This is a genomic window from Marisediminitalea oceani, assembly GCF_003731635.1.
In the GTDB taxonomy this organism is placed as follows: Bacteria; Pseudomonadota; Gammaproteobacteria; order Enterobacterales; family Alteromonadaceae; genus Alteromonas; species Alteromonas oceani.
The window spans coordinates 2,062-59,732 of the sequence record NZ_RCUA01000078.1 but is presented as its reverse complement, the minus strand read 5'-3'; the positions used below and the strand labels follow the sequence as shown (position 1 = coordinate 59,732).

The 57,671-nt window shown below is 48.1% G+C and carries 56 protein-coding genes (1 of these 56 running past the window's edge); 37 read left to right on the top strand and 19 right to left on the bottom strand.

Features of this window, described 5'->3' with window-relative positions:
* The 5 genes from D9T21_RS19685 to D9T21_RS19665 all read left to right on the top strand — a co-directional run.
* Nucleotides 1–1,724, top strand: the 3' portion of a protein-coding gene (locus tag D9T21_RS19685) for a VolA/Pla-1 family phospholipase (RefSeq protein WP_123326893.1). Its footprint begins 850 nt before the window's first position; the window shows 1,724 of its 2,574 coding nt (coding positions 851–2,574); its start codon lies off the left edge, out of view; it ends in the stop codon at nucleotides 1,722–1,724.
* 167 nt (nucleotides 1,725–1,891) lie between these two features.
* Nucleotides 1,892–2,914, top strand: a complete 1,023-nt coding sequence (sohB, locus tag D9T21_RS19680) for a protease SohB (RefSeq protein ID WP_123326980.1) — start codon at nucleotides 1,892–1,894, stop codon at nucleotides 2,912–2,914.
* The gene (locus tag D9T21_RS19675) at nucleotides 2,915–3,556 is read left to right on the top strand and encodes a TetR/AcrR family transcriptional regulator (protein ID WP_105935101.1); all 642 of its coding nucleotides are present in this window, start codon (nucleotides 2,915–2,917) and stop codon (nucleotides 3,554–3,556) included. It begins immediately after the preceding gene.
* A 3-nt stretch (nucleotides 3,557–3,559) separates the two neighbouring features.
* Nucleotides 3,560–4,312: a Nif3-like dinuclear metal center hexameric protein gene (locus tag D9T21_RS19670; RefSeq protein WP_206427309.1), complete on the top strand. Its 753-nt coding sequence runs from the start codon at nucleotides 3,560–3,562 to the stop codon at nucleotides 4,310–4,312.
* Between the two features lie 10 nt (nucleotides 4,313–4,322).
* Entirely contained in the window at nucleotides 4,323–5,069 is a 747-nt protein-coding gene (locus D9T21_RS19665; RefSeq protein ID WP_338134024.1) for a methyltransferase, read from the top strand.
* Here D9T21_RS19665 and D9T21_RS19660 read toward each other — a convergent pair.
* Complete coding sequence (locus D9T21_RS19660) at nucleotides 5,066–6,079, bottom strand: 2-hydroxyacid dehydrogenase (protein WP_123326891.1); 1,014 nt, start codon at nucleotides 6,077–6,079, stop codon at nucleotides 5,066–5,068. The two genes, D9T21_RS19665 and D9T21_RS19660, sit on opposite strands and share 4 nt — an antisense overlap.
* A gap of 145 nt (nucleotides 6,080–6,224) precedes the next feature.
* Between D9T21_RS19660 and D9T21_RS19655 the strand changes: the two genes are divergently transcribed.
* Entirely contained in the window at nucleotides 6,225–7,091 is an 867-nt protein-coding gene (locus tag D9T21_RS19655) for an NAD(P)-dependent oxidoreductase (protein WP_123326890.1), read from the top strand.
* On the opposite strand, the gene D9T21_RS19650 is transcribed toward D9T21_RS19655, so the two are convergent.
* Nucleotides 7,088–8,746, bottom strand: a complete 1,659-nt coding sequence (locus tag D9T21_RS19650) for a response regulator (protein WP_123326889.1) — start codon at nucleotides 8,744–8,746, stop codon at nucleotides 7,088–7,090. The genes D9T21_RS19655 and D9T21_RS19650 overlap by 4 nt on opposite strands.
* 209 nt (nucleotides 8,747–8,955) lie before the next feature.
* Here D9T21_RS19650 and D9T21_RS19645 point away from each other — a divergent pair, with 209 nt between their 5' ends.
* From D9T21_RS19645 to mmsB, 4 genes are read left to right on the top strand one after another with little or no spacing between them, the layout of a single operon-like run.
* A complete protein-coding gene (locus D9T21_RS19645; protein WP_123326888.1) occupies nucleotides 8,956–10,446 on the top strand; it encodes a CoA-acylating methylmalonate-semialdehyde dehydrogenase in 1,491 nt (496 codons plus the stop codon).
* A gap of 11 nt (nucleotides 10,447–10,457) precedes the next feature.
* A complete protein-coding gene (locus tag D9T21_RS19640) occupies nucleotides 10,458–11,612 on the top strand; it encodes an acyl-CoA dehydrogenase family protein (protein ID WP_123326887.1) in 1,155 nt (384 codons plus the stop codon).
* A 9-nt stretch (nucleotides 11,613–11,621) separates the two neighbouring features.
* A complete protein-coding gene (locus D9T21_RS19635) occupies nucleotides 11,622–12,737 on the top strand; it encodes an enoyl-CoA hydratase/isomerase family protein (protein WP_123326886.1) in 1,116 nt (371 codons plus the stop codon).
* 2 nt (nucleotides 12,738–12,739) lie between these two features.
* Nucleotides 12,740–13,630, top strand: coding sequence for a 3-hydroxyisobutyrate dehydrogenase (gene mmsB, locus D9T21_RS19630; protein ID WP_123326885.1), 891 nt, complete (start codon nucleotides 12,740–12,742; stop codon nucleotides 13,628–13,630).
* Between the two features lie 472 nt (nucleotides 13,631–14,102).
* Here mmsB and D9T21_RS19625 read toward each other — a convergent pair whose 3' ends face one another.
* Complete coding sequence (locus tag D9T21_RS19625; RefSeq protein ID WP_123326884.1) at nucleotides 14,103–15,617, bottom strand: DUF3413 domain-containing protein; 1,515 nt, start codon at nucleotides 15,615–15,617, stop codon at nucleotides 14,103–14,105.
* Between the two features lie 5 nt (nucleotides 15,618–15,622).
* Complete coding sequence (locus D9T21_RS19620; RefSeq protein ID WP_105935111.1) at nucleotides 15,623–15,844, bottom strand: YejL family protein; 222 nt, start codon at nucleotides 15,842–15,844, stop codon at nucleotides 15,623–15,625.
* Nucleotides 15,845–15,981: 137 nt separating this feature from the next.
* On the opposite strand from D9T21_RS19620, the gene yejK reads away from it, so the two are divergent.
* From yejK to D9T21_RS19605, 3 genes are all read left to right on the top strand, one after another.
* A complete protein-coding gene (yejK, locus tag D9T21_RS19615) occupies nucleotides 15,982–17,022 on the top strand; it encodes a nucleoid-associated protein YejK (protein WP_123326883.1) in 1,041 nt (346 codons plus the stop codon).
* A 106-nt stretch (nucleotides 17,023–17,128) separates the two neighbouring features.
* Entirely contained in the window at nucleotides 17,129–18,004 is an 876-nt protein-coding gene (locus tag D9T21_RS19610) for a 6-carboxytetrahydropterin synthase (protein WP_123326978.1), read from the top strand.
* Entirely contained in the window at nucleotides 18,000–18,803 is an 804-nt protein-coding gene (locus tag D9T21_RS19605) for a M23 family metallopeptidase (protein WP_241155771.1), read from the top strand. Before D9T21_RS19610 ends, D9T21_RS19605 begins: the two co-directional genes overlap by 5 nt.
* 15 nt (nucleotides 18,804–18,818) lie before the next feature.
* Here the strand turns inward: D9T21_RS19605 and D9T21_RS19600 are convergent, their stop codons facing one another.
* On the bottom strand, nucleotides 18,819–20,600 hold the full coding sequence (locus tag D9T21_RS19600; RefSeq protein ID WP_123326882.1) for a M61 family metallopeptidase: 1,782 nt from the start codon (nucleotides 20,598–20,600) through the stop codon (nucleotides 18,819–18,821).
* A 109-nt stretch (nucleotides 20,601–20,709) separates the two neighbouring features.
* Here D9T21_RS19600 and D9T21_RS19595 point away from each other — a divergent pair, with 109 nt between their 5' ends.
* The 5 genes from D9T21_RS19595 (at nucleotide 20,710) to D9T21_RS19575 (ending at nucleotide 25,542) form a co-directional block, all read left to right on the top strand.
* Nucleotides 20,710–21,387 carry a flagellar brake domain-containing protein gene (locus D9T21_RS19595; RefSeq protein ID WP_164464770.1) on the top strand — a complete coding sequence of 226 codons (678 nt, stop codon included), beginning with the start codon at nucleotides 20,710–20,712 and terminating at the stop codon, nucleotides 21,385–21,387.
* A 99-nt stretch (nucleotides 21,388–21,486) separates the two neighbouring features.
* Nucleotides 21,487–21,948 (top strand): Mpo1 family 2-hydroxy fatty acid dioxygenase, encoded by a 462-nt coding sequence (locus tag D9T21_RS19590; RefSeq protein WP_123326880.1) that lies wholly within the window; start codon nucleotides 21,487–21,489, stop codon nucleotides 21,946–21,948.
* 146 nt (nucleotides 21,949–22,094) lie between these two features.
* The gene (locus D9T21_RS19585; RefSeq protein WP_377908208.1) at nucleotides 22,095–23,192 is read left to right on the top strand and encodes a sensor histidine kinase; all 1,098 of its coding nucleotides are present in this window, start codon (nucleotides 22,095–22,097) and stop codon (nucleotides 23,190–23,192) included.
* On the top strand, nucleotides 23,193–24,020 hold the full coding sequence (locus D9T21_RS19580) for a LytR/AlgR family response regulator transcription factor (protein ID WP_123326879.1): 828 nt from the start codon (nucleotides 23,193–23,195) through the stop codon (nucleotides 24,018–24,020).
* A 358-nt stretch (nucleotides 24,021–24,378) separates the two neighbouring features.
* Nucleotides 24,379–25,542, top strand: a complete 1,164-nt coding sequence (locus D9T21_RS19575) for a polysaccharide pyruvyl transferase family protein (protein ID WP_164464769.1) — start codon at nucleotides 24,379–24,381, stop codon at nucleotides 25,540–25,542.
* Nucleotides 25,543–26,015: 473 nt separating this feature from the next.
* Here D9T21_RS19575 and D9T21_RS19570 read toward each other — a convergent pair whose 3' ends face one another.
* Complete coding sequence (locus tag D9T21_RS19570; protein WP_105935192.1) at nucleotides 26,016–27,032, bottom strand: ATP-dependent 6-phosphofructokinase; 1,017 nt, start codon at nucleotides 27,030–27,032, stop codon at nucleotides 26,016–26,018.
* A gap of 232 nt (nucleotides 27,033–27,264) precedes the next feature.
* On the opposite strand from D9T21_RS19570, the gene D9T21_RS19565 reads away from it, so the two are divergent.
* Both D9T21_RS19565 and D9T21_RS19560 read left to right on the top strand, forming a co-directional pair.
* Nucleotides 27,265–28,113 (top strand): DUF6279 family lipoprotein, encoded by an 849-nt coding sequence (locus tag D9T21_RS19565; RefSeq protein WP_123326877.1) that lies wholly within the window; start codon nucleotides 27,265–27,267, stop codon nucleotides 28,111–28,113.
* Complete coding sequence (locus D9T21_RS19560) at nucleotides 28,114–29,031, top strand: DMT family transporter (RefSeq protein ID WP_241155766.1); 918 nt, start codon at nucleotides 28,114–28,116, stop codon at nucleotides 29,029–29,031.
* On the opposite strand, the gene D9T21_RS19555 is transcribed toward D9T21_RS19560, so the two are convergent.
* Together D9T21_RS19555 and D9T21_RS19550 are read right to left on the bottom strand one after the other, a co-directional pair.
* A complete protein-coding gene (locus D9T21_RS19555) occupies nucleotides 29,028–29,333 on the bottom strand; it encodes a hypothetical protein (RefSeq protein WP_123326876.1) in 306 nt (101 codons plus the stop codon). The two genes, D9T21_RS19560 and D9T21_RS19555, sit on opposite strands and share 4 nt — an antisense overlap.
* A 38-nt stretch (nucleotides 29,334–29,371) precedes the next feature.
* On the bottom strand, nucleotides 29,372–31,018 hold the full coding sequence (locus D9T21_RS19550) for a response regulator (protein WP_241155770.1): 1,647 nt from the start codon (nucleotides 31,016–31,018) through the stop codon (nucleotides 29,372–29,374).
* A 99-nt stretch (nucleotides 31,019–31,117) separates the two neighbouring features.
* Here D9T21_RS19550 and D9T21_RS19545 point away from each other — a divergent pair, with 99 nt between their 5' ends.
* The 4 genes from D9T21_RS19545 (at nucleotide 31,118) to D9T21_RS19530 (ending at nucleotide 34,597) form a co-directional block, all read left to right on the top strand.
* The gene (locus tag D9T21_RS19545; protein ID WP_123326874.1) at nucleotides 31,118–31,618 is read left to right on the top strand and encodes a VC2046/SO_2500 family protein; all 501 of its coding nucleotides are present in this window, start codon (nucleotides 31,118–31,120) and stop codon (nucleotides 31,616–31,618) included.
* 106 nt (nucleotides 31,619–31,724) lie between these two features.
* Nucleotides 31,725–32,723: an oxygen-dependent tRNA uridine(34) hydroxylase TrhO gene (gene trhO / locus D9T21_RS19540; RefSeq protein ID WP_123326873.1), complete on the top strand. Its 999-nt coding sequence runs from the start codon at nucleotides 31,725–31,727 to the stop codon at nucleotides 32,721–32,723.
* Between the two features lie 59 nt (nucleotides 32,724–32,782).
* A complete protein-coding gene (locus D9T21_RS19535) occupies nucleotides 32,783–33,025 on the top strand; it encodes an EF-hand domain-containing protein (RefSeq protein WP_105935198.1) in 243 nt (80 codons plus the stop codon).
* 126 nt (nucleotides 33,026–33,151) lie between these two features.
* Nucleotides 33,152–34,597 (top strand): S41 family peptidase, encoded by a 1,446-nt coding sequence (locus D9T21_RS19530; protein ID WP_123326872.1) that lies wholly within the window; start codon nucleotides 33,152–33,154, stop codon nucleotides 34,595–34,597.
* A gap of 21 nt (nucleotides 34,598–34,618) precedes the next feature.
* Here D9T21_RS19530 and D9T21_RS19525 read toward each other — a convergent pair whose 3' ends face one another.
* From D9T21_RS19525 to D9T21_RS19515, 3 genes are all read right to left on the bottom strand, one after another.
* Nucleotides 34,619–35,950 (bottom strand): DEAD/DEAH box helicase, encoded by a 1,332-nt coding sequence (locus tag D9T21_RS19525; protein ID WP_123326871.1) that lies wholly within the window; start codon nucleotides 35,948–35,950, stop codon nucleotides 34,619–34,621.
* 135 nt (nucleotides 35,951–36,085) lie between these two features.
* Nucleotides 36,086–36,745, bottom strand: coding sequence for a CoA transferase subunit B (locus D9T21_RS19520; RefSeq protein ID WP_123326870.1), 660 nt, complete (start codon nucleotides 36,743–36,745; stop codon nucleotides 36,086–36,088).
* 9 nt (nucleotides 36,746–36,754) lie between these two features.
* Nucleotides 36,755–37,453, bottom strand: a complete 699-nt coding sequence (locus D9T21_RS19515; protein ID WP_123326869.1) for a CoA transferase subunit A — start codon at nucleotides 37,451–37,453, stop codon at nucleotides 36,755–36,757.
* 101 nt (nucleotides 37,454–37,554) lie between these two features.
* On the opposite strand from D9T21_RS19515, the gene D9T21_RS19510 reads away from it, so the two are divergent.
* Both D9T21_RS19510 and D9T21_RS19505 read left to right on the top strand, forming a co-directional pair.
* Nucleotides 37,555–38,448, top strand: coding sequence for a LysR family transcriptional regulator (locus D9T21_RS19510; RefSeq protein ID WP_123326868.1), 894 nt, complete (start codon nucleotides 37,555–37,557; stop codon nucleotides 38,446–38,448).
* 57 nt (nucleotides 38,449–38,505) lie between these two features.
* The gene (locus D9T21_RS19505; protein ID WP_206427308.1) at nucleotides 38,506–38,898 is read left to right on the top strand and encodes a GlcG/HbpS family heme-binding protein; all 393 of its coding nucleotides are present in this window, start codon (nucleotides 38,506–38,508) and stop codon (nucleotides 38,896–38,898) included.
* 54 nt (nucleotides 38,899–38,952) lie between these two features.
* Here D9T21_RS19505 and D9T21_RS19500 read toward each other — a convergent pair whose 3' ends face one another.
* The 3 genes from D9T21_RS19500 to D9T21_RS19490 all read right to left on the bottom strand — a co-directional run bounded on the left by D9T21_RS19500 (nucleotide 38,953) and on the right by D9T21_RS19490 (nucleotide 41,610).
* A complete protein-coding gene (locus D9T21_RS19500) occupies nucleotides 38,953–39,912 on the bottom strand; it encodes a sugar phosphate isomerase/epimerase family protein (RefSeq protein WP_123326867.1) in 960 nt (319 codons plus the stop codon).
* Between the two features lie 152 nt (nucleotides 39,913–40,064).
* The gene (locus D9T21_RS19495; RefSeq protein WP_123326866.1) at nucleotides 40,065–40,826 is read right to left on the bottom strand and encodes a hypothetical protein; all 762 of its coding nucleotides are present in this window, start codon (nucleotides 40,824–40,826) and stop codon (nucleotides 40,065–40,067) included.
* A 58-nt stretch (nucleotides 40,827–40,884) separates the two neighbouring features.
* On the bottom strand, nucleotides 40,885–41,610 hold the full coding sequence (locus D9T21_RS19490) for a sensor histidine kinase (protein WP_123326865.1): 726 nt from the start codon (nucleotides 41,608–41,610) through the stop codon (nucleotides 40,885–40,887).
* 176 nt (nucleotides 41,611–41,786) lie between these two features.
* Between D9T21_RS19490 and cysB the strand changes: the two genes are divergently transcribed.
* Nucleotides 41,787–42,761 carry an HTH-type transcriptional regulator CysB gene (cysB, locus tag D9T21_RS19485; RefSeq protein WP_123326864.1) on the top strand — a complete coding sequence of 325 codons (975 nt, stop codon included), beginning with the start codon at nucleotides 41,787–41,789 and terminating at the stop codon, nucleotides 42,759–42,761.
* A 45-nt stretch (nucleotides 42,762–42,806) separates the two neighbouring features.
* Complete coding sequence (gene pelA / locus D9T21_RS19480) at nucleotides 42,807–43,961, top strand: pectate lyase (RefSeq protein ID WP_164464767.1); 1,155 nt, start codon at nucleotides 42,807–42,809, stop codon at nucleotides 43,959–43,961.
* Here pelA and D9T21_RS19475 read toward each other — a convergent pair.
* The 3 genes from D9T21_RS19475 to pabB all read right to left on the bottom strand — a co-directional run bounded on the left by D9T21_RS19475 (nucleotide 43,948) and on the right by pabB (nucleotide 47,435).
* Nucleotides 43,948–45,318, bottom strand: coding sequence for an L-serine ammonia-lyase (locus D9T21_RS19475; RefSeq protein WP_123326862.1), 1,371 nt, complete (start codon nucleotides 45,316–45,318; stop codon nucleotides 43,948–43,950). The genes pelA and D9T21_RS19475 overlap by 14 nt on opposite strands.
* Nucleotides 45,319–45,445: 127 nt before the next feature.
* Nucleotides 45,446–46,024, bottom strand: coding sequence for a CoA pyrophosphatase (locus tag D9T21_RS19470; protein ID WP_241155765.1), 579 nt, complete (start codon nucleotides 46,022–46,024; stop codon nucleotides 45,446–45,448).
* Nucleotides 46,017–47,435, bottom strand: a complete 1,419-nt coding sequence (gene pabB, locus D9T21_RS19465; RefSeq protein ID WP_123326860.1) for an aminodeoxychorismate synthase component I — start codon at nucleotides 47,433–47,435, stop codon at nucleotides 46,017–46,019. The genes D9T21_RS19470 and pabB overlap by 8 nt, the downstream gene beginning before the upstream one ends.
* A 176-nt stretch (nucleotides 47,436–47,611) precedes the next feature.
* Between pabB and D9T21_RS19460 the strand changes: the two genes are divergently transcribed.
* Entirely contained in the window at nucleotides 47,612–49,141 is a 1,530-nt protein-coding gene (locus tag D9T21_RS19460; RefSeq protein ID WP_123326859.1) for a fumarate hydratase, read from the top strand.
* Nucleotides 49,142–49,241: 100 nt separating this feature from the next.
* On the top strand, nucleotides 49,242–50,684 hold the full coding sequence (rmuC, locus tag D9T21_RS19455; RefSeq protein ID WP_123326858.1) for a DNA recombination protein RmuC: 1,443 nt from the start codon (nucleotides 49,242–49,244) through the stop codon (nucleotides 50,682–50,684).
* Here rmuC and D9T21_RS19450 read toward each other — a convergent pair.
* On the bottom strand, nucleotides 50,681–51,868 hold the full coding sequence (locus tag D9T21_RS19450) for a GGDEF domain-containing protein (protein WP_123326857.1): 1,188 nt from the start codon (nucleotides 51,866–51,868) through the stop codon (nucleotides 50,681–50,683). The genes rmuC and D9T21_RS19450 overlap by 4 nt on opposite strands.
* Before the next feature lie 98 nt (nucleotides 51,869–51,966).
* Between D9T21_RS19450 and D9T21_RS19445 the strand changes: the two genes are divergently transcribed.
* From D9T21_RS19445 to D9T21_RS19410, 7 genes are all read left to right on the top strand, one after another.
* Complete coding sequence (locus D9T21_RS19445) at nucleotides 51,967–52,872, top strand: prenyltransferase (RefSeq protein WP_123326856.1); 906 nt, start codon at nucleotides 51,967–51,969, stop codon at nucleotides 52,870–52,872.
* The gene (locus D9T21_RS19440; RefSeq protein WP_123326855.1) at nucleotides 52,857–53,573 is read left to right on the top strand and encodes an SOS response-associated peptidase family protein; all 717 of its coding nucleotides are present in this window, start codon (nucleotides 52,857–52,859) and stop codon (nucleotides 53,571–53,573) included. The genes D9T21_RS19445 and D9T21_RS19440 overlap by 16 nt, the downstream gene beginning before the upstream one ends.
* 107 nt (nucleotides 53,574–53,680) lie before the next feature.
* A complete protein-coding gene (locus D9T21_RS19435; RefSeq protein WP_123326854.1) occupies nucleotides 53,681–53,959 on the top strand; it encodes a hypothetical protein in 279 nt (92 codons plus the stop codon).
* A gap of 75 nt (nucleotides 53,960–54,034) precedes the next feature.
* Nucleotides 54,035–54,280, top strand: coding sequence for a hypothetical protein (locus D9T21_RS22890; protein WP_123326853.1), 246 nt, complete (start codon nucleotides 54,035–54,037; stop codon nucleotides 54,278–54,280).
* Between the two features lie 480 nt (nucleotides 54,281–54,760).
* A complete protein-coding gene (locus D9T21_RS19420; RefSeq protein WP_123326851.1) occupies nucleotides 54,761–55,036 on the top strand; it encodes a putative quinol monooxygenase in 276 nt (91 codons plus the stop codon).
* Between the two features lie 311 nt (nucleotides 55,037–55,347).
* On the top strand, nucleotides 55,348–56,259 hold the full coding sequence (locus tag D9T21_RS19415) for an alpha/beta hydrolase family protein (protein ID WP_105933268.1): 912 nt from the start codon (nucleotides 55,348–55,350) through the stop codon (nucleotides 56,257–56,259).
* Nucleotides 56,260–56,306: 47 nt separating this feature from the next.
* Nucleotides 56,307–56,795, top strand: a complete 489-nt coding sequence (locus D9T21_RS19410; RefSeq protein ID WP_105933269.1) for a P-loop nucleotide/nucleoside kinase family protein — start codon at nucleotides 56,307–56,309, stop codon at nucleotides 56,793–56,795.
* A gap of 115 nt (nucleotides 56,796–56,910) precedes the next feature.
* Here D9T21_RS19410 and D9T21_RS19405 read toward each other — a convergent pair.
* The coding region (locus D9T21_RS19405; protein WP_123326850.1) for an IS5 family transposase at nucleotides 56,911–57,671 on the bottom strand (761 nt) is incomplete at its 5' end.

Sequence of the window (57,671 nt, the reverse complement as noted above, 5' to 3'; positions counted from 1 at the left end):
CGGCTCTGCCGATTGTTCAGGTGCAGGATGCAGCGGGTCCGGACAATGCCATGGAAGCACTTGGCCTGATCAGCAGTGCAACGCTTGATGGTGCGCTGGCATTGGCCAAAGAGGGGCAATCGGCTCAGGTTCAGGCGGCTATCGATGCCACTGATTTCAGTTTGCTACAAACCTGTGATGGCATTTTTGGCACCTTATCCGGTCAGCTAAGCGCTTACTGGGGTGGCATGGAAACCGTCGCTGCGGGAATTTCACAGTCTTTTGCTGCCGAAGCCGGCCCATTCTGTGCGGCTCAGCGCTACACTGGTTCTGTTTCGCTGCCGTATTATCTGCCGGTTCCGTCGATGACCAATCCACTCGCGCCGGTTAACGACTTCTGGCATGCTGCCTGTGACAGCGGCATCGTGCTGGCTGGTGCACCGGCTGAAGTACTGGCCATGGCTGAGCCTGGTCCGAACTACGAAATGTGTACCCAGGTTGGCTTGTCTGATCTGCGTGTGAACGGCGAAATGATTGATGATGCGCGTAACGTTACCCGTTACAGCCCCATCCCGCAAACCACCATTGCGGCAAACCCGCTGGAAGTACAGGTCACTATTCCTGATCCGGCCATTGCTACTGCCCTGGGATTCCCAATCAGCAAACCTGATGCCGGCTGGCCGGTAGTTATGCTGGTGCATGGTATTACCGGTACAAAAGAGCAAATGATGGCTATCAGCGGTACTCTGTCTCTGCACGGTATTGCTTCTGTTGCCATTGACTTACCTTTACATGGTAGCCGTGGCTTTGATGTAAACGGTGATGGCACCGATGATATCAGTGCAACCACGGTATCACCAACTCACTTTATGAATCTGGCTTCACTGCCTACTGCTCGAGATAACGTTCGTCAGGGCATGGCCGATCTGCTGGGCTTACGCCTTGGTTTAAATGCTGTAGCGGATATGACGGCGACACAGGCCATTGATCTGGATGTGTCAAAAGTGTCTGTAATGGGCGTTTCACTGGGAGCCATTACCGGCGCTAACTTTGCTGCTATGGCAAACAGCTCTCTGGGTAATGATACCCTTGACGGCATGTTTGCTATTAACGCTGCCTCACTGGAGTCACCGGCCAGTGGTATTGCTACCTTCCTGATGGAGTCACCGGACTTCGGGCCGTTAATTAAAGCCCTGTTACTGAGTGAATCGTCGGAAGACTTTGTTGCTTACGTTGGCCAGGTTTATGGCGAAAACGCCACAGAAGCCCAGCTTCGTCAGGCCTACACCGATTTCGTAGCACTGCTGGATGCTGATGCCAGAGCAGAAGTTGAAGCGTTGTTTGCGCAGTTTAACTTTGCCGCCCAAACCATCCTCGACGCCGGGGACCCGACTGCTTATGCCGGAATGCTTGGCGCTACCACACCAGTGCACTTTATGTCGGTAGTGGGTGATGGTGGTGAGAATCTGCCGGATCAGGTTAACCCTGTTGTGACTTCACTACCGTTAGCGGGTCAGCACCCAATGGCTGCAATGATTGGCCTTGAGCAGGTGACTTCTACTATCTCCTCGGAGACGGGGACGGTAAGTGGCCAGGTACGTTTTAACAGCGGTGCGCATGCATCCAGCTTAAGCCCGGCTGCCGACCCTGCGGTTACCCGCGAGATGCAATTGCAGGTGGGTGGTTTTATCAAGTCTGAAGCACAGGCATTACCCATCACTAATACTGATGTGGTGGCCAACTAATACTACTTCACCTACGTGATTCCAATAAAGCCAGCTTAGCTGGCTTTATTTTTGTCTGGCGCCGGAGCCACAGCACGCTGAATAGGCTTTGTGTATCGTCAGCGAAGACGATCACTGGTATGATTCAGCTTGAAAAAATCAGACAAACAATAACACAAGAGGCATTTGTGGAATTCTTATACGAATACGGACTATTTTTAGCAAAGGCAGTCACACTGGTTGCCGCAATTGTGATTGTTCTGGCCCTGGCAGCAGGTGCTGCGGCAAAACAAAAACAAGGTAAAGGGCAACTGGAAATTCATTCAGTGAGTGAGCAGTTAAAAGACATCACGCACTATGCTCAACAGGTGACGCTGGACAAAGCCAGCCTGAAGAAACTGGCTAAAGAACAAAAGAAAAAGCAGAAAGAAAATAAAGAGCCGGCAGAAGACAGCGGTAAACTCTTTGTTATCGACTTTAAGGGCTCAATGGACGCCCATGAGGTAGAAAAACTGCGCGAGGAAGTTACGGCCGTGTTGTGTATTGCAACCGAGAAAGACGAAGTGCTGGTTAAAGTCGAAAGTGGCGGCGGCGTGGTGCATGGTTACGGGCTGGCCGCTGCGCAGCTGCAGCGTATTCGTGATAAAGGCTTAAAGCTTACCGTTGCGGTTGATAAAGTGGCTGCCAGTGGTGGTTACATGATGGCCTGTGTGGCCGATCATCTGGTGGCCAGTCAGTTTGCCATTATTGGTTCTATTGGGGTATTAGCTCAGCTGCCTAACTTCCACAAGTTACTGAAGAAGAATGACATCGATTACGAGCAGCACACCGCCGGTGAATACAAGCGTACGCTCACGGTATTTGGGGAAAATACCGATGAAGGCCGGGAAAAATTCCGCGAAGAGCTTGAAGCCGTGCATGTGATGTTTAAGGACTGGGTCAGCACTAACCGCAAAGAGCTGGATATTGCCAAAGTGGCAACCGGTGAATACTGGTATGGCAGCCAGGCGCTGGAGTTGGGCCTGATTGACGGCATCAGTACCTCTGATGATTACATCATGAGTGTTTACCCGGAGCGCGATATTTTTGCGGTGAAATTTATGCAAAAGAAAAATGTTGCCGAAAAGCTGGGGATGTCTTTTGCTCAGGGCGCAGAAAGGGCGGCAATGCGTATGGTCAGTCAACTTCCACAATGGTTTAAAAAGTCGTAAATGAGTAAGCAAACCAAAGCGCGAATTATTGAAGCGGCCGAGTACCTGTTTGCATTACAGGGCTACGGACAAACTTCGATGCGTGAAATTACCGCCCGGGCCGACGTGAATCTGGCCTCAGTGAATTACCACTTTGGCAGTAAGAAAAACCTCATTCAGGCGGTGCTCAAGCGTTACTTTGATGTAATGATGCCGCAAATTGATGAGGCGCTGGCGAAGTTGGTTCCCAGCGTGGGTCGAAAAGGCGTGGATCAGGTGTTGCAAAACCTTAAGGGGCCGCTGCTTAACCTCAATGCGGTGCAGCCCGATGGCACCGAAATGTTTGTGCAGTTGCTGGGTAAGGGCTATACCGAGTCGCAGGGCCACCTACGCCGCTTTATCATGGGCAGCTACGGTGAGACGGTCCAAACCATACTGGCCATGTTACGCACCGCATTACCAGCAATCCCGGCCGATGAATTATTCTGGCGCTTGCACTTCGCTATTGGCAGCTTTGTGTTTTCCATGGCATCGAGTCAGGCGCTGAAAGACATTGCCAAGGCGGACTACCAGCAAGACATCGATATTGCCGATGTGATTGAACATCTGTTTCCATTCGTTGCCCAGGGGATCAGCGGCGACGGCTATCAAAACGAGGGATAAATCGTGCTGACGACTCAACTTGTTGATTATCTGAATAAGGAATTGCAGGTCGCGACCATCAAGGATTACTGTCCGAACGGCTTACAAATTGAAGGTTGCGAGGATATCCGGCATTTAGTGACCGGCGTTACCGCCTCTCAGCAACTTATCGATGCCGCCATTGAGGCCGGTGCCGATGCCTTGCTGGTCCATCATGGTTATTTCTGGAAGGGCGAGAGTGAGCCACTGGTTGGCATGAAAAAACGCCGCATTGCCAGTTTACTGGCCCATGACATTAACCTGCTGGCCTATCATTTACCCATTGATATGCATCATCAGTGGGGCAATAACGCACAGCTTGGTGCCTTGTTTGAACTTAGCAACGTTGTGCCTTTGGAAGCCGTAAGCCCAGCGGGTATTGTTTACCAGGGCGAAACTTCAACCACTCTCGGTGAACTATCTGCATTAATCGAGCAAAAGCTGGATAGACCCCTGGTAGTCTGCGAAGGCAAAGCGGATAAGCCGGTTAACAAGGTTGCCTGGTGTACCGGCGGCGGACAAGGTTTTATCGAACAGGCGGCAATGGCCGGTTGCGATGTATTTATTACTGGTGAAGTGTCGGAGCAGACCATCCATATTGCCCGCGAAATGGGCATTGCCTTTATTGCTGCCGGCCATCATGCTACCGAGCGCTATGGCGTTAAAGCAGTGGGTGAGCACCTGGCAGGTGAGTTTGGCCTGAAGGTAACCTTCATCGACATTGATAACCCGGCCTGAGAAGACCCTGTTGAAAGATCAATCCTTTAATGGCCTGGCGGAAAAGTTTAACCGTAATATTTACGGTACTACCAAAGGCCGTTTACGCCATCAGTTGCTCTGCGATGTGTTAAGTGAAGTGCTGGCCGAAGAGCCGGCGCAAAGCATTATTGAACTGGGCGGTGGCACAGGCGTGATGTCTGCTTTTCTTGCCGGGCTTGGTCATCAGCTAACGCTGACTGATATTTCAGAAGATATTTTAACTATCGCCCGTAAGCAACTGGATGCCGGTATCGCCGTCAGGCAGGCCGACTTATTCGACATCGATGACCTCGGCGAGTTTGATGTAGTGGTGTGCCATGCCGTGCTGGAATGGCTGGCCAGGCCCTTTGAAGCACTTAGCGTACTGGCTGATCGTATGCGGCCGGGCGCGCGGCTCAGCCTGACTTTCTTTAACCGCGATGCGGCGCTGTTCAGTAATGCTGTGTACGGTAATTTTGAGTACATTGCCCGCGGTATGAAAGTGAAAAATCAGGTGCGCTTAAACCCTCAGCAGCCGCTGGTGCCCAGAGAAGTTATCGCTGAAGTACAAAACCTTGGTTTTACAGTGCACTCAATGCGCGGAATTCGCTGCTTTCATGATTACCTTCGTGACCGTGACATGGCAGATTCCAAATACGAGGAACTACTGGCCACCGAACGTCAGTATGGTCACCAGGAGCCGTATTTATGGCTGGGCAAGTATTTTCACCTGTGGCTGGAAAAACGGCCGGATTAATCCGGCAGAACCACAAAGCGGCTGTCGTCGGCCGTACCATTGTTAAGCGCCAGAATATTCTGCAGTGTCACTTCGGCAATCTGATCAAGAGCTTCAGCAGTAAAAAAGCCCTGATGGCCGGTAATCAACACATTGTGAAAGGTCTGCAGTCGCTCAAATACATCGTCCTGAATAATTTCGCTGGAATGATCGCGGAAAAACAGTTCTGATTCCATTTCATATACGTCCAGGCCCAGGTAGCCAATCTTGTGTTTTTTCAACGCTTCAATAACCGCGTGAGTGTCGATCAGGCCACCGCGTGAGGTGTTAATCAGCATCACCCCATCGCGCATGCTGGCCAGTGACTCGGCATTAATAAGATGATGACTCTGTTCATTGAGCGGACAATGAAGGCTGATAATATGGCATTCCTTAAACAAGGTCTCGAGACTGGTATATACCACTCCTTGTTTAATCAGAGCGTCATCAGGGTAGGGATCGTAACAATAAATCTCACAACCAAAGCCAGTCAGTAAACGTGCCAGTGCGGCGCCGATATGGCCGGTTCCTACAATTCCCACTTTTTTGTTATGCAGGGTAAAGCCCAGCAGACCGTTAAGGTTAAAATTGCCTTCCCTGACCCGGTTATAAGCTTTATGGGTTTTGCGGTTCAGCGTCATGATAAGCGCCAGAGCATGTTCGGCAACAGCCTCCGGCGAATACGCGGGTACCCGTGAAACGGCCAGTCCCAACTCTTTGGCGGCAGCGGTATCAACGTTATTGAATCCGGCGCAGCGCAGTGCGATATGTTTAACGCCCTGATCGCTTAACTGGTGTAAAATCGAATTGTCGAGGCAATCGTTAACAAAAGCACAGAGCACATCGAAATTCTGGCACAGCGAGACGGTCTTCGGCCCCAGGGAGGTTTCAAAGCTGGTCAAATCAATCTGCTCATACAGCGGATGCTGTTTAAATGATTGAATGTCGTAGTGCTGCGCACTGAACATGGCAACGCGTGGTGTAGGAGTCATTAGCAATCCCGTTGTCTTTCCCTGTACTGCTAATACTATTAGGATGCGCCCTACAGTCAAGTTAAGCTTGCTTCAATAAATTGTCAGCGTGTTACACTTGGCAGCGCGACATTCTTCACCTTGATTCGGGGACTAAGGAAAAATAATGAAAGTGAGTTTTATTGGTTTGGGCGTAATGGGATTTCCCATGGCCGGGCATCTGCAATCCAACGGGTTTGACGTGTGTGTATATAACCGCACTACCAGTAAGGCTGAAAGCTGGCAGAGTCAGTATGGTGGGCGCATAGGCACCACACCTTGCGCAGCGGCAGAGGGCGCCGAACTGGTGTTTTTATGTGTAGGCAACGACGATGATGTTCGTCAGGTGGTTTATGGCGAGTCAGGCATTCTGGCTGGCACCAGTGCGGGTACTTTGGTGGTTGACCATACCACAGCGTCAGCCGAACTCGCCCGTGAGCTGGCTGAGGCCTGTGCAGCACAGCAGGCTGGCTTTCTGGATGCGCCGGTTTCAGGCGGGCAGGCTGGTGCAGAAAATGGCCAGCTAACGATTATGGTTGGTGGCGAAGAGGCCGACTTTGCCCGCGCGCAGCCGGTTATGGATACTTACGCCCGTCACAGTCAGCTGATTGGTGGTCACGGCAGCGGCCAGCTGGCTAAAATGATGAATCAGATTTGCATTGCCGGGATTGTTCAGGGCCTTGCCGAAGCCCTGCACTTTGGTGAGCAGGCCGGGCTTGATTGTGGCACCGTAATCGATGTTATCAGTAAAGGCGCTGCGCAGTCGTGGCAAATGGAAAACCGTGCTGCAACCATGATCAAAGGAGAGTATGAGTTTGGCTTTGCGGTTGACTGGATGCGTAAGGATCTGGCGATCGCTCTGGATGAAGCTCGTAAAAACGGGTCGACGCTGGCCCTGACGGCGCTGGTTGATCAGTATTATGCTGACGTGCAAAAAAGCGGCGGTGGGCGCTGGGATACGTCGAGCTTATTAACCCGTTTGCATCAGGGTTAAGTCGGGGTTACCGGGTTGGCGGCGCTGGCGTGAGTTGCTGCCATCAATACCTCATTAATTTGCGGGTATTTCTTTTGTAATCTGGCAAAACGCTGCTGGTTAGTTTCAGACAGTTCACTGTGATGAATTTGCTGAACCAAATCATTCAGCAGTACACTGCGGTAGCTACTTTGTTGTTCTACCAGCAGTGTTTGCAACATGTTGAGAGCAATCGCCGGCAATGACGGGCGTAGCTGAAGGGCATGATAGAACGCGGCAAGCGCTTCCTGATACGCTTCTTTTACGAACAATTGCTGCCCCTGTTCGTTAAAGACATCGGCACGGCTGTGGGCCAGGCCAGATTCTTTTTCTGCATTAATTAACCTGCTTTGCAGCGTTTGCTGTTCTGCCGGCATTTCTCCCAACTCACTTTTTACTTTTGCCATATCAAGTAAATACAACGCCTGAGTTTCATTGCCCAGGGCACTAAACACTCTTGCAGCTGTAATTAACGTGTTTGCAGAACTGCGATTAAATACCTGCATGTGTTCACGTTGAGTGAGACTTCTGGCTTTTTCACCCTGATCTTCCAGCACATAGCTGTAGGCCAGTAAATAATCGTGGCGCTGTCTGACCAGTGAGTCGCCCTGGCTGCGTGCCGCTACACCGGCTAGTTTTCTGGCCTGGGTGAGACTCTCACCACGGTTATTCATCGGACTATTTTGGGCAATGCTCAGGTAAAATTCGGCCAGTTCAAAGGTGAACTCGTCGAAGCGCTCTTTGGTAGAGCGGTTATATTCACGTTTTTTTTGCAGTAAATCGATACTTTCTACGACCCGGTTTTGCTTCTGGTAGGTCATCGTTTTCAGCCGGGTAGCCGGCAGGCTGAGTTCACTGTCCTGAATGTGATCCAGGTAGTATTCGGTTTTCTCATAAGCCGCTTGCTCAAAAGACAAACACGCCAGCCATTCAAAGGCTTTGTCGCGGGTCAGCAGGGTATCGAGCATGGCATCCAGTGATTCCTGGCAGTCCGGCCAGTTACCCATTAAAAACTGACATTTTAATTTGCCCCACTGAGCCCAAAGTACCTTATCGGATTGTTGTAGCACCCGCTGATAAATATCGAGCGCCTCGGTATATTGATGAACCTGTAATAGCAGCCTGGCCTGAAGTTTTTCCAGGTCGGAGCGCAGTCTGGCCGACAGCGGTGCCTGAAGTTGTTGCCGGACCTGACTAATAGCCCGATCGCAGTAACCATCATCAAGGTACATCAGCGCTTTACTGGCTTGCTCGCGATACTCAAGATAATGATTCAGTCCGCGTTGCAGTGAATTGATGGTGTAGGGCTTGAGTAACAGCAGGTCGGGGTGAATGTCGATAATCTGGCCAATGGTCTGAGGCATTCTGTCGGCGGTGAGAAAAATGATGCCGGTACTCGGGCGGATAAAATCAGCCTGTCGCAGGGCTTGCACCCATTCAACCCCGTTACGGCGCTGGCCAAGATGAAAATCAAAAATTAGCAGTTCGAAATGCTGCTTGCGCAATACGTTTTTTAACTCACTGCCGGTGCTAAAACTCGCCACCTCCAAATTACCCATGGTAATCAGATGGCTACGAATGGTGGCCCGGGCCGTCGCATTATCTTCGATAATTGCGACTCTGATTTTTTGCACCATTCATCTACCGCGTTCGTCAGTGTTACCTGTGTTAAGCATATCAGCAGGGACCTAAAATAAAAGCGTAAATTCAATAATAGGTATGGTTATGACTAACAATGTCACAATTTATTTACATTGTTAACGCAGCTTTCACGCCTCCTTACGTTTACGTAAACGGAGTCATGCTATAGCGTTAGGATAAAACTAACGACAGAGAATAAACGGGAATGCAAAACGTTAAACTATTAATCGATGGCGAATTCCGATCTTCCGCCAGTCAACACATGATTGATGTCACCAATCCTGCCAGTGGCGACGTAATCGCCCGCGTACCAGATGCATTAGCAGAAGAAACCGAACAAGCAGTAGCTGCCGCTAAAAACGCCTTTAACAGCTGGAAAAATGTGCCGGTAACAGAGCGTGCGCGGGTGATGATGCGTTATCAGGCCATCCTTAAGCGTGAGCAGGAACGCATTGCTAAAGTCCTTGCCAGTGAAACCGGCAAAGTGTTTGATGACGCCATGGGCGATGTGTGGCGCGGTATTGAGGTGGTTGAACAGGCCATGAATGCGCCCAGTATGATGATGGGCGAAACGGTAGAAAACGTTGCCCGGGGCATTGATACGTACAGCGTTGTTCAGCCTCTCGGTGTTTGCCTGGGCATTACGCCGTTTAATTTTCCGGCCATGATCCCATTATGGATGTTCCCGCTTGCGGTGGTGTGTGGGAACACTTTTGTGCTCAAACCTTCCGAACAGGATCCGCAAACACCGGTATTACTGGCCGAATTATTCATGGAAGCCGGTGCGCCGGCTGGTGTGCTGAATGTGGTTCACGGCGGTCGTGAGCGGGTTGACCAATTGCTTAATCATCCGGATATCGCAGCGGTTTCTTTTGTTGGCTCAGTACCGGTAGGTAAACACGTTTATCAGACGGCGACCGCTAATATGAAACGCGCCCAGTGTTTCGCCGGTGCCAAGAACCATACCGTAGTAATGCCTGACGCTAATAAACAGCATGTGATCAATAACCTGGTTGGCGCTTCCGTAGGCGCAGCCGGACAGCGCTGTATGGCTATTTCGGTAGCCGTGTTCGTCGGCGATGCACAACAGTGGATTGACGAACTGGCCAGTGCCATCGCCGAAGTGAAACCCGGCGTATGGGATGATAAAGAAGCCGGCTTCGGGCCGCTTATCAGTAATGCTGCTAAAGAGCGCGTGCTGGGTCTCATTCAGTCTGGCAAAGAAGAAGGCGCTACCTGTCTGGTAGATGGCTCAGAATGCACGGTGGAGGGTTACGAACAAGGTCACTGGATTGGCCCCACAGTATTCAGTGATGTGACGACCACTATGCGCATTTACCAGGAAGAAATCTTTGGCCCGGTGCTGTGCTGCCTGTGTGTGGATTCACTGGATGAAGCGCTGGCTATTGTTAACGACAACCCTTACGGTAACGGTACTTCGATTTTCACCGCCAGTGGTGCAGCCGCGCGTAAATACCAGTCTGAAGTCAGTGTAGGTCAGGTAGGGATTAATGTACCCATTCCTGTGCCGCTGCCGTTCTTTTCGTTTACCGGCTGGAAAAACTCCTTCTTCGGCGATCTGCATGCCTACGGCAAGCAGGCCGTGCGTTTTTATACTGAAACCAAAACCATCACTTCGCGCTGGCCGGAAGACAGCATTCCGGCCGGTCCGAACCTGACGATTAATTTACGCTAGGGAGACAGTCAGTGGATTTTAATCTAAACGAAGACCAACAGGCTTTTGCTGATGTGGCAGCACAATTTGCCAGACAGGCTTTGGCGCCATACGCCGCCCAGTGGGATAAAGACCACACCTTTCCGGTAGACACTTTACGTCAGGCCGGTGAACTCGGGTTCTGTGGGCTTTATACCCCGGAAGAGGACGGCGGACTGGGACTCAGTCGCCTCGACGCATCGATAATCTTTGAACAGCTGGCTATGGGCTGCACTGCCACTACGGCCATGCTAACGATTCATAATATGGCTACCTGGATGCTGGCGTCTTATGGCCAGGCGGCGGTGAAAGACACCTGGTTACCGGATTTGGTTAGCGGCAATAAGCTGGCTTCCTATTGTTTAACCGAGCCTGGTGCCGGTTCAGATGCGGCCAGCTTAACCACCAAAGCAGAGCGGCAGGGTGATCAATACGTACTCTCTGGCAGCAAAGTCTTTATTTCCGGGGCAGGCAGCACCGACTTACTCATAGTGATGGCCCGTACCGCCAATAATGGTGCGAAAGGGATTTCTGCGTTCGCAGTACCTGCAGACGCTGCAGGTATAAGCTACGGTAAACCGGAAGAAAAAATGGGCTGGAATGCTCAGCCCACGCGGATGATCACCTTTGATAATGTGACCATTCCGGCCAGTCATTTACTCGGTGAGGAAGGTCAGGGTTTTACTTTTGCCATGAAAGGGCTCGATGGCGGCCGGATTAACATTGCTACCTGTTCTATTGGTACGGCGCAACAGGCGTTAAATACCGCCCGCGATTACATGCATGAGCGACAGCAGTTTGGTAAGCCACTGGCCGCATTTCAGGCGCTGCAATTTAAACTGGCCGATATGGCAACTGAATTGGTTGCGGCCCGGCAGTTAGTGCGGCTGGCTGCATTCAAGCTTGATGAGCATGATCCCCAGGCGACGGCTTATTGTGCCATGGCAAAACGTTTTGCAACCGATGTAGGCTTTACGGTGTGTAACGAGGCACTGCAGATCCATGGTGGCTACGGGTACATTAAAGAATATCCGCTGGAGCGCCATGTGCGTGACGTTCGGGTCCATCAAATTCTCGAAGGTACCAACGAAATTATGCGCTTAATTATCAGTCGAAGCGTGCTGCAGGAAGGTAGCGAACTTGTTTAGGAGAAAACGGTGACAGATAAACTACAGAGCAGTCTTATTCCGACCCGCTGTGGACGCCAGATTGGTCATCTGCAGTTAAATAAGCCAAAAGCGCTTAACGCGCTGGATCTGGATATGGCCATGGCGATGCAGCAGCAACTGGATGCCTGGCGAACGGATGACTCCGTGTTAATGGTGGTGATAAGCGGCAGTGGCCCCAAGGCATTTTGCGCCGGCGGCGACATTGTCTCCATGTATCAGGCTATGCAGTCGGCGGCTAATCAGATCCCGGCGTTTATCGCTGAATTTTTTGCCACTGAATACCGTCTTGATTACACCATTCACACCTACGATAAACCGATTATTGCCTGGGGCGAAGGGATTGTGATGGGCGGTGGTATCGGCCTGCTGGCTGGTGCCAGCCACCGGTTATTGACAGCTTCATCGAGGCTGGCCATGCCTGAAATCACCATTGGTTTGTATCCCGATGTCGGAGCAAGCTATTTTCTGTCTCGTGCGCCAGGTCAGAGCGGATTATTCGCCGGGCTGACAGGGGCGTCGTTAAACGCTGCTGACGGACTGTTTATTGGCTTAGGCGACTACATCATGGCTAATGAGTTTTTGCCTTCACTGCTACAAGCGCTTGGTGACACTCAGTGGCAGGACGGGCAGGTGACTGCTCAGTTAGATAAGCTATGTGAGCGTTACCAACTAAGCGCCGATGAGCGGCCTGAGGCACAACTAGCCGTTCATCAGCACAGTATTGATGAGACCCTGCAGGGCTGCACAAGCGCTAGCGAGGCGGTAAAAGCGATACAAGCCATGCCGTCTGCTGAGGATGAGTGGCTGAGTAAAGCGCAGTATTCGCTGAGTAAAGGTTCGCCGATCACCATGCACCTGGTCTGGGAGCAAATCCGGCGGGGTAAATCGCTTTCGTTGGCTGAATGTTTTGAGATGGAACTTATTATGTCATGCCGCTGCGCCGAGTCCGGCGAATTTGCCGAAGGCGTAAGAGCGTTACTTATCGACAAGGACAAACAGCCCAAATGGCGCTTTGCCGATGTAGGCAGCGTCTCTGAAGACGTTGTTGAGCTGCATTTTACCAGCCCCTGGGAGCAATCCCCGCTAACACTATCCGGAGAATAATCATGACACAAATTGCCTTTATCGGATTGGGTAATATGGGTGGGCCTATGGCCCGCAACCTGTTAAAACATAATCAGCATGTTACGGTGTTCGATCTGATGCCGGAAGCAGTTGATGCATTGGTAGCAGCCGGAGCACACAAAGCAGGATCACCGCAGGAAGCGGTAGCTGGCGCTGATATAGTGGTAACCATGTTACCCGCCGCAGCCCATGTTAAATCCCTTTATCTGGGCGAAGACGGTTTGCTGGCTCATGTTGATAAAAGCGCGTTGCTGATCGACTGCAGTACCATTGATGCGCAAAGCGCAATCGCAGTGGGAGAACAGGCTAAGCAGGCAGGCATTGCCTTTATTGATGCGCCGGTGTCCGGTGGCGTTGGCGGTGCAGCTGCCGGCACGCTGACGTTTATTATGGGCTGTAAGGAAGCGGATGTTGAACGGGCCAGGCCGGTGCTGTCGATGATGGGGGCAAACCTGTTCAGAGCCGGTGATCTGGGGGCCGGGCAAATTGCCAAAGTCTGCAACAATATGTTGTTGTCGGTCCTGATGGCAGGCACGTCCGAAGCACTGCAACTGGCCATTGCTAATGGCCTCGACCCCAAAGTGATGTCAGACATTATGCTGCAAAGCTCGGGCTGCAACTGGACATTACAAAAATACAACCCTTGCCCGGGTGTGATGGACAACGTGCCATCTAGCAATGATTATCAGGGCGGCTTTATGGTTAAACTGATGAATAAAGATCTGACCCTAGCCATGGATACCGCTGCACAGGTTGGCGCAGCTACACCTATGGCCTCTGCGGCGCAGGCGCTGTATCGACTGCATCAGGGGCAGAGCAACAACGCCGATAAAGACTTTTCAAGTATCTTTAATTTGTTTGCCAGGGACTAAACTGTTTTATAAGCAGATTTAACGTGACTGTCCACTGCCTGGAGAAATCGGTTTAGACCTGAATTTTAAAATTGCTCTTTAATTTTATTCGAAGAAAGAACAATTTTTGCGCCCTTCTTCAGTGTTGTCATCGTCACTGGCAGACATAACAAACCAGAAGAATCATCATGGATGAGGATTCAGTCGATGCGGCACATGGATGTGCTGTCATTGACGGTCTGGTTTGTTCTGTCAGGGACGATGATGCTTTTCACTGTTAAGGGCTGCGGGGAGTCCAGAGTGGTTCACGGTCACCGGGTCGCACAACACCCTTTGGTCGCTGTCGGCGACTCCGACATAGAAGTATAGACAACTGCCTTGGCGTGCCGTGATTACCACAGGTAAAACCCTACCAATGATAATATCTAATCATTGACAAGGTAGCTTAATGATAAAACCAAAATAGCAGCCAACTGGCTGCTATTTTTTTGCTTTACTGTGAGAACCGGGTGAGGTGTTTAATTGCCCGGCTGAGTAAATCAACATTGAGCGCATCGTCGCTGCGCATCTCATTGCTGATATGCGTGATATCGTAACTACCGTTACTTAATACGTCGATACGCTGGTCGTTGAAGAACACCACAATCTTTTCACCAGAGGTACTGACTAACCAGTCACGCTTTGGTGATAACAGATTCTGACCGGTGGAGTAAAACTGTGAAGGCGCGCTACAACCCATTGCATTGAGCAGGGTTGGGACCAGATCTTCGGTACTGGCCAGTTCGCTGTTAACCGCTAAATTGGTGTACAGCGTGCCTTTGGATTGCTGATAACCCGTAGCTACCATCACCATTGTGTTGGTTAAATCGCTGCGCTGCAGTAAACGGGTGAGCGCACCACCGTCGGCAAAGGCCACCACAATATTAGCTGAGCCGGTTAACCGCTCACTAAAGGTAAGCTCGGTAAACTGCGCTTTAAGCTGAGCGTCTGAGTTGGCGTATAGCTCGGTGCTCAGACCATAGGCATCACTTAAACCAAACAATACCGGTTGGGTGGTTTTCAGACTTTGCTGATACAACTCCGGAACCCCGTAAAGCGTACTGGTGATTAAGCCGCCCATGGTGGTTGAGGTGGTGAAGTAATTGTCGATATGTCGAAGGTCCGCTTCTTTCATCGCCTGGCTGATATCCGCGTCGTCAATCTGTACCAATAACAGCGCTTGTCTTTCTGGTTCCAGTGCGCAATATACCGGATCCGACGGGTAATTAACCTGATGAATATCCGGGTCAAACTGCAATTGCTTGCGCTGTTCGTAGCGTTCGATATCGAGCAAACCGTAGCGTGACATAGTGGTTTTTGCCGTCGCCGGATAGGACAGCGGAAACATGTTGTCCTGTTTAATGATTGGCTGATAGAGCTGGGCATCGGCCCAGACGTGAATAGCATGGCCAGACACAAAACACACCACAAAAAAGCTCACCACCCGGCGGCCAATACGATAGTGCATTAAGCGGTCGATACGCTTCCAGACGGCGTTAGCCAGGATTAACTGAAAACCAAACCACACCACAAACAACAGCAACAGGTACAAAAACTGTTGCCAGCCAAACTGAAACAGCTGGGCTTCGGCTTCGTTCTTTATCAGGTAGGCGGAGTTATGACTTAAATGAAAACCGGTGCGGTTATACAGCAGCGCATCAAAGGCCATTAACGCCAGCCCGAGCGCTGACACAGCGGAGGCAATGGTTTTTATTACGCGCTGGGAAACATCCAGGTAGCACAGCGGCAGAATAAATATCACAAACCCAAAAAAGGTTAAAAAGCTGATGTGCCCGAACCAGTTTGCAAAAAGGTAAAAGGTACCCAGTACCGTACCCGGCGCAGGTGAAGAGATAACAAACACAGAGGCAATAATTATGGCGATGACTATATTCGCCAGTGCAAACCAGTGACCCCAGTTAACCAGTTTTGTTACCCGTTGACGCCTTGGGGATTCTGCTAAAATCATGGGGGTCAGGCCGTTCCTTTCACGCTTTTTACCAGCACGCTGGCAAACTGTTCAACCATCGCTTCGCGATTGGCAGGGGGTACCTGATGCTCAAAAATATGAGAAATTACATTTCCCAGTACCATTAAAGAAAGATCACGACTTGCGCCGTGTTTTTCTAGTACCATAATAACGTCGTTCATCAGACGTTCGAATTCAGCATCACTGTATCGGCTTTGTTGGGGCATTTTACGCCTCTTATCGTTAAATCGCTTGAAAAAGCAAAGTTTTTGGCAATAAAGCGATTATAATCGTTGTGCATCTGATAACAATCATTCATTCAAAAAACTGCATCATTCATCAACGAATTGGACACTGGTAATTCATGAGTATATTGATTCATCATTTTGTCGTGCATCAGCTTATCGTTAATAACGAAGGTAAAATGCAATTGATCCCCCGCGAAGGCTGCCTGCCGGTAACGCCGGCGCTGGAACAACTGGGCCAGCAATTACATCACACCTTTGTGAGTAAACCAGGCAAAGGGGTAGGACATTTTATTGAAACAGAACAAGAAGATGCCAGCTTTGCTGAATCGTTAAACGGCTACACGGCCCACCATGAAGCGTCGCCTGCAGACAGCGACTCAGTATTTGTGCCTTTTACCAAAACCGCCGGTGATCTGCTGCTGAAATCGCTGGTTGATACCGGTCAGGTAGAAACCGGGTTTGTGCTGTTTGTACATTATGAATATCTGGCCACTCAGTATCTACTGGTTACGTTGCTGAACACCAAGGCCCACGTGGAGATAAACCAACAGCTGGAACTAAACAGCCGTGAGCATCTGGATCTGGCTAAAATGCAGCTGGCGGTGCGGATTGATTTAACCCAGTACCGCATTCAGCCGGAACAACAGCGCTACGTGAGTTTTATAAAAGGGCGCATGGGGCGCAAGGTTTCTGACTTTTTTATGCAGTTTGTTGGCTGCGAGGAAAAGGTCGATGTAAAACAGCAAAATAAACAGCTCATAAGCTCGGTAGAAAACTATCTGGCCAGTGAGGGACTGGATGCCGAAGAGAAAACCGCGCATCGCACCGAAGTCTCCAACTACTTTAAACAGCAGATAGACAGTGGAGACAGCATTAGAATTAGCGAACTGGCCGAAAAGTTACCCCGTGATGAAGATAACCAGCGGGACTTTGCCCAGTTTACCCAGGGGCTGGAAACACCCATTGAGCCTGAAGTCCAGCCAGACCCGGCAGCAATTCGACAACTGGCGAAGTTCAGTGGTCAGGGCGGCGGCGTGTCGCTGAGTTTTGACCGTAAATTACTGGGTGACCGTATTATCTATCACCCGGATTCCGATACGCTGACGATAAAAGGGATCCCGCCTAACTTAAAAGACCAGTTAAAACGCAACAGCTAAGCTAGCTAGTGGTACAGTCACTTTACTATCGCTGGTATACTAAGTGGATTATTGGGCGTCTCGCAGTCTGCGAGCCGCCAACCTGTTAAAGATTAAACGAGATACAATGCAATTATTTGTAAACGACCTCACCGTCATGGACTTCTCTTACCTATGCCCTGAGCGTGGCATGGTTGGCGAGAGCTGGATTGTGGATGTGCTGCTGGATGGCACCTTGAATGAAGAAAGTATGATCCAGGATTTTGGCGTGGTGAAAAAGAACCTGAAACGCCTGATCGACGGTTATATCGACCATAAACTGCTGGTACCGGCAGAAAGCGAACAGGCACATATCCGCCGTGATGAAGACTCAGAACAAGTAGAAGTTCGCTTTGACCTGCCCGATGAGCAGGCCATTCAGATGTATTGCCCGGCGGAAGCCTACGCGTTTATTTATGCGCCGACGATCACCATGGACTCGGTAAGTGAATATCTGCGCGAGGTGATTGCCACCCATTTGCCGGATAACGTGGACAACCTTACCATTAAGCTACGCACGGAAGTCATTAACACACCGTTTTATCACTATACCCATGGGCTAAAAAAGCACGATGGCAACTGTCAGCGGATCGCACATGGCCATCGCTCGCGGGTTGATATTATCACCAACGGTAGTGAGGATCTTGAAAGCGAAGCTTATTGGGCCAAGCGTTGGGAAGACATTTATATTGCTTCCCGGGAAGATCAGATTAGCGCCGATGCGCTGCAATGCCAGCATCGCTTAGCAAACTACGATGCTCATGTGTGTTTTGCCTATGAGGCGGCCCAGGGCTATTTTGAAATTGTGTTGCCTGAATCAATTTGCGAAATCATTGATACTGATTCAACCGTAGAGTGCCTTGCGCAATTCATTTACACCCAGCAAAAACAGCGCCTGCCAGATGATAGCTGCTGCGTGATGGCTTACGAAGGGGTTGGCAAAGGAGCCATGGTAAGTGATTAAGCTTAAAAGCTTACTGCTTGGCTTGTTATGCATTAGCAGTGCGTTACAGGCACTTGAACTGCGCGGTGAGTTAACCCAGGGCAGTTTATTGCGCGGCGAACTTATGCCCGGTAGTGAGATGTGGCTGAACGATGAGCCGGTAAAAGTACTACCAGACGGTAATTTTGTGGTGGGCTTTGGCCGTGATGCCAAACTCACTCAGGCGCTGCGCTGGCAAACTCCCGAGGGAGAAGTACAAACCCGCGAGATCACCCTGACCGCCCGTGAATATCCCACACAACGCATTGAAGGCGTACCGCAAGCCATGGTTACGCCGCCTAAAAGTGTGCTGGAGCGCATAAAGGATGATAACTGGCGGGTTGCCAAAGCGCGCAAAACCAGTAGTGAGCGAACAGATTTTGCGGTGGACTTTATCTGGCCAGCCGAGGGGCCAATTACAGGTGTTTACGGTAGTCAGCGCGTATTTAACGGTGTGCCCAAGCGTCCGCATTATGGCGTAGATGTTGGCGCGCCAACCGGTACCCAGGTGATTGCGCCGGCCGGTGGCAAGGTTACTCTGGCGCACCCGGATTTATATTACTCCGGCGGCACCATTATTATCGACCATGGCCTTGGGGTTAACTCAACCTTCTTGCATTTGAGCAAGCTCACGGTTAAGCCCGGTGACCTGGTGGAACAAGGCCAGAAAATTGGTGAGATTGGCGCCACGGGCAGGGCAACCGGGCCCCACCTTGACTGGCGCATCAACTGGTTTAGTGAACGCCTCGATCCGGCGTTGCTGGTTCCGCCTCGTCAGTAATGACAGAAAGGGCGGTTACTGCCGCCCTAACCACGCTACTGCTTTTTCTTCATCGGTAATTTTCAGCACACAGTTTTGCGCCTGAGCGGGGAGTAACGGCAGAGTCAGGTTGAGCAAGCGGCCATCCCTGATTACACTCAGTGCCAGAGGCTTGTCATTAGGTACGGTAAGCAGCCGCTGCAATAATTTTGAATTCACCACGTAGCTGTCTACTGCAATAAGTTTATCATTTATCTGCAAACCAGCCTGACATGCCGCTGAGTCTTCCAATACCGCCTGAATAAGTAAACCGGTATCGGCATCTTTGGTCACCGCACCAAAATCATAGCGGGGCGATACTTTACCAGCCGCCTCATCGCCACCCTTATCTTGTAAGGAAAGCGGAGTCTGTACGCTCTGGCTGACGCCAATATGTTCGAGCAGGCTATCCATCGCCACGTCTTCTGTGCCATACACCACAGCATCGAGATAATCTTTTATGTTTACGTTAAGCTCATCACGGCAAAGTTGTTCTATCACGTTGGCGGGTGTGCCGCTTTCATCACCGTATTGTGCCCACAGTAACCGCATCAGATCGTCCAGATTGTATTGGCTGTTGCTGCGCTCACGGAGCAGAATATCCAGCCCCAGTGCAACGATGCCGCCTTTGTTGTAATAACTGACAATGTGGTTAATGGAACCGGCGTCCTGTTTATAAAACTTATTCCAGGCATAAAAGCTCGACTCGGCAATGCTTTGCTTAAAGCGCCCGGCATTTTTGTACAGCCGTGTGAGGTTTTGCGCGACAATTTTAAAGTAGCGTTCCGGCGGGATAACGCCAACGCGGGCCAGGGTGACATCGTCATAAAAACTGGTGAAGCCTTCGTAAATCCACAGCTGGTCGGTGTAGGTTTCCTGACTGAGGTCCGGCACCACCATCACATCGGGTTTAATACGCTTAACGTGCCAGGTGTGGAATAACTCGTGGCTACACAGACTGATAAAGTTAACGTAGCTGTCGCTGAGTTCTTCAGGTTCACCGGCCAGTGGTAGTTCAAAGCGGGGGAATAACAGCGCAGTAGAGCTACGATGCTCCAGGCCACCATAGCCTTCATTGGCAATCAACGTCATAAACAAATAATGTTTAACCGGGTAGGGCTTACCAAACAATGATAAATGATGCTGGCAGACTTTTTCGAGATCGGCACACAGGCGAGGCATGTCGTACTCTGTGGTGCCACTGAACATCAGAGTAAAGGTTACGCCATCCACCTCAAAGTCGGCACTGGTGCATTCACCAATAAATATTGGGTGGTCGATGAGTTCATCATAGTCGGCACTGATAAAGCGGTTATCCTCAAGGTGAGGTAGCGTGGTTTCTATTTGCCAGTCGGGCTTGTTGGCCGGGCTCTTAATTACCAGTTCGCAGGGCAGGTGCTCAAAGCCTGAAACGCTAACAAAAACACTGGTGCCGTTACAAAAGGCATACTCATCGTTGATATAGGCGCTACGTACTGACAGATCGAAGGCATACACCTGATACGTTACTTCTGCCGCCTCGCCGCCAGTGGTTAACTGCCACTGTTGTTTATCCAGCAGGGTAACTTCAATGGGTTGTCCTTTGCTGTTGGTGGCAGAAAAATTAACGATGTTGCGAGAGAAGTCGCGCACCATATAACTGCCCGGGATCCAACCCGGCAGGCTCAACTTGAGGTGTTCACTATCAATAGCCGGAATGGATAAGGTGACATCAAACAAATGCTGGCTGACTGAGTTTACCGATAACGAATACTGAAGGACGGGCGATTGTGGCGCCATGGGAGATACCTCTTCTTGCATCCTGATTTAGCCAGGATGGACATGAATAGTTGTGAAATACTGAAAATATGATTATATAGCTATAGTGATTGCGATTCAGTTTTAAATGATGCCCAAACAAAAAAAGATGCTGCTTAGTAGTGCTGATATCAATAGCTTACAGTCGCTTATGCCCGGCAGTGTGGTGGATTTACAAATCTCCACGCCCACCGCTCCCAAGCGGGTAAAAACCAGCTATATTGGCGCTGATGTACCTAATTGCCTGTTGTTTCAGGTTCCCAGTGAGTCCCGTTGGGGTTATCTGCGTGACGTGCTGGTGCCTGACAATGAAGTGGTTTTACGTTACGTGCTGGAAGGCGATGAAGGCAAGGTGATTGCTTTTCGTTCCCACGTAATCAAAGTCATTACGCATCCGGTACCCATCCTTTTTGTGGCTATGCCTGAATCGCTACAGACCCTTGCACTGCGCAAACATAAACGCTGGACACCGGGGATCCAGGCCCGGGTGAGTGCCAGCGATGATAAGCAAACCTTAAGCACCGACTGTATGATTGTGGATGTGTCATTTCAGGGATGCCGGTGCGTACTCGAATCGAGCCCGGAATTCCCCATTCTGGAAAACGGTAAAACCATTCAACTTAAAATTGCTGAAGACAAAGAAAACGTGATTAAAGGGATCATTAAAAACAGCAGTACCACGCAAACCAGAGTGTTTTATGGCGTTCAATTTGCCGCAGATGCAGAAATTGTTAAAAAATTGTTGGATCGTTTTATTGTTGAGCTTTAGGATAGAAGCTACGCTGGTTGTACCAGCGGCGGAAAGAGGGCGACCATAAAACAATTACTTGCCTCATTCCGTATCAGACAGGAAACGGGGACAATTTGTATGCGTGACATTGAACGGCTGTTTAACGAATATTCAGAAAGCCACATGAATCCAACCAATAAGATGATTCATAACCTGGCGGTGCCGGCCATCTACTTTTCAGTAATCGGGTTGGTCTGGTCTATACCAGTGCCTGGTTTTATTGAACAATACGGGATTAACTTTGCGCATATACTCGCTATCCCGGTACTCTATTACTACTTTCTGCTGTCTGGGCCGATTGGTGCCGCCATGACACTGCTAACCATTGCCTGCTTTCTGATTATTGAACAAGTCGCCCAATCGACGGTGCCGGTCTGGCAGGTGAGTGTCGGGGTATTTGTTATCATGTGGATTTTACAGTTTATTGGCCATGCTATTGAAGGTAAGCGGCCGTCGTTTTTCACCGATTTACGTTTTCTGTTGATTGGCCCAGCCTGGGTATGGGGCTGCTGGCTGAAACGGTTAAATATTAGTTATTAATCTTCCGGCAATGTGGCAATTAGTGCGCAAAGACTGTACCGTCCACATTGCCTGTTACCCTCAGGTATGACAATAGTGCGATAAATCGTAAATCAATTACGACTAAGTCATTATTCACCCTCATAAATACACGTATAATGCAGTAGATGATAAAACAATCTGGTACCTTTGTGCTGAAGTGGCAGCGACTATTTGAAAACAACGAACGTTTATTCTGGGTATTGCATACCGCAGGGTGGGCGGGATTCGCCGTGGTTTATTACATTGGGTCGTTTTTGCATGAAGTTCGTCCCATTTTCCTGTTCATTATTATCCTCAATTCCTACGCCGGCTGGATTTTAACTATCCCGCTGCGCTACGTGTATCGCTGGGCGCGCAATCAGGGGCCGGTTAAATTGCTGCTTACCGTGCTGGCCGCGTCTTATGCCGTTGCACTGTTATGGGCGGTAGTCAAAAACGTTAACTACTGGGAAATCTATAAACACGGCTTCAGGCCCGATGCCTGGTATATGTATTTTACTAATACCATTGATTCAATGATCATGATCGGTTGTTGGAGCGGCTTGTATTTTGGTATCAAAAACTTTGAGATGCTGCAGCGCGAAAAGCAAAATGCCTTAAAGGCGAGTACCATGGCTCACCAGGCGCATCTTAAGATGCTGCGCTATCAGCTTAATCCACATTTCCTGTTTAATACGCTTAACGCCATTTCGACGCTGATCCTGATGAAGAACAATGATACCGCCGAGGCCATGGTATCAAGACTGAGCGACTTCCTGCGTTACTCGCTGGATAACGATCCCATTAAAAAAGTGGCATTAGGTCAGGAAATCAAAGCATTACGGTTATATTTAGAAATCGAAAAAGTACGTTTTGGCGAACGTCTGGAAGTGGTCTGGAATATCGAAGAAGATTGCGAAAACGCTATGGTTCCAAGTATGATACTGCAACCAATCGTTGAAAATGCCATCAAGCATGCTATCTCTAAGCTTGAACATGCAGGCAAGCTCACCATTGATGCACGCAGATTTGGTAACGATCTGCTTCTTGATGTAGCCGATAACGGCCCGGGGGCAGATATTCTGGATGGTCAGTTAAGCCGCACCGGCGGTGTGGGTCTGCCTAATATAAAAGAACGCCTGCACGCTTTGTATAATCGGAATTTTGCTTTTACGGTTGAACATAATCAGCCGCAGGGAGTACGCGTTAGTGTTCGTATTCCTTATGATGTAAAGGATATTTAAATGAGTCAGCAAAAAATTAAAACTCTTATCGTCGACGATGAGCCTCTGGCCCGTAGTGGCTTACGCTTACGCCTGGAAAAGTTCGATGATGTAGAAGTGGTTGCTGAATGTCAGAATGGTCTGGACGCAGTCAGTATGATTTCTCAGCATCGTCCGGATCTGGTTTTTCTCGATATTCAAATGCCCGGATTAAATGGTTTTCAGGTAATCAACAAGCTCAAAGAGCTCAAACAGCCCATCCCGATGATTATCTTTGTTACCGCCTACGACAGCTACGCCATAAAGGCTTTTGATGTCCACGCCCTCGATTACCTGCTTAAACCGGCCGATGACGAGCGTTTGAGTGCCGCTATTAAGAAAGTTCGCGAATACTTTGCCACCCAGAATCAGGATGAGCAGTCCAGAAAGCTGGTTAATCTTGTGGCGGAATTAACCGGTGACGATTGCGAAGAAATTTTACGTAAGCTTGCCAGTGGTGAGGCCGTAGAAACGAATCCTTACCCGGATGTCCTGGCGATTAAAGACGGCTCAGAAGTTACCCGGGTAAATGTATCTGATATTCAGTGGATTGATGCAGCCGGTGATTACATGTGCGTCCACGCCCTGGATGGTATGCATATTATGCGTAAAACCATGAAAGAACTTGAGCAGGAATTAAACCCGCAATTGTTTGTGCGTGTTCACCGCTCAGCTATCGCTAACATTCGTTATGTGAAAAAACTGGTGAGTCATATTAGCGGTGAGTATCACCTGATCCTTAATAACGATACCGAGCTAAAAGTGAGTCGTAGTCACCGTGATAAGGTGAAAGCGGCCATGAAAATGTAAGCTAAACCAATTACAGACTAATACAAGACGGCGCATTAAGCGCCGTCATTCTTTTTTTAAGCCCTGAAGCATGGAATCTGGCAGGTGGTCGTTAAAACTACATCTAGTCCGTTTTATGTCCAAGGTTCTTTTTTTGAAAAAGATTGTATTTAGATTTTAAATGTAAGTCTATTGGTCTCATCTTAAGTATTAATTTGCCAATTTGTGGTATGTCATAACAGCTTTGCTGTTGTACAGTTTTGGCCTTCAGAGAAATGGTAAGTTTAAGAAAATACAATTTTACATTGAACGGTTTGGGTTACCATGTTGTTTTCACTGTGTGTCATCCATGTTCATCTACTTACAAAGGACTCTAATATTGAAAAAAATAGCAGTAATTTGTGCATTTAATCCAAGAAATAGTGGTATGTACAGTGTTGACTTAGGTGGATTAGATTTTTTTTCAAGTTTACATTGTGACTTTGACTTTTTTTTAGCTCAAACGCAGATAAAAGGTGCAGGAAAGCTCGCAAAGATAATTCCAAATCGGTTTTTATATCCTGAAAAATATAGATTTGGAAAGCTTAACTTTAAAAGACTAGATAATATTTCTGATCTCATCCGGGATTATGATTACGTTGTGTATTGGGGGGATTTTTTGAACAACCCTTTATATGGGAAGTTTGATTTTGCTTATCGAGATTTTTGTGCAGGAAGAGTAGCAACGCAAACTGAGGGATATAGAAGATGGAAGAAGCTTTTCTGTCCTGATATAAGCACTGGGCCTAAACTGGTTTCAATTGGGAACAATTTCCAGCATGACTTTTCTATAGAGAATGAAGACTATGAGGAAGTTGTTTTAAAAATATTACATAACTTTTATATAGTAGCACCTCGTGATCATTACTCATTTGAAAATCTAAATAAATATATTGTTTCGAAAGCTAAAAGCGACAAAAATCCTAGTCAGTCTTTGTTTAAAGGTGTTGACTGTGCTTTTTTTATTAATGACACTGAGAGGCGTAAAAATTCAACTAAGACATTTACCTACTTTTTCCATCGGTCTGGGTTTAATTCAACAAAATATTTAATTAAGTTACTTGAGAAGCAAACAGACCTGAAAGGCGTCGAAACAAGCCATTGGTTAAATTTAAATAAGCGTAATGCTGATAATGAATTTAATTCCAATCTATCTTTAATTTTAAATTCTCAATTTGTAATCACTGATACATATCATGTTTGTGTTAATGCATTACGGATGGGTGTACCAACTATTTGTCTATCACAGGACTCTCATTCACAGAAGGGGACTCTTGGTGATTTTAAAAAGCGGCAATTGTTTGAAATGTTCAATGCTCGCTCTTATTACTACACTCTACTTCCAAGTCAAGATGAAAAAGAATTTTATGATAGTATCGTCAACACTATTGAGGAGAAAATCGCTGAGGAGTTCAGTAGTTTTGAGGTAGTACGTCATACTGTTACCAAAAAAGTTAGGGAAACGAAAAATATAATAACCTCTATGTTATTCGATAATGGTTAAGATGAATACAATATTGATGTTAGATATAAATATAGTGGATCTTGGTGCTTTATGGTTAGTATAAGTTTTTAATTTATTAAGACTTTGGGTAAGGCCTGAGAATTACGGCACTTTTTATGGAAAAAATGTAACTTGTTCCATAAGAGGAAAATCATGAGAAAATCGAATCATAGTGTTTTTTTCTAGTTGGTATGTGGCTTTATTACTTTCCCACAGTAGAGGTTTAAGCTAGCAAATATAGATGTTTAAGGGTTGTTGTCGGAGTCGCCTACAGAATAGGCCCCATCGCAACGGACGTCCCTGTGATTCATCCCAGCCACGCCATCCATGGCGTGTCGTTCCTCATACTGCGAAATGCCAGTGACGATGACAACACTGAATTAGGGCGCAAAATTTGTTCTTTGTTCGATTTCAATAGAGCGCCCTTAAATTGGGAACGCAAAGCCACCTTTTTTAGAAAATAGGCGTCTTACTCAGGTTGTCATACCCCAGTTATGGCGTTCATTGAGCATGGTTACCATGGTTTGTGTCAGAGTGTCGCCAAGCTCCTTACGATTTTCCCAGGTTTGGCTCAGCTCAATTTCTACCGGCTTGTTATTTTGCATACCAACCATAATGCCGGTTTTATTCTGCTCCACACAGCGTACCGCGTTTACACCCAGTAAGGTTGCCAGCATTCGGTCCTGACTCACCGGTGAGCCGCCTCGCTGAATATGGCCTAGGATTACCGGACGGACTTCACCGCCAGTCAGTTCTTCCAGTTGCACGCCTAATTCGGCAATACCCTCAGGCCACAGGTTTTCGGTTAGTACAATAATAAAACTCTCATGCCCATAGCGCTGGCGGTGAATAGAGAGTTGCTGATGAATATCCTTGAGCGTAGTTTCTTTATCGGTGAACAGTTCGGGTAATATCACGTAGTTTGCCGCTCCGGAGAGCGCGGCACTGGCCCCCAGAAATCCGGCATGACGGCCCATTACCTCAACCAGAAAAATACGTTCAAAGGCATCGGCGGTATCCCTGACCTTATCAATCGAGTCCATGGCCGTTTCGATGGCAGTGTAATACCCGATGGTAGCGTCGGTGCCATAAATGTCATTATCTATGGTGCCGGGCAGGCCAATAACCTGTCCGTCCCAGAAGTTACTCAGGTGCTTAGCGCCATGAAAAGAACCGTCACCACCGATCACCAGCAGGGCATCTATGGCAAGCTCATCCAGATGTTTAGCGGCCAGTTTGGCTGAGACGTCCTGTTTGAATTCCTTGCAGCGAGCACTGCGCAAAATGGTACCGCCGCGTTGAATAATATTGTGCACCTTTTTACTGTCGAGCTTACGCCAGTTAGCGGCCAGCAGCCCATTAAAGCCGTGCTCAAAGCCAATCACAGTATGTCCTGCGCCTTCACTGGCTACTACAACCGCCCGAATACAGGCGTTCATCCCCGGCGCATCGCCGCCGGAGGTCAGTACCGCAATTCTTTTATTGGTCATAAAGCGTTCCTTTACAATTTGATACAAATACACCAATAACGCAGTGTGAATTTGTCATCGCTTATGCAGTCCAAGTATGAGTATTATGTTGTTATACCACGTAAAATCACAGTCAGATTGGTGGCAGAGGGCTGAAATACAAAGCCCGGCGATCGGGAACAGCCATCAGCACGTATTGATAGATTGTCAGGTATAGCCACGCGTGCCAAGTGTAAATTGACAGGAAGTGACAATGAAAAAAGGTTTGTTGATTGCGATCATCATTTTTCTAGGCGGATGTTCGACAAAGTTTACCTACAATAATCTGGATTGGTTAATTCATTGGTATATCGATGATTACGTATCACTATCGGATAATCAGGAAGCACTGTTTGATGAATATTTTGCCGACTGGCAAAGCTGGCATCGTAGCGAAGAGCTTGGGAAGTACATCGAACATCTTAAAAGCCTGAAAGCAGACTTAGACAGCGAAGAACTCAGTGCTGCACAAATTGAGGGGCATCTGCTCGACAGTCGTCAACACTGGGAGCGACTTCGGGATCATGTTAGCCCGGAACTGGCAGACATGGCTGCTAAGTTAACCGACGAACAGGTGAGTTCGCTGTTTGAGGAACTTCAAGAAGAGAACGATGACATTCGCGAGTCGCTGGAAGAGTTTAAGGAGTTGTCACCTCAAGAGCAGGCCGAAGAGCGACTGGACGATATGGAAGAGGGCGTAAGCGAGTTCATCGGTCGCCTTAATGCCAGTCAGAAAGCCATCGTTAAAGGTTATGCGTCACAGTTTACCAGTACCCGGGCATTGTGGTTGACTTATCGTCAGGATTTTCAGCAGGCAGCCAGGGAAATGATCGACAATCGCGCGGCTAATCCAACGTTTAAACAAGACTTTGTTGCGCTGATGACCCATCCCGATAAATTTCGCAGTGAAGCTTTTATGAAGTTGCGAAACGACAACACCCGAATCTATGCCAAAATGGCTGAAGAATTGTTCTATACCCTGGATAAAAAACAAAAAAGAAAGCTAATCAGTAAGATTGACGATATGATTGAGGACTTTGAATACCTCATGAGTAATGATTAGTTGGAAAGTAGTTACCGGCCGCTCTATGGCTTTTGTTTGTCTTTGGTTACCGCAGTGCTGTGGGGAATTTTACCCCTGTTTCTTAAGATCTGCCTGCAGGTTATGGACAGTCAGACCATCACCCTTTATCGGTTCGTAGCAGCTGCCATCCTGGTGGGCGGTTGGTTGTTTTATCGTCGCCACATTCCTAACTTTTTACGCTACCCTAAAGCCGTTATTATTCTGGCCATCGCCTGCACGCTGATGCTGGTGATCAATTATGTCTTTAACGTGCTCGGGCTTAAATACCTGAGTCCTGGCAGTGTGCAGGTTTTCATGCAGGTGGCACCATTTGCTCTGATGATTGGTGGTATCGTGTTGTACAAAGAAAAATTCAGTCGCTTGCAGCTGTGGGGCGCGTCGTCCTTGCTGCTCGGACTTGGTTTGTTTTTCAATCAACGCCTACCGCAGATTATTGCTTCAGAAACCGAAGATACTCTGGGTGTTTTGTTTGTTATTATCGCCGCAGTGACCTGGGCCGGGTACGCGTTGTGTCAGAAGTCTCTGATGAAAACCATGTCGGCCATGCAACTCACGCTGATCATTTACATCATTGGCAGCATGATGCTGCTGCCGTTTACACATCTGCAGGCCATTACCGAAATGAATGCGGTGCAAGGCTGGGCGCTGTTGTTTTGTTGTTTAAATACCTTTGTGGCTTATGGGGCTTTCACCGAAGCTATGCGGGTATGGTATGCCTCGCGGGTAAGTGCAGTAATTGCCACCGCGCCTGTGTTTACCTTTATCTCGGTTGCCGTGGCTGAGTATTTTTATCCCAGCAGCTTTGAACAGCCACCGTTAGGTGCGCTGGCTGTGTTGGGGGCGGTGATGGTGATTGGTGGCTCGGTAATGGCTGCATTGGGCCGTGGAGCCCGTTAGTTATCCTTGTTTACCGGTTTTGGGGCGGGCTGACCGATAGGTTGTTCGCCGCCCTTACAAATAGTGTCGTAATCATCCCGATAATAACGAAAATTAACACACTCATTTTCATATCTTTGCCGGGCGGTAAGCGCCATCTGCGGATTTTTGGGGTTTCTGATGGCTTTCTGTAATACTTCGCATTGCTGAGCCTGAGCTTTGACCTCAAGGATATCTTCACACAGGTTAGACTGACTCGCACAACCCGACAACCAACCTGAGCCAACCAGAACGGCAGTAACCAATAAACAGTGTTTTTGCATGACATCTTATCCTTTGTGAGGAGCTTTAAATACTGTGGCTACAGGGTAGCAATGCCTAAGCGCAGCAATTCATCCCTTAAACCATCAAACTTGCTTTGGTGTTGCTCCCGCATGGGCGCATGGTTCAGTATCTTATACACCTGACGTGCCTCTTTGATCATCGCGCCGTCATCTTTTCCATCGTTACCCATCAGCTTAATAAGGCATTGTAATAAGTTTAGCGCAATTCCCGCATTTACCGGAGAAAGTTCCAGTGCGCTGTTAAAGGCGGCTTTCGCCTCGGCATATTTTTCCTGCTGATAAAGCTGGATACCGCGGCGGTTTATATGGGCATATTGCTGCTCGCTTTCCTTCACCTGTTTGGACATCGACCGCACCAGCATACGGCTGCTATCGTCCAGTTCGGTATTCTGGCTGGCAAGGGTTTGCAGCAGTTGGTTTACCTCTTCAAATTCGCCGAGGTCGACCATTAATTGCATACTTGAGGGCGCCAGTGAGGCAGGGTATAACTCAAACTGTTTCTCAATAGCCATCTGACTGTCCATAAGCGATCGTTTGGCGTTAATGAGTTTGCCGTCGATGGCATCTACCCGGGCGTGCATGATCTGATCGAATATATCCAGGCTGAACGGCTCTTCCAGCCGGGTCAGGGCTTCGTCATGGCCTGCTCGCTGCAACTGCAATAGCGCTTCTTGCTGAAACCGGTGGCGTTGCGTTTTACTGTCTGCCGCTTCTGCAGCATCCAGCAGACTGGATATATGATTACACCAGTAATTAACCTGTTTAAAAATGGTGTTTTTGGATAATTGCCAGGTTGCTTTAGTGGCTTCAGTGAGTAACTCATAGTCATTATTGTCCCTGGCGATACGACTGGCCAGGATCTGACGTTGCAGTGAATACGGTGAGTTTTTAATCGCCCGGCGAATATCTTCCAGCGCTTCTTCTGGGTGTTGGGAGGCGGATTTTGCCTGCGCAAGGATATCCAGCGCTTCCGGATCAAACTGGTTAAGCGCCAGTACCTTATTGGCGCACTGAATGGCATCACTAAATTTGCGCATGGCCAGATAAGTTTTGCCCAGGGCCAGTTGCGCCCACTGCGTGGGTAACTGGTCTGAATGACTGTTTAACAGGGTCAGCGCTTTCTCGTACTGGTTTTCATGCCACAGGATCTCCAGACGGATCTCCAAAGCCATGCGCTGATAGGGAGCAGGCATATCCTTTAGTTTATCGAGCGCCTCAATTGCCGCCGTGTATTCCTGTTTGCTCATTGCCTGCAGTACGTTTAAAAAATACTGTTTACGTTGCCAGGATTTATTCAGCCGGCTTTTTAACTGCGCCTGGGAGAAGGGCTTTAGCAGATAATCATCGGGCTTGTGCTCTAATGAGCCCAGCACGATTGGGCGCGTGGCATCGGCGCTAATCAGCAGAAATACCGCGCCGGCGGATACCATCTTGCGATATTGCAGCTCCTGATAAAGCTCAAAGCCGTTTTTCTTATTGGTGCCAAGATGCAGGTCACAAACAATAATATCGACTCTGTGATTGCGGCAAAAGCGAATCGCCTGGTCGGCACTGGTTGCCGTCATGACATCCTTGGCGCCGAGGTTGGTTAATAATCCTTTTAACAGAATAAGGAAGGGACGCTGATCTTCTACAATCAGAATATTAACGTCCTGATAGGGCACTCCCAAAGGCCGCTCCCATTAAACGCGAAACTGTTCGATAATATACTAAAGGATAATGGGTATATGCCGATTAAGCTAGTAAGTCGTTAATACCTATGAATGATTTTGCAACCAGATACCATTACCCAAACATCTTTTGATGTTCAGAATGTCACTTCGTCACTTCCGCTCAACAAGGCGGTAGGTGGCAGTGCTGCGTTGTTTTCGTTATATCTGGCAATCAGTGAAGCCCGGGGGGATGAGCCTGTCAGGTGGTCGTCAGCCCCAGAGCAGGTTGAGGATCCGGATTTTCCCGCCAGACTAAACCATTACCGACGCAGCCCGATGGCATCGACATCCGAACACGTAGACAGCTATTTAAAGTGGCAGGCAGGTTTGAGTCAGTCATTCAGCAATGAGCACATCCGTCTGTGGCAGGCCATCAGCCCGGATCCGTTAAGTTTCCATAACAACAGCAAGCGCCTGGAACCTGAAGTAAAACAAAATTGCCCTTATCGCACGCAACTTGCCTGGGTAAGTGAAAAAGCGTCGCAAATCAGAGAGCCAGACGCTACCTTACTGGCCGATACCATTCCAGCCTCCCAGGCTATCGCAGTTTAAACGCCGTTAAATACCTCCGTCGGGTTTTCGCCTGCCGATTTTTTTGCTATATTCCGCGCGCATTTTTGCTCTGGTTTTACGTTCCAACTCGCAAAGGTTAAAAAATATGAGTCAGTATGTTGTATGCGCGCTATACAAATTTGTCGCGCTTGAAGATTATAAAGCTATCCGCCAGCCGCTTACCGATGTAATGGAAGCGAATCAAATTAAAGGCACCCTGTTATTGGCTGCAGAGGGCATAAACGGCACCGTTTCCGGTACGCAGCAAGGCATAGATAACCTGCTGGCCTGGTTAAACAGCGATGAACGCTTTAACCCGATCTCCTACAAAATTTCATTCCACGACACCCAGCCGTTTTACCGGACGAAAGTAAAACTGAAAAAAGAAATTGTTACCATGGGTGTGGAAGGTATTGATCCGCGTCGTACCGTTGGGACTTACGTGAAACCCGCAGAGTGGAATGCGTTAATCAGCGATCCTGATGTGGTACTCATTGATACCCGTAACGATTATGAAATCGAAATTGGTACTTTCAAAAATGCGGTGAATCCGAATACTAAAACCTTTCGTGAATTTCCGGATTACGTGAAGGAAAATCTCGACCCGGCGAAAAATAAAAAGGTCGCCATGTTCTGCACCGGTGGCATCCGCTGCGAAAAGTCCACTGCGTATCTAAAAGAGCAGGGCTTTGAAGAAGTTTATCACCTTGAGGGCGGTATTCTGCAGTACCTCGAGGATGTGCCAAAAGAAGAGACCATGTGGGAAGGCGACTGCTTTGTCTTCGATAATCGTGTAGCGGTGAATCACGACCTGGAAAAGAGTGCCTACGACCAGTGCTATGCTTGCCGTTTGCCGATTACTGAAGCCGATAAGCAAAGCGATAAATACGAAAGCGGCGTAAGCTGCCCACATTGTTTTGGTACTCATAGCGACGAACAGGTTGAACGATTCCGTGAACGTGAGAAGCAAATTAATCTGGCCCGTGAGCGCAATGAAGAACACGTTGGTACTGAAGCTCGTGATGCTATGGAAGCCCGTCGCAAGGCCAAGGCAGAGGAGCAGCGGTTACGTGCTTTGCAGGCGCAAAAACAAGTTAAGTCGTAGACATTCGGTAGAGCTGGGGTTACACTCAATCTCACCGGAAACCGACAGGGAATCAGACAGTGTCTACTGAATTAACACCCGAAAAAGTAGAAGCGATTCAAAAAGATTTTAGCTTCTTTGACCGTGATGGTAACGGTCAGATCGACCTGCAGGAATTTATTGAGTTATTAACGGTAATTTCACCTAAAACCAAAGTCAGCCACGTAGAAGAAGGCTTTAAACTTATCGATGAAAACCACGATGGGTATATCGACTTTGAAGAGTTTCTTGCCTGGTGGCAGGAGTGCTGGTGGGAATACTAAGCCCGATTCAGAAAAAAGCCGCTTTCTAGCGGCTTTTTTGTTTAATTTTGTTACATAATAGCGCAACGGTAACGATGGCTTTTTTGTATATTCTGGTGAAGGTTTAGGACAATCCGAGTTTGTTGGATGACTTATAAATTAGTTCGTACCATTATCTACACCAGTTTCGCCCTGGTTCTTGCCATCGCCAATAATGTCTCTGCCCAGGAGGCAACATATAAACAAACTGAATTTAGCCAAAAGCAAGTATCGAACGATTTATCATTTCTTTATCAATCGCTGACAAAGACACATTACAACGCATTTGCTTATGTTAGTCAGGCACAATACGAAGCGAAATATCAACAGTTAAGGCAACTTGTTGATCTTAAAAAGCGTTGGACTTTGCTTGAAGTTACCAGTCTGTATCAGCAATTAGCCGCTATTATCCGCAACGGTCATACAGAAATAGACTTTCCGGCCGAGGTTTATATTGCTTATGCTCAAGCGGGGGGAACTGTATTCCCTTTCGAAATAACCTTCGATATTCATCGAGCACTAATTACCCATAACTATTCAGAAAAAGGTGAGATTAAAGCTGGTGATGAATTGCTTGCTATTAATGGAAAGTCATTAGATGAAGTGCTGGATAGCATTTATCCTTTGATTTCTGCGGAACGTCACTATTTTAAACAAACCAAACTGGAAGCCCTTTCTTTCCCTCGTTATTACTGGCAGGTATATGGTGAAGAGAAAACGTTTTCGGTTACGGTAATGGATCAGGACAGTAATGAACAAACACTGGTTGTAAATGCTACGCCTGTGATACATGGTTTTGAAATGCAGCGGGAAGAAGTGCTCAATGCGACCAGAAAGCTTTCTTTTTATGGCGATATTGCCTATTTAAATCCTGGCAATTTTTCGGGTGATGAAATTGAATTTGAGGAATTTATACGTAATGGGTTTAAACAAATTAATCAGCGGCGTATAAAATCGCTTATTGTCGATCTCAGAAACAATGCCGGCGGTAATGATTCATTCAGTAACTATCTCGTGTCGTTTATTGCTGACAAACCATTCAAATGGTCAAGCAAGTTTCAGTTAAAAACCAGTCGCTTGCTAAAAGATGACACACAAAAGCATCGTGATATTACTCAGCCATATTGGCAGCAAGTAATGGAGCATCCGAGTGGTAGCATATATGAGTACGATTTCGGCCTTTATGAACCTCAGCCTGTAGAACAACGATTTAAGGGGCAGGTAATAGTATTAATTAACCGTCAGACTCACTCTCAATCAGCAGTTACTGCAGCACAAATACAGGATTATGGCTGGGCCGTGATTGCCGGGGAAGAAACCGCTGATTTGCCGAGCTTGTATACTTCACAATTCAGCTTTCAATTGCCTGAAACTGGCATCACTGTAAAAGTTGCAAAAGGGAAAATAACCAGAATAAGTGGTAGTGAGGCATTAAAGGGGGTGCTACCCGACATATACCTTAAGCCGGATATAACCAGTGGTGATGATAACGTGTTGTCGTCTGCAGTGTCACTATTAAAAGAAAAGGCGCTTACAGAAGCGCCTCCAAACTAAAGCTACCTATTCTGGTAGCCTTTATTCTTCCTCGTCCTGGGGAGGCGGAGTGGCTTTTTTACGCATTGGCATATGGCCAATATCCTCACCGGTCATGGTCCTTACCCGCTGGGTTTTTTTGACCGGCTGTTCCGATTTGCCCTCTGTCGATTTATGCTTTATCGCTGCTTTTTTCGGTTTGGCCGGTTTAGGTTTAATACCGCTGAACTTAGATGGCAGACTCTCGTGCTGCTGGGGCTCCAGCGGATAGGCGAGTTGCTGTTTTAACGCTGAGAAACTTTGCCAGTCGCGTTTACCAACAAAAGATACTGCTGCGCCCTGATTACCCGCCCGGCCGGTACGGCCGATCCGGTGGATATATTCCTCAGGATGTTTGGGCATGTCATAGTTAATGACCAGACCTACTTTAGACAAATCAAGCCCTCGGGAGGCCACGTCGGTGGTGACTAGAATATCAAACTGACCACGGGCAAACTCATTCATCACCAACGAGCGTTTTGACTGGGCGTAATCGCCTCTGAGTGGCTGAGAAGTGCGGGTAGGTAAGCTTTCACCCAGCATGGTGCTGAGGCGCTCTGCATCATCCCGCGTGGCGGTAAATACAATCGCCTGGTTATAACTGTTGTTGGTTAACTGATCGCAGAGCAGGGCATCTTTGTGCTCAATGCTCTCGGCAAAATACAGCGTCTGGCTGATATCGGTATGTTCTGCCGTGGCACTGCCAACGGCCACCCGTACCGGAGCCTTAAGTAATGAATCCAGCACGTGGTTTAGCTCAACGTGATCCATGGTGGCCGAGAACAGCATAGTCTGGCGTTTACGGTGATCGGCCTTACCGTTAATCATATTAAGCGCCTGGGCAAACCCTAAATCGAGCATGCGGTCGGCTTCATCGAAAATCAGCATTTCCAGGCCATTAATAAAGAAGCTTTTATCTTCTAAATGATCGGCTACCCGGCCCGGTGTACCCACAATAATATGCGGGTTGCGGCGCAATGCCTTGGTTTGATCGTTATAGTTATCGCCGCCCACGATTAAAGCTGTTGCCAGATTTTTCTTCTGGCATAGCCACTTTGCTTCACCAAACACCTGTTTGGCCAGTTCGCGGGTAGGGGCGAGAATAAGAATACGGGGATCTTGTCGGCTTAACGCTTTTTGGGTTAGCAAGCGATGCACAGCGGGAATTAAAAACGCCAGCGTCTTACCTGAGCCTGTTTTGGAGGAGGCAATAATATCCTTACCCAGCAGGGCCGGCAGAATGGTTTTTTCCTGAACTTCGGTGAGTTCGGTAAAGCCTTTATCTTCTATGCGGCTGATAAGGGTATGATGTACAGGTAAGTCAGTAATTAACAAGGTTGCTTCGCTCCGGTTTAGATCCGCGCCTATTATCCCTGATTACGTACCTGAGTAAAGTCACAAGCCAAAAAGAAAAGGGACAAGCCGTTTTGTACGGTTGTCCCCCTTTGTAAGCGCTTAAGTGAATTGCAATCAGGCGAAGGCCATTTCCGGCACATCACCCTCTACCACCAGCTTACCGGCGGTTTTTTCTTTGATCTCATCTACCGATACACCAGGCGCTCTCTCGCGCAGGTAAAACGCGCCGTCTTTAACTTCAAGTACTGCTAAGTCGGTGATGATACGGGTAATACAGTTAACACCGGTCAGCGGCAGGGTACATTCCCGCAATAACTTGGAGTTACCGTGCTTGTCGGCGTGGGTCATGGTGACAATAATGTTTTTCGCGCCGGCTACCAGGTCCATTGCGCCACCCATGCCTTTAATAAGTTTGCCTGGGATCATCCACGAGGCGATATTACCATTTACATCTACTTCAAATGCTCCGAGAACGGTAAAGTCCACGTGCCCGCCACGGATCATGGCAAAGCTTTCTGCTGAGCTGAAGATAGAAGCGCCGGTAATGGCCGTCACGGTCTCTTTACCCGCATTGATCATGTCCGCGTCGACTTCTTCCTCAGTAGGGTAACGGCCCATGCCCAGTAAGCCATTTTCTGACTGCAGCATAACGCTGATACCGTCTGGCACATAGTTCGCGGCCAGCGTTGGGATACCAATCCCCAGGTTGACATAGTTACCGTCCTGAAATTCCTGCGCCACGCGCATCGCAATCTGATCTCTTGTTAATGCCATGACTGCCTCCTATTTAGCCGTTACGCGACGTTCGATACGTTTTTCAAACGTACCCTGGATAACCCGATCCACATAAATGCCCGGCGTGTGAATGTGAGCCGGATCTAATGTACCCGGTTCTACAATTTCTTCCACTTCCACTACGGTGATTTTACCGGCTGTTGCGGCCATTGGATTAAAGTTCTGTGCTGTGTGGCGATAAATACAGTTACCGTAACGGTCTGCTTTCCACGCTTTCACAATGGCGAAGTCACCGGTGATAGACTCCTCAAGAATATAGGGGCGGCCATTAAACTCTTTTACTTCTTTGCCCTCACCAACTGGCGTACCGTAACCGGTTGCGGTATAAAATGCTGGGATACCCGCACCGCCAGCGCGCATTTTTTCGGCCAGGGTGCCTTGTGGCGTCAGTTCTACTTCCAGCTCGCCATTAAGCAGTTGTTGTTCAAACAAAGCGTTTTCACCTACATAAGATGAAATCATTTTCTTGATTTGCTTATCTTCAAGCAGAATGCCCAGGCCAAAGCCATCAACACCACAGTTATTCGATACGATTGTCAGCCCTTTGGTTCCCATCTTTTTGATTTGGGCAATGCTGCCCTCAGGAATACCACACAGGCCAAATCCACCGGCGATGACGGTCATGTTATCTTCTAACCCTTCCATCGCGGCTTCGTAACTGGATACGACTTTATCGAAACCAGACATAGCATACTCTCCTTTAAGTAATGAACACCGCTAGTATCAATCAGGGTTAAAATTTTGTAAAATTGATTAAATATCACTTTTGATAAATAAAATTTATTAATATGAGTATCTCATACCGAAATATGCAGGCCTTTTTATGTGTGGCGGAATCTGCCACCTTTGCCGAAGCAGCTGAAAAACTGTTTGTTACCCAACCCGCGTTATCCAGTTCTATTAAAAAAATGGAAGAGCAGCTGGGCGGTCAGTTATTTAGCCGTACAACCCGGCGGGTACAGCTAACCCCTGAGGGCGAAACCTTTTTGCCTCATGCGCGGCGCTTACTTCACGACTGGGATGACGCGGTCGAAGGTGTACAGAATCTGTTTGCCATGGCTCAGGGGCGCCTCGCTGTCGCAGCGATGCCATCTTTTGCAGAGTCTAAACTGCCAGGCATTCTGGTGCGCTTTCATCAGCAATTCAGCAATATCCGGGTGCGGGTACTCGATGTCATCATGGAAGAAACGCTGCAGGCTGTGCTGTCTGGCAGGGTAGACATCGGGTTTTGTTTCGAACCGGAAAGTAAGGACAACCTGGAGTTCTTCCCGTTATTTACCGATCGTTTTGTAGCCGTTATGCCAGCAGATCATCCACTTGGAGCGAGCCGAACCATTACCCTTGAAGATATTGTCAGTCAGCCGTTTATCTCTCCTAACCGGGGTTCCAGTGTCAGACAATGGACAGAAGTGATGACCGCCGAGTATGGCCAGCTCAATATTGTGGCAGAGACGGGCCAGTACGGCACCATTGGTCAGCTTATCGCTCACGGCATGGGGATCTCTGTAGTGCCTTCCTTGTGCCTCGAACAAATGCTACGTAAGGGACTGATTTGCCTTGATATTGAAGGTAGTCCGTTGGTTAAGCGGGTAGGGATGGTTCGGGCTAATCGCGGTGTTATGGCGGTGGCAGCGCAAACATTGTGGCAGCAGGTAGTGACAGATTACTCTACAAATTTGTAAATTGAATCAGTGAGTTAAATTGGGCAAGGTAATCAAAAAGTCGATTACGGAAAGCTTATGACCACATCTATGACACTTGCGGCTGCGCGTCGCCATATTGCCGATGCCATCAGTAAATCAGAACAGCTTGGCATCAAAGTGTGTATTGCCATTGTTGACAGCGGTGCCCACCTGGTGGCTTTTGAGCGAATGGATGGCGCATTTCTGGGCTCGGTGGATATCGCAATTAAAAAAGCGCGAACTTCAGCCTTGTTTCCTTTGGAATCAGGCCAGCTGGGTGCATTGATCCGAAGTGAACAGCTTACCGGATTCGAATCGTCGAATGAAAACCTGATGGGCTTTAATGGCGGGGTGCCCATCTTTGCCGGTGATGATCAAATTGGCGCGATTGGTATTTCCGGCGGCAGCGCCGAGGAAGACTTAGCTATAGCGCGGGCGGCCTTAGGATAATCAGTGGGCCTGTGCGGCCCAGCTGTTCTCTATTGCTCACCTGTTTGGTGTTGCTTAGCGGCACAATTTTTGTAAATGGGCGAGGCCAAACTTAGCATCTTCAAATGGTTGTGCAGTTACGTCTACCTCGACATAACGATTTTGGATATTGTGTTCATCCAGATAGGCGAGGATTGGCGTGAAGTCAATTCCGCCCTGGCCCGGAGCTTTCACCTGAAGGGCTTCTGGCATCAGCTCATCGGTTTCATCCGGGGAAACCCGCACACTGTAGTCTCGGTCTTTCATATGACAACCTATAACCCGGTCTCCATACTTCTGTAGCGCTTCCAGAGGCGGAATATCGGCAACGGCCACCCAGCCCAAATCTAACTCCAGTTTGACGTAGTTGGGATCGGTGTTTTCCATTAACCAGTCGAGTATGCTTTTGCCTTCTACCTGAGCAAATTCCATATGGTGGTTGTGGTAAGCAAAACCAAACCCCTGATCGTGGAATTTCTTACCACGCAGGTTAATTCTGTCGGCCATCTGCAGCACTTTATCGGCGGTATCCGGCACAGCGATACTCACCTTACCGTCGTTAAAAGCCAGTAATTCTTCTGCCAATGGCTCTATAAAATAGTCAATGCCCAGTTTGCTGGCCAGTTCGTGGGTATAACTCGCATCATCAAGCTTTCCACTCACGTGGGCAGTAGGGGTTTTAAGATTTACTGCCTTGAGAGCACTGGCTATTTCATCTATCGACAGACCAAAAAATGGCGCGCCGGGAATGCCGATAAAGCCGCCCAGGCCAAAGGATTCGACTTGCGTAAATCCCATAGCGGCTATCTGTGCCAGCGTTCCTTTGGGGTCTTTGGCATAGTTTTCTCTGAACATATAGAGTTGAACGCCATAGTCTGCAGCGCTATTGCAGGCTGCTGCGGGTTTCTGCTCTGAACATGACCACAATAAAGGTGAGCCGGCGAGGGTTGCCAATGCTGCGCTGGACTTTAAAAAATGACGACGGCCAAATGCCATGAACTACTCCGCGATACTGGTTTAGAAAACTGACAGTAGCACAGAATTATTGTAACGAAAATGTAAAAGTTAGGGGGGTTAACAAATTATATCTGTAGTGAACCAGATATTACTTAGTTGCCGCATACGCCTGTGCAAAATGCAGAGGCGGGTTACCATTTTTTCTTGGGTGCAAATAATTCGTCCAGTTCATCGCGTTCTTCTTCGCGGCGCTTAGCGCGGTCCTGGGCATTAGCGTTTTTGAGATTTTCCTGAATGTCTTTTAACTGTTGGTTCAGCCATTCCAGACGGGACTGAACAAATTCATCCGGCTGAGTCTGGGCTTCAAGTGCGGCGATGGCTTTCTCGTAATACTGACGGGCAGAACCGAGCATATTGGTTTGTTGAGCGCCACGACCACGGCGAATGAGTGTTTCAACATTTACTTTTAACTGCAACCGCTCAAGTATTTTGTCCTGCTCCAGATAGGTACTGCCGTCAACTTTGCCTTTACTTCTTTCGCTGCGAAGCATTACTCGGAGCTTTTTAACCGCCTGAATATACTGAATAATCATTTTGTCGGTTTCAGGCAGTGCAAACTGGTTATTATTATCCGGCTCAATATCAATGGATTTGATGCGGGCGCTGATGTCTTCGAGGTGCTGTTTAATATCCGGAGAATTAGGATTAAGCTCGTGGGTAACCTGCAGGGCGCGTTGAATACGTTTGAGCAATATTTTAATCAGTCCCTGCGAGATAGGCATCTGCGAGGTCGCCATCAGGACATTTTCTGTCTCATCGATTATCGTGCGCTGCTTGGCTACTTCGGCCCGGCGCTCGGCATCGATCTTCGCTTTGTACTGTTGATAGGCATTGACCACAATGGCCAGTACTACCAGCACTACTATCAGTACAATGATGATTATAAATGTCATTCAGTGCTTCCCGTCTTAGTATTGTTTTTATCGTTGTTATAGGTTTATCGGCCCGAACTCAGGGGATTTTAACTTCAAATATGCCACCACCCAAAGTTCCGCCGTTAGACAGCGTAATAAAACCCTGCTTTTCACCCTTTGCATGTGCTCTGGCAATCAGATGCGCAAAATACAAGCCCAGACCAGTGCGGCCCTGAGTTACGTTAAAATCTGAGGGTTTGGTATCAACAGTAACCAGCATGTGATCCGGATAGCCATTACCGTCGTCCTCTACTTTAACAACTAAATATCCATCTTGTTGATACGCATTGATAATTATGTCTGATTTACCATATCGAAGCGCATTGATCAAAACATCATTAATTAACAGGTACATAAGGTCGGCATCAAGGTACCAGGCGAGCTCTTCTGTGCACTGATTTTTAATTGAAATGTTTTTTTGCGATGCATAGAGCTGATTGGACAGCACAATATCTTCGAGTAATTCGTTAATAAAACACTGGTCAATCATCACCGGCAGGGTTTCGCGATTGGCCCGGTAGAGCGATAAGATTTGTACCAGCCCGGTGTTCATGCGGTTGGCTTCGTAATGTAAATCGACAATCTGACTGCGAGTCTCGGTAAGCTCTGGCGGAAGTGTGGAAACGATTTGTTCAACCGACTGCACTAACAGATTCAGTGAGTTTTTCATATCGTGTACCGCTGCAGCCAGTACAGTTGAAAAATCAAACTGTGAGTCTGTAGAGAGTTCAGCGTTGTTGTTTTCCTCAGAACGGGTTGTCATTTCTGTTACTTCCAATTGTTCTCAGACTTGCTTATGCTAGTATCCAACATAATAATAACTAATTCCTCTACTTTTGCATAAGCATGCGATTAAGCTTGTCGACAGATCAGCACTCTGTTCAGGCTTCTTTGAATGAGTGTGTGTTGACGGTTGTCAGGTTTACGCGTGGATATACAATGAAATTACAACAATTAAGATACATTGTCGAAGTACAGAACAATAACCTTAACGTATCAGCCACTGCTGAAAGCTTATTTACCTCACAACCCGGCATCAGTAAACAGGTCCGAATGCTCGAAGATGAGCTCGGCGTGCAGATCTTCGGCCGTAGCGGCAAACATTTAACCCATGTAACACCTGCGGGTAATGAGGTGATCAATATTGCCCGCGAGATCCTCAACAAAGTTGAGAGCATCAAAGCGGTCGCCCGCGAACACAATCTGCCTGATCAGGGCAAACTCAATATAGCCACCACGCATACCCAGGCCAGATACGCCTTACCGGACGTGATCAAAGGCTTTATGAACAAATATCCCAAAGTCTCTCTGCATATGCACCAGGGTACGCCTTCGCAAATCAGCGATTTGGCAGCCAAAGGGGAGGCTGACTTTGCCATTGCCACCGAGTCCTTGCACCTCTACAACGATCTGGTGATGCTGCCATGCTACCACTGGAACCGCAGCGTCATTGTTAATAAAGACCATCCTCTGGCTAAGAAAACCTCTATCACCATCGAAGATGTGGCGCAGTACCCGCTGGTTACTTACGTCTTTGGGTTTACTGGCCGCTCAGAGCTAGACCATGCCTTCGAGAAGGCCGGGTTAACACCTAAAATAGTCTTTACCGCTACCGACGCAGATGTCATTAAAACCTACGTGAGATTGGGGGTTGGCATTGGTGTGATTGCCTCTATGGCTGTTAGCGAAGAGCTGGATGCCGACCTGGTTAAAATAGATGCCAGCCATATGTTTGAATACAGCACTACCAAAATTGGATTCCGTAAGGGGTCGTTCCTGCGCAGTTACATGTTTGATTTTATCGAACGCTTTGCTCCCCACCTGACCAAAGACAAAGTGGAAAAGGCAATGATGCTGAAAAACAACGATGAAGTTGAGCGCATGTTTAAAGGGCATACATTACCGGTTAAATAATCCGGATCGCAGGAATTGGATAGCAAAGGTTCAGGGAAGCTGCGTGTGGCAATAAAACAACTGGCGTTAGCGGTGACGATTGGGTTTGCTTGCAGCGCCTGTCAAACCTCTGAAAGTCATTACCAAGCTATCGAAATGGCAGGCTTCAGTGATGTGATTAAGCACTGGAACGATCAGAATCATCGCGATCCACAGCCGCGCTATGCGCTTCATCAAATTCGTTTGATTGCTGATAATATAGTGCGTTATCAACGAGCAAACGGGGGCTGGCCGGAAAACATTAACCCGTTAAGGATCATGTCTGAGCAGGAAATCGCCCGCCAGGCTGCATTGTATTCCGCCACGGATACCGGCTTTGATAACCGCAATGTGTACCCACAAATCCGCTATCTGGCCGAAGCGTATCAACAAACCGGTGATGAGAAATATCAACAAGCCGTAATTCGCGGCCTGCGATTTATTTTATCAGCCCAGCTTGCCAACGGTGGCTTTACTCACTCGCCGCCAAGTACCGAACGATATTATGGTCACATCACCATTATGGATGATGTAATGGCCGGCGTGCTCGGTTTGTTACAGGAAATCAAACTCGGCAGTCAGCGTTTTGATTTTTTACCCGCCGATTTAGTACATCAGTTGAGCGAAGCACATGGCCGGGGCGATACGTTACTCCTCGACCTACAGGTAAAAACGGACGGTGAACTGACTATCTGGGCCGGGCAGTACGATGCAAACAGTTTGTTACCTGCTCAGGGTCGTGCTTTTGAATTAGCTTCGCTGGTAAGCCGGGAAAGTGTGGATGTGGTGCGTTATCTGATGAGCGATCCAACGCCTTCTGCCAGAAAACGTCAGGCTATTCATAGTGCTATGGCGTGGTTTAAGAATAATGCGTTAACCGGTATCGACATGATGCAGGTTGAAGCAGAGCCGGTGAGGTATAAATACCATACTTCAACGTGGGACAGGGTGATTGTTGCCAACGTAGATAGTCCGCCTATCTGGGCAAGGTTTTACGATTTAACCACCCAACAGCCTTTACTGGCTAACCGGCAAGGGCAGCGGGTAGATTCACTGGCGCAAATATCCCGGGAACGCCGCACCGGTTACGACTGGTACGGGCGCTGGCCAGCGCCCCTGTTAGCCGATGAATATAAGGCCTGGCAGCAAAAACACGCTGCCGACGGCACTAACACTCAATAATATTCACTGCCAGACCGCCCCGGGCGGTTTCTTTGTATTTAGTTTTCATATCGGCGCCGGTATCCCGCATGGTTTTAATCACTTTATCGAGAGACACCTTTTGCTCGCCGGTGCCACGCAGGGCGAGGCGGGATGCATTAATAGCTTTGATGGCGCCCATGGCATTACGCTCGATACAGGGCACCTGTACCAGGCCACCAACCGGATCACAGGTGAGACCAAGATTGTGCTCCATACCAATTTCAGCAGCACATTCGACCGCCGCAATATTACCGCCCAGTACTTCTGTTAAGGCGCCGGCAGCCATAGAGCACGCAACACCAACTTCGCCCTGACAGCCTACTTCAGCACCGGAGATCGAGGCATTTTCTTTGTATAAAATGCCGATTGCGCCGGCGGTTAATAAAAACCGGCTGGCAATGTCTTTATCAACCGGGCGAACAAATTTGTCGACGTATTTAAGTACTGCCGGAATGATCCCCGCGGCGCCATTGGTCGGCGCGGTAACGACCCGGCCGCCGGCGGCATTTTCTTCATTTACTGCAAGGGCAAACAGGTTAACCCAATCCAGTGGTTGCATGGGATCGCCGCTGTATTCAGTCATCAGCCGGTGATAAAGCGAAGGCGCGCGGCGTATGACTTTTAGTCCGCCGGGTAAAATACCTTCACTTTCGATACCGCGTTCGATACAGGCATCCATGGTCATCCACAGGTCCTGTAAGCGGGTCTTGATGTCTTTGCCCGGATGCAGCGCCTGTTCATTTTTGAGCATTAACGCGCTGATACTTAACCCTTGTTCTTTACACAGACTCAGTAACTGACTCGCGGTACGAAAACTAAAGGGTACGGTATTGCTGATCTGTTTGGCTTCCTGCCTGGCCACATCCCACTGATCGTCACGTACGATAAAGCCGCCACCAATAGAATAGTAGGTTTGTGACAAGAGCAGGTTTTCACCATCAAAGGCGTGTAAAGTCATAGCGTTTGCGTGGCGGGGCAGGGTTTTACGCCGATGAAACACAATGGCTTTGGTGCGAGGAAAGCGAATAGATTTTTCGCCACCAAGACTAAGGGTTTCATTAGCGTCGATATCCGCCAGCCAGGAGTCAATACTGTCTACATCAATGGTTTCAGGGCGCTCTCCGAGTAAACCCAGAATAACCGCTTTACCGCTGCCGTGACCTTTTCCGGTCTGGCCCAGTGAGCCGAATAACTCGGTGGTTACATGGGTAACCCGATTGATGATCTGCTGGCTTTTAAGTTCATCAACAAATTCCGCGGCCGCGTTCATCGGGCCAACGGTATGCGAGCTGGATGGGCCAATGCCCACACTGAACATATCAAATACACTAATCATTAGATGCGTTTACCATTATTGTAATTATCATTCCATTTTGCCCGTGTACGGGCACCAGAACAAACCAGTTAACCTAATGGTAGCATGAGAATTTCTATTGATAAGCCACGCGCTTATTGTGTGGCAATCAATTGTTGTCAGTAAAAATTGACGCCAGGTTTCGTAACAAGGCAGCTGTAGCTCCCCAAATCATGCGATTTTGCCAGGGAATAAAGTGAACCGGGTTGGTGAGCGGCCCGCGATGAAAATGCTCGGTGATATAATTATTGGTATCCAGCAGAAACGCCAGTGGCACCTCAAAGGTGTCGCTCACCTCATTGCTATCTATAATGATATCGAATTCAGGCTTTACAATCGCGACTACCGCAGTGATACAGAAGCCGGTGATGGTGCGGTGCTCAGGCATCACCCCGATCACCTGGCAATTCTGCCTGGGCAGGCCGATTTCTTCCCCGGCTTCACGCAGAGCAGTGTCTATCAGATCCTTATCCTGCTCTTCCTGTTTACCACCAGGAAAACTAATTTGCCCGGGGTGGTGAGCCAGGTGTAAGGCTCGTTGAGTGAGCAGCACCGTAAGACCTTCCGGCCGGTCGATAAGCGGCACCAGAACGCCTGCTGCACGCCCGGCATGAGTAAGTGGGTAATCATCACTCACTGCCAGTGGCGGCGACGAATGAAAGCGGTGCAGAAAAGCGGCCTTATTCACAGCTGGCCTCCAGCACCGGCAGGATACGAGCGACCTTATCCAGGGTTTCCTGATATTCTTCAGCGGCATCGGAGTCGAGCACAATACCACCGCCGGCCCAGCAGAACAGTTGGTTTTGTTCACCCAGCAACGTGCGGATACAAATGCTTGAGTCCAAATCGTTCTTTAAGCCCAGATACATAAAGCTGCCACAATAAATGCTACGGCGATTAGGCTCTAACTCTTCAATAATTTCCATCGCGCGAATTTTGGGCGCGCCGGTAATGGAACCGCCGGGGAAACAGCCGGCAAGCAAATCCAGAGGGTGGCTGCCCGGGGCCAGTTTGCTGGTGATCCGGGTGACCATGTGATGCACCGCCGGGTAGCTTTCAAGCTTGAACAACTCAGGCACCTGCAGGCTGCCAGGCACACTGTGTTTGCTGATATCATTACGCAGCAAATCAACGATCATCAGGTTTTCGGCCCGGTCTTTCTCGGCATTTAACAGCGATTGGGCACTTGTGGCATCTTCGGCCGGGTTATCAAAACGGGGCCGGGTACCTTTAATCGGCTTGGTTTCAATAACGCCGTTACGGCACTGAATAAAACGTTCCGGTGACAAACTCAGTAAAGCGCTGTCGGCAACGCGCATAAACGCTGAAAAAGGCACGCTGTTGGCCTGCGTGAGGGTGCGATAAGCTGCCCACAGGCAACCTTCGTAACTGGTGGTAAAGCGTTGCGCAAAATTCACCTGATAGCAGTCACCGGCCACCAGGTAATCATGCACTGCTGATAAGGCTTCACTGTACTGAGCCTGAGTCATGTTACTTTGCCAGCCACCTTTGATGGTAAAAGGCGCAGAGGGGCTGGCTATCCATTGGTTAAAATCGGGTATGGCGACGGCACTGGTATGACAAAAATACCAGCAGTCTTCCTGAACATCATGAATAAGCGCACGGTTATATATTCCCAGCGCCATTTCCGGGCATTGGTATTCGTCGCGGTTGAGGGCTGGCAGGCTCTCGTAATCGCGCCCCAGATCGTAACTGCAAAATCCTGCCAGTCCGAGCACCAAAGGAAGCTCGTCATATTGCGGGCTCTTAGCATCCAGCGTAATACTACGCTGAAACGCCGTGAAATAGCGTTTTGCCGTGTCCAGTGGTGACTCATTTTTGCAGGCAATGGTTTCAAGTGTATCACCCTGCGCCCGAACTTCAGTTGTGCCCGCTTTGGTGGTGATGGTGAGGGCTGGAGACCATAAGGCAATATCGTAGCGGCTGTTGCTCTGCGTAGAGGTGCCGGAGTCGTACAATAAACTCCAGTTGTCACCGGCAACCTGCTGAAAAACGGCTTGTAGCGGCGTGTTAGCCGGTAGTGTTACCGGGGTGATATGCAGCGTCTCTGTCGGAAATGAAAATCGGGACTGTGGCATTCAATTCTTTTCTTGTATTTATCACTAACAAAATAACGGCAAGCCTGCTGCTACCGGCAGAGTACGTTCACTCCACCAAAGTCTCAGATGGTTTTAATGGTGCCAGTTGTCGACATGCGGTAGTATACGGATTCTTCGTCTAGATGACTATGTGAGCCTAAAAATAAGAGGACGCCATGACCGTAATTCGTCAACAAGACTTTATCGATAGCATCGAAGATGCATTGCAGTTCATTTCCTATTACCACCCACTTGATTATGTGAAGGCTGTTGAACAGGCCTATCTCAAGGAAGAAAGCCAGGCGGCAAAAGATGCTATGGCCCAAATCCTGATTAACTCACGTATGTCAGCCGAGGGTAAACGGCCGTTGTGTCAGGATACAGGGATTGTTACCTGTTTCGTGAAAATCGGCATGGGCGTAAGCTGGGATAAAACCGACATGACCGTTCAGCAAATGGTTGATGAAGGTACCCGCCGTGCTTATATGAACCCGGACAACCCGCTGCGGGCTTCTATCGTTGAAGATCCTGCCGGTGCCCGTAAGAACACCAAAGACAATACGCCAGCGGTAGTGCATATCGACACCGTGCCGGGCGATAAAATTGAAGTGATGATCGCGGCCAAAGGCGGCGGCTCAGAAAACAAATCTAAGATGGTAATGTTAAACCCCAGCGACGACATTGTTGAATGGGTACTGAAAACCTTACCTACCATGGGCGCTGGCTGGTGTCCGCCGGGCATGCTTGGTCTGGGTATTGGTGGTACTGCCGAAAAAGCAGCGGTACTGGCCAAAGAAAGCCTGATGGATCCGGTAGACATTCAGGAACTGATTGAGCGCGGCCCGCAAACCACCGATGAAAAACTGCGTGTTGAAATTTACGAGCGTGTTAACAAATTAGGTATTGGTGCACAGGGCCTCGGTGGTTTAACTACCGTAGTAGATGTGAAAATTAAATCGGTACCTACTCACGCCGCGTCTAAGCCGGTGGCTATGATCCCGAACTGCGCGGCAACCCGCCATGCGCATTTCCACCTTGACGGTAGCGGCCCGGCAGACTTAAAAGCGCCGAAGCTGGAAGAATGGCCGGAAGTTACCTGGGAAGTCAGCGAAAACACTCGTCGCGTAAACATGGACGAAGTGACTAAAGAAGACATCAAAGAATGGAAAGTAGGCGAGACCGTGCTGCTGTCTGGCAAGATGTTGACTGGTCGCGATGCCGCGCACAAACGTATTCAGACCATGCTGGAAAATGGTGAAGGCTTACCAGAGGGCGTAGATCTTAATGGTAAGTTTATTTACTACGTAGGGCCGGTTGATGCGGTTGGTGACGAAGTAGTTGGCCCGGCAGGCCCGACTACGGCAACCCGGATGGATAAATTCACCGACATGATGCTGGAAAAAACCGGTATCGCTGGCATGATTGGTAAAGCTGAACGTGGCCCGGCAACGGTTGAGTCTATTGCCAAGCACGAGTCAGTTTATCTGATGGCAGTGGGCGGGGCAGCTTACCTGGTATCGAAAGCGATTAAGAAAGCCCGTGTGGTAGCCTTTGAAGACCTTGGTATGGAAGCTATCTACGAATTTGAGGTAGAAGACATGCCGGTAACTGTGGCAGTAGATTCTACTGGTGCTAACGCTCACCAGACTGGCCCGGCTATCTGGAAAGCTAAAATTGCTGAACTGGACGAAGCACTGTCTAAATAACCAGCATTTAACACCGAATAAGCGATTCTTCGCTTAAACCGATGTCAAAAACGGGTAACATGAGTTACCCGTTTTTTTATTGAAGTTATTCAGGTTGGTAATGGAACACCTTAATATTATTATTCCCGCCGGCGCAGCACTGCTGGCGTTAATTGTTGGCCTGGTAATTGGCCGCTTTCAGGGCAAGGCGCAGGCGCAGCAGGCGCTGGCGGAGCAACAGTTGTTAGCCCAGCAGCTTGAGCAGGCACAGCAAACTTTGGACGCTGTTCAACAAAGAGCCCAGCAGGATATTAGCGAGCTTAAGCAACAGCTATCTACGCTACAGGGTTCGCTGCAGGAGCAGTCTGCCAAAGCGGCATTGTTGCCGGAAGCCCAGCAGCAGCGAGAGCAATTACAAAGTGATCTGAAATCTCTGCAGGCCGATTACACGCAGTTAAAAGCCGCCAGCGATGCCCGCCAGGCAGCCTTTGATGTCGCCGAAAAATCTCACGAGGAAAAGCTCGCCACTCTGCAAAAAGCCGAAAAACGCTTGCAGGAACAATTTGAAAACCTGGCCAACCGTATTTTCCAGCAAAAAGCAGAAAGCTTTGGCAACGAGAGTAAAACTCGCCTGGATGCACTGCTCAACCCATTGAAAGATCAGATTGAAGGCTTCAAGAAGCAGGTAACCGATCAGTATGTTAAGGAAGGGCAGGAACGGGCCTCGCTAAAAACAGAAATTCTGGGTTTAAAAGCGCTTAATCAGCAAATCACCGAAGACGCCGCTGCGCTGACCCGCGCCCTAAAAGGCGATAACAAGCAGCAGGGGAACTGGGGCGAAGTTGTGCTGGAACGCATCCTCAAGGAATCCGGATTACGCGAAGGCCATGAATTTGAAACCCAGGTTTCTGCCCGCAATGAACAGGGCAAATTACAGCAGCCGGATGTGGTGGTACACCTGCCTAATGATAAAGATGTGATCATCGACTCCAAAGTAAGTCTGGCCGCTTATGAACGGTATTTTAACAGTGATAATGATGATGAACGGGCGCGCTATTTAAAAGAACATGTAAACTCATTGCGCACCCACATTAAAGCGCTGGGCGCAAAAGATTACCACGAGCTGGAAGCGATCCGTTCACTGGATTACGTACTGATGTTTATTCCGGTAGAACCCGCGTTTTTATTGGCGGTAGAAAGCGATCCGGAACTGGTGACGCTGGCGCTTAATAACAACATTATGCTGGTTTCGCCCACCAATCTGTTAGTTGCACTACGTACCATAAACAACATCTGGCAGTACGAATATCAGAATCAGAATGCCCAGAAAATCGCACAGCATGCAGCCAAACTGTACGATAAGTTTGCCGGCTTTGTGGGGGATATGGAAAAAATTGGTAAAGCGGTAGAAAGCACGCAGAAGCACTACGATGCGGCGCTGAATAAATTAACCAGCGGGCGGGGCAATCTGGTGCGTCAGGTTGAGCAATTCCGTGCCCTGGGTGTACAACCCAGCAAGCGCCTGGCCGATACCAGTGATGATGAAGCTGACGAGCAGGATTAAGTCAGATAGCTTACTTTGCTGCCAGCCATGACAGCCTGATCCCTGCCGTTGGCTTTGGCCTGGTACAGCGCATCATCGGCGAGTTTTAACAGTTGGTCCGGATCCCGGGCCTGACTCGCCTCAACACAACCAATACTGATAGTGAGTGGATCGGCGGCATCGGCCCATTTAGTCTCGCTTAATGACTGACAAATCTTATCCGCAATGAGTTTGGCCTCGGTTAAGGACTGATCGGCCAATAACACAATAAACTCTTCTCCACCAAAACGAGCAACCAAATCGGATTGCCTGACCTGCTGTTTGAGCTGTCTGGCGGTGTGCACAATGGCTTTGTCACCAGCGCTGTGTCCAAAGGTATCGTTAATTAATTTAAAGTAATCGATGTCGAGCATCAGAATACTGAAGGGCCGTTGATAACGCTGAAAGAGCGAGAACTGGTATTCCAGTTGTGACTGAAACGCCCGGCGATTGAGTAATCCGGTCAGCTGGTCGTGTTCGGCCAGGTATTTCATGCGAACAATTAAACGCGATATTGTTGTGCCCACCGCTGTGGTATTGATCAGGATAATCAGTACTACCTGCATCCATAGCATCAGCGACGGATTGTAAGGCGAAAAGAATAAACTGTTTTGCGGAACGGGTACTGCAAATGCCCAAAACGTAAGCTTACTGCTCACCATCGTGATGATCAGCACGTCTGCGAGACACAAAATGCTGGCAATACTGGCAGAAAAAGCCGCATGCAGAGCGTTAAATTTCATTTTGAGGGTGGCCAGCATCACCACAATAACCATAACCAAACTGAGCACGGCCACCGTTTCAGGCCTTATCCAGCCAGGTAAAAACAGCACATAGGCCACACTCACCAGGATAATCATCGAGCTAAACCATTTAGGATCGATGGTTAATCGAAACAGGTGACGAAGCGCAAGGTTATAGATAATAAATGAAATCAGTAATATGATATCGGCAATCACCCACAAAAAAAGTGTGGGATTGTCGGGATGACGAAAGTCGAGTAACAATGCCAGCGCAAATAGCAGGTTGGCCAGGGCAAAGCGGATACTGCTGTTGTGGTACAACTGCAATGGTTTGGCAATCACGATCCAGCCAATACTGAACAGCAGAGTCAGTAAGATATTGACTTTGTTTAACTCGATACTGGTTGAAAGGAGAGTATCCATCAAAATGCCATCAGCTCGACATACCTTAAGTTTAGCGCAACTGTCGTTATTTATTATTGAAGCAGATCATTAACCAACCGACTGCACAGGAGCAGGGAATGAGCGTTCTATCTACCGTTGTTAAAACCATGCGTCCGCCGTTTTTATTGCTGGTAGTGAGTTGTCTGACACTCAGCTTTGGCTTTGTTAACTTTTTAAATATAGACGGTTCCTGGTTTTTATTTAGTTTAATTGTTGTTTGTGGCCTGTGTGCTCACATCGCCGTGAATATGCTGAACGAATATGTGGATTGCACCAGCAAACTGGACTTTGCTACTAACCGCACGCCCTTCAGCGGCGGTAGCGGGGCACTGGTAAACGAACCTTCCGTAGCCGGGCTGGTTAAATACATCGGGATCGCCTTTGTGCTGCTCACCATTGTGTCGGGCATTATGGTGCTGCGCCATTCGCCCGAAGCCTGGATGTCATTATTTGCCATGGGCGTACTGGGTGTTGTGATTGTGGTGAGCTATACGCCGGTGCTTAATCGCTATCCCTGGCTGTGTCTGGTGGCACCAGGTTTGGGTTTTGGTGTGCTGATGTCTTATGGCAGCTACGTGGCGGTTAGCGGCTCACATAATATAACCATGCTGCTGTTGGCGTTGATCCCCACACTGCTGACTAACAATCTGTTGTTACTCAATCAATTTCCGGATGCCGCCAGTGACGCAGAGCATGGCCGCAACCATGTGCTGATTGAATACGGTTATGCATTTTCTGCCAGGCTTTACTTAGCTCAGTGGCTGCTCACCATACTGGTAGTTGTATTAACCGTTGTAGTTTTTAGTCTGCCCTGGTACAGCCTTGTTTGTTTATTACCTATGCTGCCAGGCTGGCGAATCTATCAACAAGCCAAACAGTTTGAACAACCCGATAAAGGCTTTCTGGCGGCAATGGGTCAGAATGTGATGATGACCCTGGCAACTCCATTATTATTAGGAGTGGTATTGTGTGTGGCCGGTTAAACGTTACCGATAGCCCGGGTGTCAGGCAATTGTGCGATCAGCTGGAAATTAGCTTCTGGCCGGAAGAGGGTATGCGATTCAGCCGTTTTGTACGCGCCACTGAAAGAGTAACCATTGTGCTCGAACAACAGGGGAAAAGGGTAGCACGTAATGCCATCTGGTGGTTGCTGCTGGAGCCAGAACACAGCACTGGCATTATGCATTTTAAGCCGTCACGTTACACTTCTTTCAATACCCGTTATGACAAGCTCAATGTGCCTCGTAGCGCGGGATATCATTCCTTTCGACAGCACCGTTGTGTTATTCCGGTCGCTGGTTTTGGTGAGTCGCAAAAAGTCGGCAGTAAAATGACCTACCACGATATGATTGCCGAACCTGATGCACAGCTTGCCATGGGCGGCTTGTATCGTGAATGGCACGGTCATGACAGTCACGGTAACGAGTTTGTGGAAACCTCGTGCTCGGTTGTTACGTTACCGCCACACGAAAAACTAATGGATGTGCATCAAAAGTCCACGCCATTAATGTTATCGCTTAAAGATAACAGCCTGCAGCGGTGGTTGGACGCAGATATTACTGAGCCAGAGGCGCTTGAAGATTTACTATCACCAAAAATACGCCACCAGTTTAAGGTACAGCCCATTAATAAGCCTTCACTCTATCAGCCCGCCGGAGCGTCATTTGATCTTGAACCGGATTAACAAGCCAAATGGATGTACGGACCATCAAGTTTTTTAGCACTTTCGTTTGTGATCCCGGTAATAGGTGCATGGCGAATGGACTTAAAAACAACTGAAAGGAGTCAGTGATGACTGAAGAAAAGATCAGGAAAATAGTTAAACGCTATCATATCATTTCAACATTGTGGCTATTCGCGTTTATTGTGCTTGCAATATTCCTTAATTGGCATTTACTCAAATCAAACATTGACCGCCATTACGAGCTTGGTATTGAGTATGTGTCCGGTGATCAGGGATATATCTGGGGCGCGTTAATTTTCTGCTTATTCACGCTTTTACACCTGGTTTTTTATTCTATCGAGAAAATATTGCTTTATATACATGCAGAAACCAGCGCTTCGAGTTAGATTGCTGTTCTGATTTAGCTAAAAAAGGTTACGGGATTTCACCGATTTAACGAGCGTAAGAGGGTTGGTAACTTAGTGGCACTAGAGGGAGTTGCAGACATAATAGAGATAGTGGCCAGATTTATTGGGCGACTCTTCACCGAAGTGCTGATCGAATTTCTATGCAAAGGAATGGGTTATCTTATCTGCCGCAAGTTTAATGAAGACATAGATCCAGATGGCTTCATGGTGCTCATTGTTGGTTTGTCATTTTGGGTAATTGTTATAGTTTCGGCCATCCTAATCTATGACACATTGGTTCAACAAATAGCACCGGTTTAACAATGAAATTAAAATGCTGTTGTAAATATAAAAACTGGAAATTTTCAGGTTCGGTCAGTTTGCTGGACATGTTTGGGCTGACTATCCTGCTAGCGTTTTACCTGTTTGCCATTTCCGCAATTAGCATTGTTGTGGGGAGTCTTTTTTATGCAATCTTTATGGCCTTTTTTGAGTTTGGCCAATTCAGATTTTTGTTGGAGTTTGGCGTTGAGTTCGCGCTTTTTATCGTGTTCTTAATAAAGTCACTGGGAAAGTTTCTGCATGCTTGTAGTTATTTGCTCAACTACAGGTTAACCATCAGACAGAGATGTTCGGTATGTGGCAGCGCCAATACCTTGCTGGATGTACCGAAAAATACCGACCCGTTTTAGCGGAATTAATTTCGGGCTATATAACTAAGAAATGCAACAGTCCGAGCGATGCTTCGGCTCATTCATAACGGTAGTTAAGCTCACTACAACGTTTGCTTCACAGGTTTTTATGTCAAAAGTTACATTAAAGGGGTTTATTTTAGTGCCTGCGTCAGAGCTTGACGTGGTAAAGCAGGCGTTGGTAAAGCATAAACAGCTAACGCTGGGTGAGCCTGGCTGCATTACCTTTAAAGTTGTTGAAAATAAAAAGGATCCGCTTCGTTTTGATGTTTATGAAGAGTTCACGAGTCAAAGCGCTTTTGAGCAACATCAGCAAAGAGTAAGAGATTCTGACTGGGGCAAGGTTACCGTTAACGTTGAACGTCATTACCAGATTTTTAAATAAACTGTGGTTGCTTCATTTTTCTGACAACCGCTCCAAACCATCGCCACTATCTTCCAGACAATATCGATAACCCCCTACATAACAACATTTTGTAAGAATTCTTGTGCTCTTCACCCTGCATAATAAAAAGTTGATATAGTCTGTTGAAATATTCACGTTACTCAGCCTGTCTTTATAACTACATAGGCTGAACGCTCTGCCTGCGGCGTGGCCACCGAGAGTCTTAAATATTATTGCGCGCTTCATAGCGTGATGATGTTATGCCATTTTCATAGCGGGTCAGGAAGCGCATTTTTTAAAAGGAGTTTTAAGTGAGAGTCTTCAAATGGCTGGTGTCGTCTGTACTTTTGATTACCGTTGTTATTGTAGCCGTTGGCTACCTGTATCTTTACATCCTTCCTACCGGGCCAGAAAGAACCGAAGCAAAACCTTTTGCCACAGGTAAAGACAGCTTTGTCATTAACGCCTATCAACATACCGATCGCAAAACCATCAGAGTCTGGACATACAAACCAGCAGAGTGGACCCCTGCAAATCCGGTACTGTTTGTTATGCATGGCATGGGCAGAAATGCGGAGGATTATCTCGATGCATGGACAGAGCTTGCCGAGCAGAAAAGAATAATGCTGATTGCCCCCGAATTTGCCAGTAAGTTCTATCGGGTCATTACGAATGACTATCAGGAAGGCAATTTAGAAAGTTATTTTGGGTGGCAAAACCCCGAAAATGAGTGGGCTTTTACGGTGGTGGAAAATATTTTTGACCATGTGAATAACGTAAACGGGCTTTCGCTGGATGGTTACCACATTTTCGGGCATTCGGCCGGCGGTCAGTTTGTTCAGCGCATGGTGGCAATGAAGCCGCAGTCCCGTATTAAAAAAGCCATAGCAGCCAACGCCGGCACGTATTCGTTTATGGATGAAATGGTGCCTTACCCTTACGGACTGGGTGACGTTAATTATAATCTGCAGGGTTCTTTTGCTAAACATCTGGTGGTGCTTCTTGGTGAGCTGGATAACAATGCCCAACAAGGGCAGCTGGACCAAACCGAAATGGCAATGGAGCAGGGGCCTAATCGGTTAGAACGGGGCTCAAACTTTTTTCAAGCGTCTAAAACCGTAGCAGGGGATAACGGCTTCGATTTTAACTGGCAGATACAGGTTGTGCCTGATGTTGGCCATGAGTATAAACGGATGTCTGAGGCGGCGGCAAAGCTCCTTTGAATAAGGATTGATGAGGCGCTCTGCCACTGGCAACTGATGGAGAAAACATGAGTAATCCGGGCAAGCTATTCTTTTTCTGCGGCAAAATGGGCGCGGGTAAATCCACCCGTTCCGGACTTGTTGCGCAAGACAATAACGCGCTGGTGATTGCAGAAGATGATTGGCTCACAGCGCATTACCCTGGGCTGATCCAAACCTTTGACGATTACATCAAATATTCAGCTCTAATCCGGCCATTTATTAAAAACCATGTACAGGGCTTACTTAGCCTCGGCGTGAATGTTGTGATGGATTTTCCTGCCAACACTGTAAAACAAAGAGCCTGGTTTACATCGCTGTGTACCGAAACACACAGTAAACACGAACTCTGGTATTTAGATGTTTCTGATGAACAGTGTTTAGCTCAAATTGCTCAACGTCGCGTTGAACAGCCGCAAAGAGCTAAATTTGATACAGAAGCGGTATTTCGCCAGGTCACCCGATACTTTGAAGCACCAACTGACAGCGAGAATCTCAATATAGTTCGCGTGACATGATACGACTATACGTTGCCAGTTTTGAAACCCCTGATGTTATCTATTTTAAGGTTTAAAAAATGAATAAAATCCTGCTCACGCTAAGGCCTGTTGATCTTTGCTGTACATATTTCACTCAGCAGTACATCGGCAGCCACATCATTGAAAATGCCAGTGATACCATACTGGCATAGTTTCTCGCTAACTTTTCATATCTTGTTGATATTGAACGATAATGTTTTATTCGAGCAAATGCATTTTCAACTAAGTGTCGATATTTATAAAGACACCAATCGACACTCTCTTTGTCTATATCTTGGCCATAATTACGTTTTGGTATGACTGAAATACCGCCTCTGGCTTCAATATATTCCCTTAATGCATCACTATCGTAGCCTTTGTCGCCTACGAAAACATTTACTTCCTGTAAGTGGTCAACCAAACTTTGAGCACGAGCAATGTCATTTCTCTGGCCTTCTGATAGCTCAAAATAAATGGGAAGACCCCCACTATCCACGGCTAAATGGATTTTTGTCGAATTGCCACCACGGCTCTTTCCTATGCACTCATTGTCTGAAGTCGCAGCACCTGTACTATGCTGATGAGCTTTGACAATAGAACCATCAGCAAAGACCCAGTCATAATCAGCCAGTTTTGCTAACTCATTGAATAAATTATTTAATAAACCTTTCTTCGACCATAAATTGAAGCGTCGATAGATGGTATTCCAGCCTCCAAACTCTGTGGGTAAATCTCTCCACGGGATACCGGTTCTCAACCGGTAAAGTATCCCTTCAAAGGTCATTCTGTGTTCTGGTTTGTTATAAATGCGGCCTGTGCTCTTCATTACTTGAAGTAGCTTTTGCCACCGCTTATCAGTTAGCATTAGTCTTGGCA

Bases quoted from the DNA above. Each gene is read 5' to 3' on its own strand.
- D9T21_RS19675 (WP_105935101.1), top strand. From the start codon at position 2,915: ATGAGTAAGCAAACCAAAGCGCGAATTATTGAAGCGGCCGAGTACCTG.
- D9T21_RS19660 (WP_123326891.1), bottom strand. From the start codon at position 6,079: ATGACTCCTACACCACGCGTTGCCATGTTCAGTGCGCAGCACTACGAC.
- D9T21_RS19655 (WP_123326890.1), top strand. From the start codon at position 6,225: ATGAAAGTGAGTTTTATTGGTTTGGGCGTAATGGGATTTCCCATGGCC.
- D9T21_RS19650 (WP_123326889.1), bottom strand. From the start codon at position 8,746: ATGGTGCAAAAAATCAGAGTCGCAATTATCGAAGATAATGCGACGGCC.
- D9T21_RS19645 (WP_123326888.1), top strand. From the start codon at position 8,956: ATGCAAAACGTTAAACTATTAATCGATGGCGAATTCCGATCTTCCGCC.
- mmsB (WP_123326885.1), top strand. From the start codon at position 12,740: ATGACACAAATTGCCTTTATCGGATTGGGTAATATGGGTGGGCCTATG.
- D9T21_RS19625 (WP_123326884.1), bottom strand. From the start codon at position 15,617: ATGATTTTAGCAGAATCCCCAAGGCGTCAACGGGTAACAAAACTGGTT.
- D9T21_RS19620 (WP_105935111.1), bottom strand. From the start codon at position 15,844: ATGCCCCAACAAAGCCGATACAGTGATGCTGAATTCGAACGTCTGATG.
- yejK (WP_123326883.1), top strand. From the start codon at position 15,982: ATGAGTATATTGATTCATCATTTTGTCGTGCATCAGCTTATCGTTAAT.
- D9T21_RS19610 (WP_123326978.1), top strand. From the start codon at position 17,129: ATGCAATTATTTGTAAACGACCTCACCGTCATGGACTTCTCTTACCTA.
- D9T21_RS19600 (WP_123326882.1), bottom strand. From the start codon at position 20,600: ATGGCGCCACAATCGCCCGTCCTTCAGTATTCGTTATCGGTAAACTCA.
- D9T21_RS19595 (WP_164464770.1), top strand. From the start codon at position 20,710: ATGCCCAAACAAAAAAAGATGCTGCTTAGTAGTGCTGATATCAATAGC.
- D9T21_RS19590 (WP_123326880.1), top strand. From the start codon at position 21,487: ATGCGTGACATTGAACGGCTGTTTAACGAATATTCAGAAAGCCACATG.
- D9T21_RS19585 (WP_377908208.1), top strand. From the start codon at position 22,095: ATGATAAAACAATCTGGTACCTTTGTGCTGAAGTGGCAGCGACTATTT.
- D9T21_RS19580 (WP_123326879.1), top strand. From the start codon at position 23,193: ATGAGTCAGCAAAAAATTAAAACTCTTATCGTCGACGATGAGCCTCTG.
- D9T21_RS19570 (WP_105935192.1), bottom strand. From the start codon at position 27,032: ATGACCAATAAAAGAATTGCGGTACTGACCTCCGGCGGCGATGCGCCG.
- D9T21_RS19565 (WP_123326877.1), top strand. From the start codon at position 27,265: ATGAAAAAAGGTTTGTTGATTGCGATCATCATTTTTCTAGGCGGATGT.
- D9T21_RS19555 (WP_123326876.1), bottom strand. From the start codon at position 29,333: ATGCAAAAACACTGTTTATTGGTTACTGCCGTTCTGGTTGGCTCAGGT.
- D9T21_RS19545 (WP_123326874.1), top strand. From the start codon at position 31,118: ATGATTTTGCAACCAGATACCATTACCCAAACATCTTTTGATGTTCAG.
- trhO (WP_123326873.1), top strand. From the start codon at position 31,725: ATGAGTCAGTATGTTGTATGCGCGCTATACAAATTTGTCGCGCTTGAA.
- D9T21_RS19530 (WP_123326872.1), top strand. From the start codon at position 33,152: ATGACTTATAAATTAGTTCGTACCATTATCTACACCAGTTTCGCCCTG.
- D9T21_RS19520 (WP_123326870.1), bottom strand. From the start codon at position 36,745: ATGGCATTAACAAGAGATCAGATTGCGATGCGCGTGGCGCAGGAATTT.
- D9T21_RS19515 (WP_123326869.1), bottom strand. From the start codon at position 37,453: ATGTCTGGTTTCGATAAAGTCGTATCCAGTTACGAAGCCGCGATGGAA.
- D9T21_RS19510 (WP_123326868.1), top strand. From the start codon at position 37,555: ATGAGTATCTCATACCGAAATATGCAGGCCTTTTTATGTGTGGCGGAA.
- D9T21_RS19505 (WP_206427308.1), top strand. From the start codon at position 38,506: ATGACCACATCTATGACACTTGCGGCTGCGCGTCGCCATATTGCCGAT.
- D9T21_RS19500 (WP_123326867.1), bottom strand. From the start codon at position 39,912: ATGGCATTTGGCCGTCGTCATTTTTTAAAGTCCAGCGCAGCATTGGCA.
- D9T21_RS19495 (WP_123326866.1), bottom strand. From the start codon at position 40,826: ATGACATTTATAATCATCATTGTACTGATAGTAGTGCTGGTAGTACTG.
- D9T21_RS19490 (WP_123326865.1), bottom strand. From the start codon at position 41,610: ATGACAACCCGTTCTGAGGAAAACAACAACGCTGAACTCTCTACAGAC.
- cysB (WP_123326864.1), top strand. From the start codon at position 41,787: ATGAAATTACAACAATTAAGATACATTGTCGAAGTACAGAACAATAAC.
- D9T21_RS19475 (WP_123326862.1), bottom strand. From the start codon at position 45,318: ATGATTAGTGTATTTGATATGTTCAGTGTGGGCATTGGCCCATCCAGC.
- pabB (WP_123326860.1), bottom strand. From the start codon at position 47,435: ATGCCACAGTCCCGATTTTCATTTCCGACAGAGACGCTGCATATCACC.
- D9T21_RS19460 (WP_123326859.1), top strand. From the start codon at position 47,612: ATGACCGTAATTCGTCAACAAGACTTTATCGATAGCATCGAAGATGCA.
- rmuC (WP_123326858.1), top strand. From the start codon at position 49,242: ATGGAACACCTTAATATTATTATTCCCGCCGGCGCAGCACTGCTGGCG.
- D9T21_RS19450 (WP_123326857.1), bottom strand. From the start codon at position 51,868: ATGGATACTCTCCTTTCAACCAGTATCGAGTTAAACAAAGTCAATATC.
- D9T21_RS19445 (WP_123326856.1), top strand. From the start codon at position 51,967: ATGAGCGTTCTATCTACCGTTGTTAAAACCATGCGTCCGCCGTTTTTA.
- D9T21_RS19435 (WP_123326854.1), top strand. From the start codon at position 53,681: ATGACTGAAGAAAAGATCAGGAAAATAGTTAAACGCTATCATATCATT.
- D9T21_RS19420 (WP_123326851.1), top strand. From the start codon at position 54,761: ATGTCAAAAGTTACATTAAAGGGGTTTATTTTAGTGCCTGCGTCAGAG.
- D9T21_RS19410 (WP_105933269.1), top strand. From the start codon at position 56,307: ATGAGTAATCCGGGCAAGCTATTCTTTTTCTGCGGCAAAATGGGCGCG.